This is a genomic window from Paracoccus sulfuroxidans (genome assembly GCF_007830335.1).
GTDB classification, from domain to species: Bacteria; Pseudomonadota; Alphaproteobacteria; order Rhodobacterales; family Rhodobacteraceae; genus Paracoccus; species Paracoccus sulfuroxidans.
In genome coordinates this window covers 1-55,773 of sequence record NZ_VLKU01000015.1, presented here as the reverse complement: position 1 = coordinate 55,773, position 55,773 = coordinate 1, and the positions used below count along the sequence as shown (strand labels likewise).

At 61.7% G+C, this 55,773-nt stretch carries 55 protein-coding genes, 1 tRNA gene and 1 pseudogene (1 of these 57 only partly in view); 13 read left to right on the top strand and 44 right to left on the bottom strand.

Annotated elements, in window-relative coordinates:
* The 6 genes in view from IQ24_RS18645 to IQ24_RS18620 are tightly spaced (at most 24 nt apart) and all read right to left on the bottom strand, a layout consistent with a single transcriptional unit that may run on beyond the window.
* Positions 1-659, bottom strand: partial view of a PCC domain-containing protein gene (locus tag IQ24_RS18645; RefSeq protein WP_242008338.1) — the 5' portion only. Its footprint begins 166 nt before the window's first position; the window shows 659 of its 825 coding nt (coding positions 1-659); the start codon lies at positions 657-659; its stop codon lies off the left edge, out of view.
* A complete protein-coding gene (locus tag IQ24_RS18640; protein WP_145399820.1) occupies positions 656-2,263 on the bottom strand; it encodes an acyl-CoA synthetase in 1,608 nt (535 codons plus the stop codon). Before IQ24_RS18640 ends, IQ24_RS18645 begins: the two co-directional genes overlap by 4 nt.
* The gene (locus tag IQ24_RS18635) at positions 2,260-3,429 is read right to left on the bottom strand and encodes an acetyl-CoA acetyltransferase (protein ID WP_145399819.1); all 1,170 of its coding nucleotides are present in this window, start codon (positions 3,427-3,429) and stop codon (positions 2,260-2,262) included. Before IQ24_RS18635 ends, IQ24_RS18640 begins: the two co-directional genes overlap by 4 nt.
* Positions 3,426-4,247, bottom strand: a complete 822-nt coding sequence (locus IQ24_RS18630) for an IclR family transcriptional regulator (RefSeq protein WP_145399817.1) — start codon at positions 4,245-4,247, stop codon at positions 3,426-3,428. Before IQ24_RS18630 ends, IQ24_RS18635 begins: the two co-directional genes overlap by 4 nt.
* A 12-nt stretch (positions 4,248-4,259) precedes the next feature.
* Positions 4,260-5,276, bottom strand: coding sequence for a TRAP transporter substrate-binding protein (locus IQ24_RS18625; protein WP_145399815.1), 1,017 nt, complete (start codon positions 5,274-5,276; stop codon positions 4,260-4,262).
* A gap of 24 nt (positions 5,277-5,300) precedes the next feature.
* Complete coding sequence (locus tag IQ24_RS18620) at positions 5,301-7,178, bottom strand: TRAP transporter large permease (protein ID WP_145399813.1); 1,878 nt, start codon at positions 7,176-7,178, stop codon at positions 5,301-5,303.
* Positions 7,179-7,501: 323 nt separating this feature from the next.
* Between IQ24_RS18620 and IQ24_RS18615 the strand changes: the two genes are divergently transcribed.
* Positions 7,502-8,809 (top strand): DVUA0089 family protein, encoded by a 1,308-nt coding sequence (locus tag IQ24_RS18615; protein ID WP_145399811.1) that lies wholly within the window; start codon positions 7,502-7,504, stop codon positions 8,807-8,809.
* 72 nt (positions 8,810-8,881) lie between these two features.
* On the opposite strand, the gene IQ24_RS18610 is transcribed toward IQ24_RS18615, so the two are convergent.
* The 10 genes from IQ24_RS18610 to secG form a co-directional block, all read right to left on the bottom strand.
* The gene (locus IQ24_RS18610) at positions 8,882-10,213 is read right to left on the bottom strand and encodes a glutamine synthetase family protein (RefSeq protein WP_145399809.1); all 1,332 of its coding nucleotides are present in this window, start codon (positions 10,211-10,213) and stop codon (positions 8,882-8,884) included.
* 3 nt (positions 10,214-10,216) lie between these two features.
* Positions 10,217-11,044 carry an ABC transporter permease gene (locus IQ24_RS18605; protein WP_145399807.1) on the bottom strand — a complete coding sequence of 276 codons (828 nt, stop codon included), beginning with the start codon at positions 11,042-11,044 and terminating at the stop codon, positions 10,217-10,219.
* Positions 11,041-11,919 (bottom strand): ABC transporter permease, encoded by an 879-nt coding sequence (locus IQ24_RS18600; protein WP_145399805.1) that lies wholly within the window; start codon positions 11,917-11,919, stop codon positions 11,041-11,043. Before IQ24_RS18600 ends, IQ24_RS18605 begins: the two co-directional genes overlap by 4 nt.
* Positions 11,920-11,966: 47 nt before the next feature.
* On the bottom strand, positions 11,967-12,698 hold the full coding sequence (locus IQ24_RS18595; protein ID WP_145399803.1) for a transporter substrate-binding domain-containing protein: 732 nt from the start codon (positions 12,696-12,698) through the stop codon (positions 11,967-11,969).
* A 52-nt stretch (positions 12,699-12,750) separates the two neighbouring features.
* Positions 12,751-13,560 carry an ABC transporter ATP-binding protein gene (locus IQ24_RS18590; RefSeq protein WP_145399801.1) on the bottom strand — a complete coding sequence of 270 codons (810 nt, stop codon included), beginning with the start codon at positions 13,558-13,560 and terminating at the stop codon, positions 12,751-12,753.
* Between the two features lie 80 nt (positions 13,561-13,640).
* Entirely contained in the window at positions 13,641-14,096 is a 456-nt protein-coding gene (locus tag IQ24_RS18585; RefSeq protein WP_145399800.1) for a tellurite resistance TerB family protein, read from the bottom strand.
* A 153-nt stretch (positions 14,097-14,249) separates the two neighbouring features.
* A complete protein-coding gene (ppk2, locus tag IQ24_RS18580; RefSeq protein WP_145399798.1) occupies positions 14,250-15,155 on the bottom strand; it encodes a polyphosphate kinase 2 in 906 nt (301 codons plus the stop codon).
* A 97-nt stretch (positions 15,156-15,252) separates the two neighbouring features.
* Positions 15,253-15,702 (bottom strand): hypothetical protein, encoded by a 450-nt coding sequence (locus tag IQ24_RS18575; protein WP_145399797.1) that lies wholly within the window; start codon positions 15,700-15,702, stop codon positions 15,253-15,255.
* 66 nt (positions 15,703-15,768) lie between these two features.
* A complete protein-coding gene (locus IQ24_RS18570; protein ID WP_145399795.1) occupies positions 15,769-17,415 on the bottom strand; it encodes a CTP synthase in 1,647 nt (548 codons plus the stop codon).
* Positions 17,416-17,562: 147 nt separating this feature from the next.
* Positions 17,563-18,099 carry a preprotein translocase subunit SecG gene (gene secG, locus IQ24_RS18565; RefSeq protein WP_242008336.1) on the bottom strand — a complete coding sequence of 179 codons (537 nt, stop codon included), beginning with the start codon at positions 18,097-18,099 and terminating at the stop codon, positions 17,563-17,565.
* Between the two features lie 54 nt (positions 18,100-18,153).
* Between secG and IQ24_RS18560 the strand changes: the two genes are divergently transcribed.
* Positions 18,154-19,587: a cobyric acid synthase gene (locus IQ24_RS18560; RefSeq protein WP_145399793.1), complete on the top strand. Its 1,434-nt coding sequence runs from the start codon at positions 18,154-18,156 to the stop codon at positions 19,585-19,587.
* A gap of 19 nt (positions 19,588-19,606) precedes the next feature.
* Here IQ24_RS18560 and IQ24_RS18555 read toward each other — a convergent pair whose 3' ends face one another.
* From IQ24_RS18555 to gltX, 3 genes are all read right to left on the bottom strand, one after another.
* Positions 19,607-20,257 (bottom strand): SDR family NAD(P)-dependent oxidoreductase, encoded by a 651-nt coding sequence (locus IQ24_RS18555; RefSeq protein ID WP_145399888.1) that lies wholly within the window; start codon positions 20,255-20,257, stop codon positions 19,607-19,609.
* A 141-nt stretch (positions 20,258-20,398) separates the two neighbouring features.
* On the bottom strand, positions 20,399-21,688 hold the full coding sequence (gltA, locus tag IQ24_RS18550) for a citrate synthase (protein ID WP_145399792.1): 1,290 nt from the start codon (positions 21,686-21,688) through the stop codon (positions 20,399-20,401).
* A 57-nt stretch (positions 21,689-21,745) separates the two neighbouring features.
* Positions 21,746-23,152, bottom strand: coding sequence for a glutamate--tRNA ligase (gene gltX, locus IQ24_RS18545; RefSeq protein WP_145399790.1), 1,407 nt, complete (start codon positions 23,150-23,152; stop codon positions 21,746-21,748).
* Positions 23,153-23,369: 217 nt separating this feature from the next.
* On the opposite strand from gltX, the gene IQ24_RS18540 reads away from it, so the two are divergent.
* The 5 genes from IQ24_RS18540 to IQ24_RS18520 all read left to right on the top strand — a co-directional run bounded on the left by IQ24_RS18540 (position 23,370) and on the right by IQ24_RS18520 (position 28,124).
* Positions 23,370-25,589, top strand: coding sequence for a ComEC/Rec2 family competence protein (locus IQ24_RS18540; RefSeq protein WP_145399789.1), 2,220 nt, complete (start codon positions 23,370-23,372; stop codon positions 25,587-25,589).
* The gene (locus tag IQ24_RS18535; protein WP_158637570.1) at positions 25,543-26,121 is read left to right on the top strand and encodes a heme NO-binding domain-containing protein; all 579 of its coding nucleotides are present in this window, start codon (positions 25,543-25,545) and stop codon (positions 26,119-26,121) included. The genes IQ24_RS18540 and IQ24_RS18535 overlap by 47 nt, the downstream gene beginning before the upstream one ends.
* Positions 26,118-27,116 (top strand): GGDEF domain-containing protein, encoded by a 999-nt coding sequence (locus IQ24_RS18530; protein ID WP_145399785.1) that lies wholly within the window; start codon positions 26,118-26,120, stop codon positions 27,114-27,116. The genes IQ24_RS18535 and IQ24_RS18530 overlap by 4 nt, the downstream gene beginning before the upstream one ends.
* Before the next feature lie 284 nt (positions 27,117-27,400).
* Positions 27,401-27,985: a polyhydroxyalkanoate synthesis repressor PhaR gene (gene phaR / locus IQ24_RS18525; protein WP_145399886.1), complete on the top strand. Its 585-nt coding sequence runs from the start codon at positions 27,401-27,403 to the stop codon at positions 27,983-27,985.
* 49 nt (positions 27,986-28,034) lie between these two features.
* Positions 28,035-28,124, top strand: a tRNA-Ser gene (locus tag IQ24_RS18520).
* A 472-nt stretch (positions 28,125-28,596) separates the two neighbouring features.
* Here the strand turns inward: IQ24_RS18520 and IQ24_RS18515 are convergent.
* From IQ24_RS18515 to IQ24_RS18455, 14 genes are all read right to left on the bottom strand, one after another.
* On the bottom strand, positions 28,597-28,866 hold the full coding sequence (locus tag IQ24_RS18515) for a hypothetical protein (RefSeq protein WP_145399688.1): 270 nt from the start codon (positions 28,864-28,866) through the stop codon (positions 28,597-28,599).
* Between the two features lie 82 nt (positions 28,867-28,948).
* Positions 28,949-29,188: a hypothetical protein gene (locus tag IQ24_RS18510; RefSeq protein WP_145399784.1), complete on the bottom strand. Its 240-nt coding sequence runs from the start codon at positions 29,186-29,188 to the stop codon at positions 28,949-28,951.
* 101 nt (positions 29,189-29,289) lie between these two features.
* On the bottom strand, positions 29,290-29,625 hold the full coding sequence (locus IQ24_RS18505) for a hypothetical protein (protein WP_145399782.1): 336 nt from the start codon (positions 29,623-29,625) through the stop codon (positions 29,290-29,292).
* Between the two features lie 80 nt (positions 29,626-29,705).
* Positions 29,706-30,212, bottom strand: a complete 507-nt coding sequence (locus IQ24_RS18500; RefSeq protein WP_145399780.1) for a PLxRFG domain-containing protein — start codon at positions 30,210-30,212, stop codon at positions 29,706-29,708.
* A gap of 92 nt (positions 30,213-30,304) precedes the next feature.
* Positions 30,305-31,831, bottom strand: coding sequence for a DndE family protein (locus IQ24_RS18495; RefSeq protein WP_145399779.1), 1,527 nt, complete (start codon positions 31,829-31,831; stop codon positions 30,305-30,307).
* A gap of 3 nt (positions 31,832-31,834) precedes the next feature.
* Positions 31,835-33,826 carry a DNA sulfur modification protein DndD gene (dndD, locus tag IQ24_RS18490; RefSeq protein ID WP_145399777.1) on the bottom strand — a complete coding sequence of 664 codons (1,992 nt, stop codon included), beginning with the start codon at positions 33,824-33,826 and terminating at the stop codon, positions 31,835-31,837.
* Positions 33,823-34,461 carry a ubiquitin family protein gene (locus tag IQ24_RS18485; protein WP_145399776.1) on the bottom strand — a complete coding sequence of 213 codons (639 nt, stop codon included), beginning with the start codon at positions 34,459-34,461 and terminating at the stop codon, positions 33,823-33,825. Before IQ24_RS18485 ends, dndD begins: the two co-directional genes overlap by 4 nt.
* Complete coding sequence (locus IQ24_RS18480) at positions 34,458-34,640, bottom strand: DNA modification system-associated small protein (RefSeq protein ID WP_145399774.1); 183 nt, start codon at positions 34,638-34,640, stop codon at positions 34,458-34,460. Before IQ24_RS18480 ends, IQ24_RS18485 begins: the two co-directional genes overlap by 4 nt.
* On the bottom strand, positions 34,637-35,830 hold the full coding sequence (locus IQ24_RS18475; protein WP_158637569.1) for a restriction endonuclease subunit S: 1,194 nt from the start codon (positions 35,828-35,830) through the stop codon (positions 34,637-34,639). Before IQ24_RS18475 ends, IQ24_RS18480 begins: the two co-directional genes overlap by 4 nt.
* Positions 35,831-36,000: 170 nt before the next feature.
* Positions 36,001-37,467, bottom strand: coding sequence for an N-6 DNA methylase (locus tag IQ24_RS20315; protein ID WP_199756643.1), 1,467 nt, complete (start codon positions 37,465-37,467; stop codon positions 36,001-36,003).
* A 45-nt stretch (positions 37,468-37,512) separates the two neighbouring features.
* On the bottom strand, positions 37,513-38,799 hold the full coding sequence (locus IQ24_RS20310; protein ID WP_199756642.1) for a type I restriction enzyme HsdR N-terminal domain-containing protein: 1,287 nt from the start codon (positions 38,797-38,799) through the stop codon (positions 37,513-37,515).
* Entirely contained in the window at positions 38,754-38,951 is a 198-nt protein-coding gene (locus tag IQ24_RS18465) for a helix-turn-helix domain-containing protein (RefSeq protein ID WP_145399771.1), read from the bottom strand. The genes IQ24_RS20310 and IQ24_RS18465 overlap by 46 nt, the downstream gene beginning before the upstream one ends.
* 187 nt (positions 38,952-39,138) lie before the next feature.
* Entirely contained in the window at positions 39,139-39,531 is a 393-nt protein-coding gene (locus IQ24_RS18460; RefSeq protein ID WP_338419483.1) for a hypothetical protein, read from the bottom strand.
* Between the two features lie 8 nt (positions 39,532-39,539).
* A complete protein-coding gene (locus IQ24_RS18455) occupies positions 39,540-40,724 on the bottom strand; it encodes a recombinase family protein (protein ID WP_242008342.1) in 1,185 nt (394 codons plus the stop codon).
* On the opposite strand from IQ24_RS18455, the gene tnpC reads away from it, so the two are divergent.
* A complete protein-coding gene (tnpC, locus tag IQ24_RS18450) occupies positions 40,683-41,402 on the top strand; it encodes an IS66 family transposase (protein ID WP_338419484.1) in 720 nt (239 codons plus the stop codon). The genes IQ24_RS18455 and tnpC overlap by 42 nt on opposite strands.
* A 33-nt stretch (positions 41,403-41,435) precedes the next feature.
* Entirely contained in the window at positions 41,436-41,687 is a 252-nt protein-coding gene (locus IQ24_RS18445) for a hypothetical protein (RefSeq protein ID WP_199756646.1), read from the top strand.
* Positions 41,688-41,695: 8 nt separating this feature from the next.
* On the opposite strand, the gene IQ24_RS18440 is transcribed toward IQ24_RS18445, so the two are convergent.
* The 7 genes from IQ24_RS18440 to IQ24_RS18410 all read right to left on the bottom strand — a co-directional run bounded on the left by IQ24_RS18440 (position 41,696) and on the right by IQ24_RS18410 (position 51,931).
* Complete coding sequence (locus IQ24_RS18440; RefSeq protein ID WP_145399767.1) at positions 41,696-44,770, bottom strand: helicase-related protein; 3,075 nt, start codon at positions 44,768-44,770, stop codon at positions 41,696-41,698.
* Positions 44,767-46,620: a phospholipase D family protein gene (locus IQ24_RS18435; protein WP_145399765.1), complete on the bottom strand. Its 1,854-nt coding sequence runs from the start codon at positions 46,618-46,620 to the stop codon at positions 44,767-44,769. The genes IQ24_RS18440 and IQ24_RS18435 overlap by 4 nt, the downstream gene beginning before the upstream one ends.
* Positions 46,617-47,843 carry a DUF6361 family protein gene (locus IQ24_RS18430; RefSeq protein WP_145399763.1) on the bottom strand — a complete coding sequence of 409 codons (1,227 nt, stop codon included), beginning with the start codon at positions 47,841-47,843 and terminating at the stop codon, positions 46,617-46,619. Before IQ24_RS18430 ends, IQ24_RS18435 begins: the two co-directional genes overlap by 4 nt.
* Before the next feature lie 478 nt (positions 47,844-48,321).
* Positions 48,322-49,239 (bottom strand): plasmid partitioning protein RepB C-terminal domain-containing protein, encoded by a 918-nt coding sequence (locus IQ24_RS18425; protein ID WP_145399761.1) that lies wholly within the window; start codon positions 49,237-49,239, stop codon positions 48,322-48,324.
* A complete protein-coding gene (locus IQ24_RS18420) occupies positions 49,236-50,144 on the bottom strand; it encodes a plasmid partitioning protein RepB C-terminal domain-containing protein (RefSeq protein WP_145399758.1) in 909 nt (302 codons plus the stop codon). Before IQ24_RS18420 ends, IQ24_RS18425 begins: the two co-directional genes overlap by 4 nt.
* A complete protein-coding gene (locus IQ24_RS18415) occupies positions 50,144-51,715 on the bottom strand; it encodes a recombinase family protein (protein ID WP_145399756.1) in 1,572 nt (523 codons plus the stop codon). Before IQ24_RS18415 ends, IQ24_RS18420 begins: the two co-directional genes overlap by 1 nt.
* A gap of 15 nt (positions 51,716-51,730) precedes the next feature.
* On the bottom strand, positions 51,731-51,931 hold the full coding sequence (locus IQ24_RS18410) for a hypothetical protein (RefSeq protein ID WP_242008340.1): 201 nt from the start codon (positions 51,929-51,931) through the stop codon (positions 51,731-51,733).
* A gap of 105 nt (positions 51,932-52,036) precedes the next feature.
* Between IQ24_RS18410 and IQ24_RS18405 the strand changes: the two genes are divergently transcribed.
* The 3 genes from IQ24_RS18405 to IQ24_RS18395 all read left to right on the top strand — a co-directional run bounded on the left by IQ24_RS18405 (position 52,037) and on the right by IQ24_RS18395 (position 53,011).
* The gene (locus IQ24_RS18405) at positions 52,037-52,360 is read left to right on the top strand and encodes an XRE family transcriptional regulator (protein ID WP_145399752.1); all 324 of its coding nucleotides are present in this window, start codon (positions 52,037-52,039) and stop codon (positions 52,358-52,360) included.
* Between the two features lie 83 nt (positions 52,361-52,443).
* Positions 52,444-52,698 (top strand): ribbon-helix-helix domain-containing protein, encoded by a 255-nt coding sequence (locus IQ24_RS18400; protein ID WP_145399750.1) that lies wholly within the window; start codon positions 52,444-52,446, stop codon positions 52,696-52,698.
* A 4-nt stretch (positions 52,699-52,702) separates the two neighbouring features.
* Positions 52,703-53,011: a type II toxin-antitoxin system RelE/ParE family toxin gene (locus IQ24_RS18395; protein WP_145399749.1), complete on the top strand. Its 309-nt coding sequence runs from the start codon at positions 52,703-52,705 to the stop codon at positions 53,009-53,011.
* A gap of 367 nt (positions 53,012-53,378) precedes the next feature.
* On the opposite strand, the gene IQ24_RS18390 is transcribed toward IQ24_RS18395, so the two are convergent.
* Positions 53,379-53,750: a hypothetical protein gene (locus IQ24_RS18390; RefSeq protein WP_242008332.1), complete on the bottom strand. Its 372-nt coding sequence runs from the start codon at positions 53,748-53,750 to the stop codon at positions 53,379-53,381.
* A gap of 200 nt (positions 53,751-53,950) precedes the next feature.
* Between IQ24_RS18390 and IQ24_RS18385 the strand changes: the two genes are divergently transcribed.
* Entirely contained in the window at positions 53,951-54,433 is a 483-nt protein-coding gene (locus IQ24_RS18385) for a hypothetical protein (protein WP_145399746.1), read from the top strand.
* Between the two features lie 15 nt (positions 54,434-54,448).
* Here IQ24_RS18385 and IQ24_RS20535 read toward each other — a convergent pair whose 3' ends face one another.
* From IQ24_RS20535 to glyA, 3 genes and pseudogenes are all read right to left on the bottom strand, one after another.
* Positions 54,449-54,754 carry an integrase core domain-containing protein gene (locus tag IQ24_RS20535; protein WP_277872917.1) on the bottom strand — a complete coding sequence of 102 codons (306 nt, stop codon included), beginning with the start codon at positions 54,752-54,754 and terminating at the stop codon, positions 54,449-54,451.
* Complete coding sequence (locus IQ24_RS18375) at positions 54,751-55,071, bottom strand: hypothetical protein (RefSeq protein ID WP_145399744.1); 321 nt, start codon at positions 55,069-55,071, stop codon at positions 54,751-54,753. Before IQ24_RS18375 ends, IQ24_RS20535 begins: the two co-directional genes overlap by 4 nt.
* A 342-nt stretch (positions 55,072-55,413) precedes the next feature.
* A pseudogene (glyA, locus tag IQ24_RS18370) lies at positions 55,414-55,773 on the bottom strand (serine hydroxymethyltransferase); the annotation flags it as partial.

Sequence of the window (55,773 nt, the reverse complement as noted above, 5' to 3'; positions counted from 1 at the left end):
CAATCCATGCGGTGCCCTTCGGCGAAATGAATATGGTCGATGCTGCCAACCGCATGCAGCGCGGCGTTCCGAATGCCATGCGCGGCGGCGATGGTTTCAATCGCGGTCACCACATCCTCGCCCGGCAGGATGCGGACGAAGAGCGCGGGGCCGTCGTCGCCGCCTTCGGGAGTGAAGAGGGTGAAGGCGGTCTCCGCGTCGGGAAGTGCTTCAAACCACGTTCCGGCAGAACCAAGGCCCGAAACCTCGGCATCCTCCGCAATCACCGCATCAAGGGGCAGCAGGTGGCCCATCCAATCCGCCCCGCCATCGGACCAGATGCCATGGCAATGCAGGAAGGTCGCGCCGTCCTTTTGACCAATCGAGGCAGAGGAATTGCGGATGGTCCAGCGGCCCTCCGGCGCGTGCGTCTCCGAATACCAAGCGGCGTGCAGGCCATCCGTAGACAGCGCGGGCAGCACGAAGCGCATCGGATCACAGGTCACGCCGTCAAGGCTGAGCGTCCCGCCCTTGCAGCCATGCGCCGCGAAAAGCGCCGTCACCGCCTGCATCACCGTCTGGCCCGCGCGCAATGTGCCGGTGACGGGGATCAGCCTGGCGCGCCGCACCTGAGCGCGTTCCGCCGCGCGGGGGCCGGGATGGATCATGCCGCGCTTCACGCCGAGACGCCTTCGCCGATCAGCCCGCGCGCTTCCAGCTCCTCGCGGATCATCTTCTTGGTGATCTTGCCGTAAGCCGATTTCGGCAGCGCGTCCCAGAAGATCACCCGCTTCGGCATCTTGTAGCGCGAGAGTTTGCCCTCAAGGAACGCCAGCACCTCGGCCTCGGTCACGCCTTGGCCGACGCAGACGGCCCAGCCAATCTCGCCCCAGAGGGGGTCGGGGACGCCAAGGATCGCGACCTCGGTGATGGCGGGATGGGTCAGCAGCTTTTCCTCGATTTCGCGCGGGTAAACGTTCGAGCCGCCCGAGATATACATGTCGGATTCGCGGCCCGTGATGAACAGAAAGCCCTGCTCGTCCATATGCCCAAGGTCGCCGGTGCGGAACCAGCCGTTGCGGAAGGATTTCGCATTGGCGGTGGGGTTCTGGTAGTAGCCCGCGAAGACCGCGGGGCCGATACAGCAGATCTCGCCGGTCTGGCCGGGGGGAAGCTCGGCCCCCTGATCGTCCTGAATCTGCACCTCGATCCCCGTGCGCGCAAAGCCGCAGGTGCCAAGCCGGACCGTTGGGCTGTCGTCCGCGTCGTGCATATACGCAGGCAAAACCGTGATATTGCCGGTGCATTCGCCAAGGCCGAAATATTGGACCAGCACCTTGCCAAGCGTCCGCAGCGCCTTTTGCTGATCGACCCGGTACATCGGCGCGCCCGCATAGATGATATAGCGCAGTGAGGAATGATCGGCAATCGCGGTCGAGGGATGCTCGACCAGCAGCTTCACGATGGTCGGCACCGTGAACATGGTCGAGACGCGCCATTCGCGGATCAGATCCCAGACCTCGGCCACGTCGAAACGCTCGGAGGGCAGCAGCACGGTTTTCACGCCGCGCGCGATCTGCGTCAGCTGGTGGACGCCCGCGCCATGCGACAGAGGGGCGACGACCAGCGAGGCGTCGTCCGAGGTCAGGCCGGGCATCAGATCGGCCAGATGATTGGTGACGACGAAGGCCATCTGGCCATGCGTCAGGACGGAAGCCTTAGGCCGCCCGGTCGTGCCCGAGGTGAAGAAGAACCAGCAGGGATCGTCACGATCCACCGCCGCGACGGTCGGACGGTTGCCCATGGTTTCAGCGGTGATTGCTTCAACCGAGGGGCCGAAATCGGCCTCACCGAAGGACAGGATTGTTTCCAGATCGGGACATTCCGCCTTGCAGGCCGCCGCGTGGCCGGGGAAGGCCGCATTACAAATCATCAGCTTCGCGCCCGAGGATTGGGTCAGGTAAACCACCTCCTCCGGCGTCTGGCGGAAGTTCGCAGGCACCCACACCGCGCCGACGCGCCAGACGGCGAACATCGCCTGCATCATCTCAAGACAGTTCTGCGACTGACACATCGCCCGGTCGCCCTTTTGCAGGCCAAAGCGGGTCTGCAGGGCATGGGCCAGCGCGTCGGTGCGCGCCTCGAACTCGGCCCAAGTCCAGCGAGTCTCGCCCATGACAAGGGCAATCGCATCAGGCTCGCGCCGGGCGATCTGCGTCAGGAAGGTGGCAAGGTTCATCACCCGGGTCGAAACCGGGGCAAGGCCGCCTTTGGGGTCGGTCATTTCAGGCGCTCCAGAATCGAGCAATAGCTGGCGACGGCCGCCCCGCCCATGTTGAAGACGCCGCCGAGGTTCGCGTTCGCCACCTGCATCTCGCCGGCCTCGCCCGCCAATTGCATCGCGACCATGACGTGCTGTGACACGCCGGTCGCGCCGATGGGATGGCCGCGCGATTTCAGCCCACCCGAGGGGTTGACCGGCAGCGCACCGTCAAAGCGGGTCACGCCGTCGCGGATCGCGCGCCAGCCTTCGCCCTGCGCGGCAAGGCCCATGGCTTCGTATTCGATCATCTCGGCGGTGGTGAAGCAGTCATGGGTTTCGACCAGCGACAGGTCCATGATGCCAAGCCCGGCCTGATCCAGCGCGCTGGCCCAAGCGCGGCGCGGGCCGTCGAAGGCGATGGGATCGCGGCGCGACAGGGCGAGGAAATCGCCCGCCTGCGCGCGGGCGCGGAAGCGGATGGCGCGCTTCAGATCCTCGGCAACCTCGGGCGCGGCCAGCACAATCGCCGCCGCCCCGTCCGACACCAGCGAGCAATCGGTGCGCCGCAGAGGGCCTGCGACCAGCGGGTTCTTCTCGGACGGCGTGTTGCAGAAAGTGAAGTCGAAGGGCTTTTGCATATGCGCCAACGGGTTGCGCATGCCGTTTTCGTGGTTCTTGGCGGCGATCATCGCGAGTTCTTCGGATTTGTCGCCGTAACGCTGGAAATAGGTATCGGTGATGCGGCCAAAGACGCCTGCGAAACCGCCGGGAATCTCGCCTTCTTCGGGGAAGTAGCTTGCGGACAGAAGGATGTCGCCGACCTGATCGCCCGGCGTCGCGGTCATCTTCTCGGCCCCGATCACCAGCGCGATCTTGCCCCGCCCCGAGGCGATGAAATCCGCCGCCGCATAAAGCGCGGCCGAGCCGGTGGCGCAAGCGTTTTCGGTCCGCAGGAAGGGCACGCCTGCGAGTTCCGGCGTGCCCATCGCGACCAGCGCGCCCTGAAAGTCCTGACGCGTAAAACCGTTATTGTAGACACCAACGAAGATGCCATCGACATCACCCGCGTCAACGCCCGCATGATCCAGCGCCGGACGCGCGACCTCGGCCATTAGGGCCAGCGTATCGGGGGCCTCGGATTTGCCGAATTTGGTATGGGCCCAGCCAACGATCAGGGGGTCGGTCATGTCCTTCTCCGTTCAGGGGTGCGGCCGAGTGCGGCCAATTGGGTTTCGATCAGCGCCACCTCGCGGCGCAAAAGGGCGATGAGGTCGGCGCGGCGGTCGTCCTGCATGCGGTTTTCAATCGCGGCGATGGAAAGCGCGCCCGCGGGGCGGCCATCGGGCCAGAGAATCGCGATGCCCAAGCCCCACGACCCCGGCACGATCCGGCCCCGGTTCAGGGCAAAACCATCGCGGCGGGCCTGCGCCTCATCCTCGACCAGCGCCTCGGTCAGTTCCGGCATCAGATGGGCGACACGCTGGCGCAGCTCCTGCGCCTCGGATGGCGGCAGGGCTGCGAGGATCGCCATGGCCCCCGCGCCGACGCCCGCAGGCTTGCGGTCGCCCTTCATCAGGGCATGGGTGCGGACCGGAAAACTGCCCTCGATCCGTTCGAGGCACAGCGTATGGTCATCCTGCGGTGCGGTCAGCAGGACGGTGTCATGCGTCACCTCGGCCAGTCGCAGCATTGAAGGCCGGGCATGGTGCAGGATGCCGTGACGTTCGGCGGCAAAGGTGCCGAGCAGATAGGTTTCCGGCCCCAGATGATAGCGGCGCGAGACCGGGTCCTGATCGACCAGCCGGGCCGAAACCAGCGCCAGCAGCAGACGCCGCGCGGTCGGGCGTGCGACCCCCGCATCATCAGCAAGCTGGGCAAGGCCGATTCCTTCGGACCCTGCCCGGCCCACCAGCGACAGGATCGACAGCGCCCGCCCAACCGCCTGCGAGCCGCCCGGTCCTTTCGGTCCGGGCGGCGCAGCGGCGATTTGGGGGGCGGCGATCACGATGCGGGCCGATCAGACGAGCGTGCGGCCGATGGCGGTTTCCAGAATGGCCCATGCCTCGTCGCCATAGGTCTTCTTCCATTCGGCGTAGAAACCTGCCTCGCGCAGCTTGTCCTCAAACGGCTTCGGTTCGACGTCGTTGAAGACGAAGCCTTCCTTTTCAAGCTCTGCCTTCAGGGTGCCGTTCAGCGCCATGACATCGGCGCGCTGATCCATCGCCGAGGCGTTGAAGTGCTTGGCGACAACCGCCTGCGCATCCTCGGGCAGCGCGGCCCATGCGCGGCGGTTGCCGAGCAGCCAGAAGCCGTCCCACATGTGGTTGGTCATCGACAGATACTTCTGCACCTCCCACATCTTCGCGACCTTCATGATCGCGAGCGGGTTTTCCTGACCGTCGACAATGCCGGTCTGCAGCGCGGTATAAACCTCGGCGAAGTTGATCGAAGCGGGCGCGGCACCAAAGGCCGAGAACATCGAGGTCCAGAGCGGGCTGACGGGCACGCGGATCTTGAAGCCTTCGAAATCCTTGGGCGTGGTGATCGGGTGCTTCGAGGACGTGGTCTGGCGATAGCCGTTGTCCCAGATCTTCTCCATCACGACCAGACCCGCGCCTTCGATCTGGCCGCGCGCATAGGCGCCAAGATCGCCGTCCATCGCCTTCCAGACCGTGTCGTAATCGGGGAAGGCAAAGCCGATGCCGCTGATCGAGGCATTCGGGACCAGCGTCGACAGGATCACCGGCGAAAGCTGGAAGAACTCGACCCCGCCCGACCGCAGCTGGCCCAGCACATCGGTATCCGCGCCCAACTGGTTCGACGGGAAGATCTGGATGTCGACGCTGCCCGAGGTTTCTTCAAGGATGCGCTTCACGGCTTCGGCCAGACGCACATTGCTCGGGTGTTCGAGCGGCTGGTTGTTCGCGATCTTATAGCTGAACTCGGCCGCGCGGGCCGCGCCCGGACGGATGAAGGGCGCAGCCAGCGCGCCAGCGGCGGCACCAAGCAGGATATTGCGACGGTTGATGAGCATGGGTTTCCTCCTCCCAGGTTATATTTACAGAAGCGCGGTCGAGAACCACGGCACGGCGGCAATCGCCAGAAGCCCGACCATCAGCGCGGCGAGATAAGGCCAGATCTTCGCCATCACCTGTTCTGCCGGGACATTGGCGATCTTGCAGGCGATGTAGAAGCCGATGCCGATGGGGGGTGCCATCAGGCCGATATTCATCGCGGTGACGATGACCATGGCGTAATGGATGTCATGAATGCCAAGCCCACGCGCGATGGGGAACATGATCGGTGCGAGCAGGACGATGGCGGGCAGGCCCTCAAGGATGCAGCCAAGGATCAGGAAGATCACGATCGAGGCGAGCATGAAGACCAGCCAGCCGCCCGGCAGACCGGTCACAAGGTTCATCAGATCGCGCGCAAAGCCCGATTGCGTCAGGGCCCATGCCATCGATGAGGCCGCACCGAGGATCAGCAGGATCGCCCCCGACATCGCGGCGGTTTCGACCAGCATCGTGCCCATTTTGCGCAGCGGGATGCCGCCATAAAGCACGATGCCGATGATGAAGGCGTAAAGGACGGCGATGGTCGAAACCTCGGTCGCGGTGGCGACGCCGCTGGCGACGAGGCTGCGGATCATGAAGGGCAGGACCAGCGCGGGTATCGCGATGACGGCGGCTTTGAGGATCAGCGGCAGGGTTGCGCGCTTCACCCCGCTCATGTCTTCCTTGCGGGCCTTCCAGCGCGCAAGGATCGCGAGCATCACCAGCAGCACCATCGCAATCGCGAAGCCGCTGGTGAACAGGCCCGCAATCGACACCCCCGCGACCGAACCGAGTACGATCAGCACGATGGACGGCGGCACGGTATCGGCCATCGCGGCCCCGGTCGCCAGCAGCGCGGTCATCTCGGACGGGGAATGCCCACGGCGGCGCATTTCCGGGAACAGCGCGGGGGCGACGGTCGCCATGTCCGAGACTTTCGACCCCGAAATCCCCGACACGAGGAACATCGAGCCCAAGAGCACATAGCTCATCCCCGCTTTCACATGGCCAAACAGCGAGGCGAGGAAGTTGACTATGGCCTTGCCCATGCCGGTCGCATCCAGAATGCAGCCCAAGAGGACGAAGACCGGCACCGACAGCAGGATCAGCGAGGACATGCCCTCATCAATCCGGCCCATCATCACGAAGATCGGGGCGTTGCTGGCGAAGGTCAGATAGGCCAGCGTGCCGAGCGCAAAGCAGAAGGCGATGGGCACACCGATGGCGAGCAGCGCCATGACGAGGAAACCGAGGAAGATCGGCAGGTTCCAGTTCCCGATGCTGAGAAGGCTTGGGCGCAGGAACCACAGCGCCGCGACGATCAGACCGGCCACGACAAGCGTCCCGATAATCGCGCCCCATTCGCGGGTGCGGATCACTGACAAGACCGTCAGAAGCGCCATCAGCGCCATGCCCGCAGGCAGGGCCGAGGCGCGCCAGGACATCGGGATACCAAGCGCGGGCGAGGTGACGAAGCTTTCCTCATAGGCGTATTCGACGGCGACGGGCAAAAGCCGCAGCAGCAACACGCTGACCAGAACGCCGCCCGCGACCTCGGCGATCTTGGCGAGGCGCGGCGGCATCATCGGCAGGAAGATCGTCAACTTCATATGCTCGTGCCGGTCGACAGCCAAAGCCGCGCCCAGCATCGCCATCCAGATGAAACTCATCGAGGCGACCTCATCCCCCCAGATCAGGGGTTTGTGCAGGACGTATCGGAAGAAGACATTGGCAAGCACGGTGATGATCATCGCCAGCAGAAGGCCCGCGGCGACGATCTCGACCGGGCGCATCCATCGCTCGGCGCGCTTGGGTTCGGCCAAAGCCTCGATCCCGCCAAGCGCCAGTTCGGCACCGGGTTGCGACTCGTTGAGTTGCATCGTCCTTCCCCCCTGTCAGCCGGGCTCTTCCCAGCCCTTTCCCCGCTCCACATTGTGGATGGCGGGGCGAATTTCCGGGATACAGAGTTCCACGAAAATATAGGCATTCTGCAAGGGAAAATTGCGTTTCGGCATCAATTTTGCAGAAAGATCGGCAAATAGTTTCACATAATGGAATGACCTAATGCCTGGAACAAAACCCTGACCAACCGTGCTGACGTCATGTAAATTACAGAATTATCCGATACTTCTGGCCGATGCGCATTGCAGCGCGGGCAAGGTGGTGCGAAGCTTTGCCAACTTGTTTCAAGGAGCCTGTGTTCATGTCCCTAAGCCGCCTGACCGGCCTGACCCTTTCCGTCGCACTCGCCTCGGCCATCCCGGCTGCGGCGCAGGAGACGACTGCCGAAACCCAGCCCACGGAAGCGGCTGAGGCCAATACCGCCGGTGCGGAATGCGGTGCCGATATCGCGCCCTGGATCCGCGAGTCGAATGTCGAATCGAACATCTCGCAGGTGGAAGGGCCGCTGGGCACGATGATCTCGACCGGCGCGACGGGGCGTCTGGTGGGCTTCCATGTGAGTGAGGACGGGCAGTTCGTCCGCCTTGAGGCCGAATCCGTCGGCAGCGGCGACCCGGTGCTGACGCTGCTGGACGGCAGCGGCTCGGTGCTGGCGGAAAACGACGACGCGGGGGACACGCTGTCGTCGCGCATCGAGACGACGCTGGCGGCGGGCGACTACTGCCTGCGCGTGACGAACTACGATTCCAACAGCGTGCAGATGGGCATTCAGATCGGCCATCAGGACGATCCGCCGCTGTTCGAGGTCTCCAGCACCAGCACGGGCGGGGGCAGCAGCTCGATGGCCTGCACGGCTGATACCGAGGCGCGTCAGCTGACCGAGGGCGCATTGGACGCGGCGGTTGCTGCGGGCGATGTGGCGCTGTCGGTTCCGGCCAATGGCGTCAACTACTTGCGGTTCGAACTGGCCGAGCCGACCGAACTGACGCTGCGCGCCGCATCCCCTTCGCTGGACCCGACCGCCACCTTGTTCGACGCGCAGGGCAATATCGTTGCCCAGAATGACGATGCGGATGGCACGAACTCGCGCATGGATTTCCCCTCGGCGCTGCCGGCGGGCATCTATTGCATGGGCGTGTCCACCTATGACGGCGGCACGCAGGAAGGTGAGATCCGGGTCTCGGCCAGCAAGCTGGACCTCGAAAGCTATCTGGCGGGCTCTTATCGCCGGGGCGAGCTGGTCCCGCCGCTGGGTGGCAGCTTCCCGGTGCGAGAGCTGAACCTGGCCGAGGTGAAGCAAGAGGTCGCGCTTCTGGGTGGCCAGGCGCAGTGGTACAGCTTCGAGGTCGCCACGCCGACCGTGGTCATCGTCGAGGCCTTTGGCTCGCTGCTGGGGGTTGATCCGAAGCTGGCGCTCTTCTCGGGCAACGGGCAGGCCGTGGCCGATAACGACGATTACAACAACAGCAACGATGCCCGTCTGGGCCCGGTCCTGCTGGCCCCGGGGCGCTACAGCATGGCGCTGACCGATGTGAACCAGACCGACCAGCCCGGCGCCGCCGTGCGTCCGGTGATGCTAAGCTTCGAGCGTTTCCTGCGCGCCGAATAAGCGGCGCCTGAGGCTGAAGCATAGAAAAGCCCGCCGGTTCTGGCGGGCTTTTTCATGCGTGCTGACCTGATCTCAGACCGTGTCGAGATAAAGCTCGATCGTCTCATCATCCGAAAGCTCGGCCATGTAATGCAACTCCTGCCGCTTGGTCATGACGAAATTCTCGACCAGATGGGCGGGGAAGATGCGGGCAATCTCGGGCGAGGTGGCGAAGGCGTCGATGGCCTCGCGCCATGTCGCGGGAAGCTGCGCCAGGCCCTGCTCATAGGCGTTGCCGCGAATGGCGGGGGGCGGTTCGATCCCGTCCTCGATCCCGTTCAGCGCGGCCCCCAGAATGGCGGCGACGGTCAGATAGGGGTTCACGTCGCCCCCGGCCACGCGATGTTCGATCCGGCGAGCCTTCGGCCCTGACGAGGGGATGCGGATGGCCGAGGTGCGGTTTTCATAGGCCCAGCCGATGCCGGTGGGCGCATGGGCATTCGGGACCAGCCGGTCATAGCTGTTCTCGTGCGGGGCGAACAGCAGCGTCGAGCCGGGCATCGCCGCAAGACAGCCCTGCACCGCATGGCGCAGCCGGGCCGAGCCTTCCTCGCTGCCATCGTCGAAGATGTTCTGCCCGTCACGGTCGAGGATCGAGAAATGCATATGCATGCCCGAGCCGTTCCATTCGTTATAGGGCTTGGCCATGAACGATCCGGCAAAGCCGTATTGCCGCGCCAGGCCCTTGACCAGCAGCTTGAAGAGCCACGCGTCATCCGCCGCCTTCAGCGGATCGTCCTGATGCATCATGTTGATCTCGAACTGGCCCGGCGCGGCCTCCGAGATAGCGGTGTCGGCGGGAATGTCCATCGCCTCGCAGGCGTCGTAAAGCGCGGTGAAGAACCGGTCGAAGGCGTCAAGTGCGCGCAGGCTGAGCGTCTCGGCCCCGGTGCGGCGCTTGCCCGAGCGCGGGCTGGGAGGCACGCGCAGCTGGCCGCCGGAATCGTCGATCAGGAAGAATTCCAGCTCGGTCGCGACGACGGGGGTCAGCCCGGCCGCCTTGTAGCGGTCATAGACGCGGGCCAGCGCCTGACGCGGGTCGCCGTCATAGGGGCTCCCGTCGGTGTGAAACATCCAAAGCGGCAGCAGTGCGGTCGGCGCGTCCAGCCAGGGCATCGGCATGAAGCCCCGCTCGGTCGGCAGCAGCAACCCATCAGGGTCGCCCGATTGAAAGACCAGCGGGCTGTCTTCGACATCCTCGCCCCAGATGTCCATGTTCAGGACCGAATAGGGGAACTTCGTGCCCTCGGACAGCAGCTTGTCGGCGAAGCGCGCGGGCACGCGCTTGCCGCGCGCGACGCCGTTCAGATCTGCCGCCGCCACGCGGATCGTCTTCACTTCGGGATGGTCGCGCAGCCAGTCCATGTGTCACCTGACAAGATTGGGCCGGTAGCGGATCTTCGCTGCCGCGCCGGGCATGTGGCGGTTGAGACGCCGGTTGATGATCCCGAAAAGCCCGATGAGGCACAGGGTCATAATGATGAAATAGACCGCCGCGATGGGGTAGGCCACGAAGGGGTTGAAGGTCTTGTCGGCCAGATAGCTGGCGTAATAAAGCGTATCGCCCTTCTGCTGGAACGCGGGGAAGCCCGAGAAAAAGACCAGCGTTGTCGCATGAAACAGGAAGATCGCCTCATTCGTGTAGGCGGGCCAGGCCAGACGCATGCTGATCGGCCAGACGATGCGGCGAAAGCGCGGCCAGCCGGTCAGGCCATAGGCGTCGGCGGCCTCCAGATCGCCCTTCGGGACGTTGCGCAGCGCGCCGTGAAAGATCTCGGCCGAATAGGCGGCGGTGTTCAGCGTCAGGACCAGAAGCGCCCCGGCCCAGGCCTTGGTCATCCATGAGGTGTGGATGGTCAGCCCGAAAATCTCGAAGCCCGCGCGCGGCAGCATGACCAGTGCCTCATAGGCCAGGAAGAACTGGATAAACAGCGGGCTGCCACGGAACAGGAAGATGAAGGCCTCCGCCGGGCGGCGCAGGAACGGGTTGCGCGAGCCCTTGGCCAGTGCCAGCGCATTGGCAAGGACAAAGCCGAAGCACAGCGCCAGCGTGGCGAAATAGATGTTCCAGATCAGGCCCGAGCCGATCAGCACGACCTGTTCGCACAGCGTGAAGTCGCTGCGGGGCAACATCCGCTCGCCCAGACCGATGGAGCGCAGGGCATAGTTCTGGATGGTCTCGATGCACTGGTTCATGCCGGGGCCTTTCGCATCGCCTCACCGGCGGCGGTGGCCTGACCCGAGGACAGGCGGCGCCGGATGCGGGCGAAGACACGCTCGGACCCCCAGGTCATCAGCAGATAGAACACCAAAATCCCCAGGAAATAGTAAAGCCGCCAGTCGGGATGCGGATAGGCATAGGCATTGGTCTTTGACGAGCCCAGCTCGCGCGCCCAATAGACGATATCCTCGACCCCCAGGACGAACAGCAGGGGCGTGGCCTTGATCAGGATCATCCACAGGTTCGACAGGCCCGGCAGCGCATAGGTCCACATCTGCGGGATCAGGATGCGGCGGTTCACCTGCCGGGGCGACATGCCGTAGGCTTCGGCCGTTTCCAGCTGGGCGCGGGGCACGGCATTCATCGCGCCGTAAAGCACATTCGCCGCGAAGGCCCCGAACACGACCGAAAACGCGATGACTGCCAGCGTGATGCCATAGGCCTGATGGATCCATTCCGGCGCGGTTGAAAGCGGCAGTTTGGCAGCCGGGCAGACCAGAAACTCATTGCCCTGCCGGATCGGGACCGAGGGGTCGCAATAGACCTTGGCGCGCAGCCATTCGAACGCCTGATCCAGCGCAATCGGCACGAACAGGAAGAAGATGATGTCCGGCACGCCCCGCACCATCGAGGTGTAGATGCGCCCGAACCAGCGCAGCGGCGCAAAGCGCGAGCGCGAGGCCATGGCACCGCCGAAGCCAAACAAAAGCGCCACCGGCGCGGTGATCAGCAAAAGCAGGATGACCGTGCCGAAGGACAGATAAAAGAGCCGATGGGCGCCCGACGTGAGATAACACGACAGCCATTCCAGCCCTTCGAGCGACTTGGGATCAGCGCAGTAAGCGAACATCGGGCACCTGCTGGCCCCGCCCGGAAACGGACGGGGCAAGTTTCATGTCAGAACTGCAGGGCGTCTTCGCCGAACCACTTCTTCGACAGCGTGTTCAGCGTGCCATCGTCTTTCATCGACTTGATGGCGGCGTCGAACTTGTCCTTCAGCTCGGTGTCGGACTGGCGCACGGCCATGCCGATGCCATCGCCCAGCGGGATGTCATCCTTGCCCTCGACCCAGACCATGGCACCGCCCGACTGCTCGACGATCGGAACGAGGAAGTCCTTGTCGGCAAAGACGGCCTCGGCCTCACCGTTGCGGACCGCGCCAACGGCTTCGTCGGGGGTGGCGAATTCCAGCAGCGTCGCGCCGCTTTCGGCCACATGGGCCGCCTGAATGGTGTTGGTCTGCGCCGCGACGACGCCCGCCTCGACATTGGTGTCGGCGGTAGGGGCCGCATAGGCCGAGGGGTTCGGCGGGTAATAGGCCTGCGTGAAGGACACGGCCTTCTTGCGTTCCTCGGTGATGCTCATGCCCGCCATGATCGCATCATAGTTCGACGAAACCAGGTTCGGGATGATCGAATCCCAGTCGTTCTTGACCCAGGTGCATTCCAGCTGGGCGCGCTTGCACAGCTCATTGCCCAGCTCGACCTCGAACCCGTCGACCTGACCGGTTTGGTCATTGACGAGGTTGTAGGGAGGGTAGGCGCCCTCGGTGGCGATGCGCACGGGTGCGGCCATGGCGGCGCCGCTGGTCAGGGCGATTGCGGTGGCGGCGAGGATCAGTTTTTTCATTCTTTGGCTCTCCTGTTGGTCTTCTTCGGGCGGCTTTGGGCCGCGCGGGTTCTTAAGCCTGAGGCGCCATGCTGGCGCTCAGGAATTGGCACAGACGTTCGGTCTTTGGCGCGCCGAAAAGCTGTGCGGGTGGGCCTTGTTCTTCGATCCGGCCCTGATGCAGGAAGACGACGTGATCGCTGACATCGGCGGCCAGCCGCATGTCATGGGTCACCAGCAGCATCGTCCGATGCTCGGCGGCCAGTGCCTTGATGACCTTCACGACCTCCTGCTGCAGTTCGGGGTCAAGCGCGCTGGTGGGCTCATCCAGCAGCAGCGCCTTCGGCTCCATGCAAAGCGCCCGGGCGATGGCCGCGCGCTGTTGCTGGCCCCCCGAAAGCTGTGCGGGCCAGGCGTCGGCCTTGTCGCCGATGCCCACCTTGGCCAGAAGTTCGCGGGCCCGAGGCTCGACCTCGGCCCGGCTGCGGCCAAGCACGGTGACCGGAGCCTCCATCACGTTTTGCAGGACGGTCAGATGGGACCACAGATTGAACTGCTGGAACACCATCGACAGATTGGTGCGCATCCGCGTGACCTGCGCGCGGTCGGCCGCGACCCGACCGGAGGAGGTCTTTTTCCAGCGCACCGGCTCGCCCTCGAACAGGATTTCGCCGGACTGGCTGTCCTCCAGCAGGTTGCAGCAGCGCAGAAGCGTGGATTTGCCCGATCCGGAAGAACCGATCAGGCTGATGACATGGCCGCGCGGGGCGCGCAGGCTGACGCCCTTCAAAACCTCAAGATTCCCGTAGGATTTATAGAGGTCCTGAACCTCGATCACGGATGTCGCATCCGGTGGGGAAAGGGGCGTTTCGGCGTTCGTCATCATGCCGTCATGAGGCGATATTTATGGCGGGAATGCAATGGTTTCGTTGGGTCCCTGCGGGGCCTGCGAACCAGAATGAGCTATTCCAGACCCATGCTGGCCAGCACGCCCTGACGCGCCAGCGCCGAATCGCGATCCGGGATGCCCAGAAGGCCTGCGACCAGACGCACCAGCGTCTCTTCACTGGCCGAGCGCTTGCCATCGGCGTAGACGATTTCCCACATCGCGGCGATGACGCCGATGCGATCCTCCAGCGAGATGCGCTCTTTGATGTGGCGGGTGAAGCGGACGGTATCGGGGGCCTCGGCCTCGATCATCTCGGCTGCGGCGCGGCGCTCGGCGGCCTGCGAGGCGTCCAGATTGCGCCGACGCATCAGCACCTCGTCGATGCGCTGCATCTCGGCCTTGCCATAATGGTCGTCTGCGCGGGCGATGCGCACCAGCAGGGCGGCGATGGCGACTTCGCTATCCTGGCTGTTCAGGGCCGAGGGCTGCGGTTCGTCGGAAAAAAGGCGGCTGAGAAGATTACGGAACATGGGGCGATCATAGATGCGCTGGTGCCATTAACAAGTGAAGAAACTGGTGATCTAGCAAAATTTTCCGGGCAAATCGCGCCCACAGGGTTCCGTAGGGGAAGGGGCGACCTGCAAGGCGGGATGCCCTGCAGGCCGGTCTCGGGCCGTGATGCGTCAGTATTTCTGCGGCACGTAAAGGTCGTGCGGCAGGATCTCGCGCTCATAGTCGGGGTTGAAGATGCGGTCGGGCAGGGCGACCTCTTCATGGGGCACATTCTCGTAGGGGATCTGGTCGAGGAGGTGCGAGATGCAGTTCAGCCGCGCGCGCTTCTTGTCATTGCCGGGGACGATGTACCAGGGCGCTTCGGGGATGTTCGTGCGCTCGAACATCTCTTCCTTGGCATAGGTGTAATCCTCCCAGCGGACGCGGGATTGCAGGTCCATCGGCGACAGTTTCCACTGTTTCAGCGGGTCGTGGATGCGCATGAGAAAGCGCATCTGCTGTTCCTCATCGGTGATCGAGAACCAGTATTTCACCAACCGGATGCCCGAGCGCAGCAGCATGCGTTCGAATTCCGGGACGTCGTCGAAAAACTGCGCGACCTGATCTTCGGTGGCAAAGCCCATCACCCGCTCGACGCCGGCGCGGTTGTACCAGCTGCGGTCAAAGAGGACGATCTCGCCCCCGGCGGGCAGGTGCGGAACGTAGCGCTGGAAATACCATTGCGTCTTTTCGCGGTCCGAGGGCGCGGGCAGGGCGACCACGCGGCAGACGCGCGGGTTCAGACGCTGGGTGATGCGCTTGATCGCGCCGCCCTTTCCGGCGCTGTCGCGGCCCTCGAAAATGACGACGACCTTTTCCTTGTGATAGCTGACCCAGTCCTGCAACCGGATCAGTTCGGACTGAAGCCGCAGCAATTCCCGGAAATAGGTCGCGCGGTCCATCTGATGGGGGTGGCTGCCGCGATAGATGCGGGCGATCTCTTGCGAGAGGACCGCGTCCTCCAGCTCGATCTCGATATCTTCGTCCAGCGTTTCCTGCAGTTCCGCCTGGAACCAATCCTTGGGTGCGTCGTTCATTGCGTCCTGATCTCCTGACGGTTGGCGGCGGTGTAATCCCCGATTGTGACAATGTGGTTAAAGCGGCCCAAAACCGGGCGCGGCCAGCGCATTTTGCCTAGAAAAGGCCCGCGCAGCCCTGAATAATGCCGAAAGCAAAGCCGCCGCCCTGATTGCTCGCGACCGTGCCGCACCAGCGCCCGTCGTTCGAGAACAGGCTTTTCGAGCCGCGCGGGCGATAGGCGACCCGCTTGCCGTTCACGTCGAAGAGGTTCAGCGTGCCGCTGTTGTTGGGCGCGTAATAGCCCAGAACATTGCCCTCGGCGGTGAAGATCAGCCGCTTTTCATTCGCCGGATTGCGTGGCGAATTGGCAAAGCTTGATCCGCTGTTGGCCGAGCTTGCCGAGGAATTCGCCGCAGCATTGGGCGAATTCGCGGCGCGCGCCGGGGCATTCGCGGGCGCACCGGGGCCAAGGTCGAAGGGCAGCTGCGTCTGGTCGATCACGAAGATCGGCGCATCGGCAGCCGCCGGGGTGGCGAGCAGAAAAAGGGCAAGTAGAAGACGCATGGAACCCTCCAACAGGGCCACTATGCGCCAACCGTTCCGTAAGGGCCAGCCCGCCCAAGGCGGGCGTCAGACCAGCCGCTCGGCCTCTTTCGCGGCGCGCACGAAATCGGCGAAAAGCGGCGCGGGGCTGAAGGGTTTCGACTTCAGTTCCGGGTGGAACTGGACGCCGATGAACCAGGGGTGGCCGTCGATCTCGACGATCTCGGGCAGGCGTCCGTCCGGGCTCATCCCCGAGAAGGTCAGCCCGGCCTTTTCCAGCTGGTCCTTGTAGGTCGCGTCGACCTCATAGCGGTGACGGTGGCGATCCTCGATCTCCAGCGCGCCGCCATAGACCTGCGAGATCAGCGTGTCGGGCTTCAGCGAGGCGGTATAGGCGCCCAGACGCATGGTACCGCCCTTGTCGTCGCTGAGCTTGCGCTGGACCTTGTAATTGCCCTGGATCCATTCCTTCAGCAGATAGACCACCGGCGTGAAGCGTTTCTGGCCCGCCTCATGGTCGAACTCTTCCGAGCCCGCGTCGGGAATGCCCGCCATGTTGCGCGCGGCCTCGATCACCGCCATCTGCATGCCCAGACAGATGCCCAGATAGGGCACCTTCTTTTCGCGGGCGTATTTCGCGGCGGAGATCATGCCTTCGGTCCCACGCTCGCCAAAGCCGCCGGGCACCAGAATGCCGCCATAGCCGTCCAGCAGATGCGGGCCTTCGGGGCCTTCCAGCTTCTCGCTGTCGATCCACTCGGCCTTGACGCGGATGCGATTGGCCATGCCGCCATGGGTCAGCGCCTCGGCCACGGATTTATAGGCGTCCTCAAGCTGGGTGTACTTGCCGACGACGGCGATGCGGACCTCGCCCTCGGCGTTCTGCAGCCGGTCCATCACGTCTTCCCAACGGGTCATGTCGGGGCGCGGCGCGGGCGAGATGCCGAAGGCATCCAGCACCGCCTGATCAAGCCCGGCCTTGTGATAGGCCAGCGGCGCTTCATAGATCGTCTTCAGGTCATAGGCCGGGATCACCGCATCGGGGCGGACGTTACAGAAAAGCGCGATCTTGGCGCGTTCCTTTTCCGGAATCGGCTGCTCGCTGCGGCAGACCAGCACGTCGGGCGCAATCCCGATCGAGCGCAGTTCCTTGACCGAGTGCTGCGTGGGCTTCGTCTTCAGCTCACCCGAGGCGGCCATATAGGGCAGCAGCGTCAGATGCATGAAGATGCACTGGCCGCGCGGGCGGTCCTGCGCGAACTGGCGGATCGCCTCGAAGAAGGGCAGGCCCTCGATGTCGCCGACGGTGCCGCCGATCTCGCACAGCATGAAATCGACCTCATCATCGCCGACGGCGAGGAAGTCCTTGATCTCATTGGTGACGTGGGGAATGACCTGAATGGTCTTGCCCAGATAGGCGCCGCGCCGCTCTTTCTCCAGCACGTTCGAATAGATGCGGCCCGAGCTGACGGAGTCGGTCCGGCGGGCGGAAACGCCGGTGAAGCGTTCGTAATGGCCCAGGTCCAGGTCGGTTTCCGCGCCATCGTCGGTGACGAAAACCTCCCCATGTTCGAAGGGCGACATCGTGCCGGGGTCGACGTTCAGATAGGGGTCGAGCTTGCGCAGACGGACCGTATAGCCCCGCGCCTGCAGAAGCGCGCCAAGCGCCGCCGAGGCAAGGCCTTTGCCAAGGGATGAAACCACGCCGCCGGTGATGAAAATGTAACGCGCCATGGAGGCCCCCGTGATGTCTATCTAATAGCTGATCGCGGTCCGAATCTGACCGGTATCACGGGAGTAAACCTATAACGGTTTTTTCCCGTGGCCGCAACGGACCGCAAGTTGTGGTAAAGGGTGCCGAAGCACCCTCTATGAATGGTATCAGTTGGTGGTGCCCGGCGTGGCTGGTGTCGCCGGAGCAGGCTCGGGCGTCGCGGCTTCGGCAGGAGCTTCAGCCGCAGGGGCCGGAGCCGGGGTTGCCGCAGCGGGTGCTTCAGCCGCAGGGGCTTCAGTCGCGGGCGCGGTTGCGCCGGGCGGCGTGATGGGCGAGCCCGCAGCGGGTGCAGGGGCCGGAGCGGTGGTGCCGGCGCCCGGAGGCGGAGCGTATTCGCCGATGCCCGGCAGGCTTTGCGTGGGTGCGCCGCCAAGGTCCAGCTGGTCGGCGATCGAGCCATTGCTGGAGTTGCGCGCGGCAATGACCGTCAGCGACAGCGAGGTCACAAGGAAGCCCGCAGCCAGCATCCAGGTCAGGCGGGTCATGGCGTTTGCGGCCTGACGACCGGTCATGACGCCACCGCCGCCGCCGCCAATCCCAAGTCCGCCACCCTCGGACCGTTGCAGAAGCACCAGACCGATCAGCAGAACTGCGAGGATCAGATGCACGGTAAGGACGACGTTTTCCACCACGGGGCCTTTCATTCAGCGACGCGCCTATCTAGTCACGCATGAACGGGAAGGCAAGCGGAGGCTTCCATGCGGGCGTTGATGATTCAGGGAACGGGCTCGAATGTGGGCAAGTCGCTGCTGGTGGCGGGCCTGTGCCGCGCCGCGCTGCGGCGGGGGATCAGCGTTGCACCCTTCAAACCGCAGAATATGTCGAACAATGCCGCCGTCACCCCCGAGGGCGGAGAGATCGGCCGCGCGCAGGCCTTGCAGGCCCGCGCCTCGGGGCTGGAGCCTTCGGTTCATATGAACCCGATCCTGCTCAAGCCCGAAACCGACCGCGCCGCGCAGGTCGTCGTACAGGGGCAGGCGCGCATGCGGGCGGCGGCGCGTGACTATGCGGGTCTGAAGCCGCAGCTGATGACGGCGGTGCTGGAGAGCTTCAACCGCCTGCGGCAGGCGCATGATCTGGTGCTGGTCGAGGGTGCGGGCAGTCCCGCCGAGGTCAATCTGCGGCCTCGTGACATTGCGAATATGGGCTTTGCCCGGGCGGCGGATGTGCCGGTGATTCTGGTGGGCGACATCGACCGGGGCGGCGTCATTGCCCAGCTGGTCGGCACGCAGTCGGTCATCGATCCGGAAGATGCCGCGATGATAAAGGGGTTCATCGTCAACCGCTTCCGGGGCGATCCTGCGCTGTTTGATGAGGGCCGCCAGATCATCACGGCGCGCACGGGCTGGCCGGATCTGGGGCTGGTGCCGTGGTTTTCCGACGCCGCCCGCCTTCCGGCCGAGGATGCTGTCGATCTGCGCCGCAGCCGGGGCGAAGGCCGCCTGCACATCGCTTGTCCCATGCTGTTGCGAATCGCCAATTTCGACGATCTCGACCCGCTGGCGACCGAGCCGGGCGTGCGGCTGACGATGGTGCCGCCGGGGCAGCCTCTGCCGGGGGATGCCGATGTGGTGATCCTGCCGGGGTCGAAGTCGACGCGGGGCGATCTGGCCTTCCTGCGCGCGCAGGGCTGGGACATCGACCTTGCGGCGCATCTGCGACGCGGCGGCCATGTGCTGGGGATCTGCGGCGGCTACCAGCTTTTGGGGCGGCGAATCCTTGACCCCGAAGGCCATGACGGGCTGGCCGGAGAGGATGAGGCGCTTGGGCTTCTGGATGTCGAGACGCAGATGGCGGGCGAAAAGCGTACCGTGCGGATTGCGGGCGAGGCTCTGGGCCAGCCCATCGACGGGTATGAGATCCATATGGGCCGCACCTCGGGGCCCGATTGCCGGCGCCCCTTCGCCCATCTGCCGGGGCCTGAAGGCGCGATCAGCGCCGATGGCCGGGTGGCGGGCACCTATCTGCACGGCCTCTTCTCATCGGACGGGTTTCGCGCTGCATGGCTTGCGCAATTCGGGGCTGTCTCGGCGCTGAGCTATGGCGCGGATGTCGAGGCGGTGCTGGACCGGCTGGCCGAACACCTTGAAGCGCATGTCGACATCGACCGGCTGCTGACGCTGGCGCGCTGAAGCAAAGGGGTGCGCGGGCCTAGAGGCCCGCGATCTCGGACAGGATGCGCTCGGCCTCGGTCTTGCAGGGCGACAGCTTCTCGCGATCCTCGCCGGGGAAGAAGCGGGCGCGGGTGGCGGTCGGCATGGGCTCGGGCGTGGCAATGACGACGCGGGGGCCGATGCTTTCGCTTTCGGCCTGCCAGCTGCGGGCCAGCAGGATCTGCGCCGCCTTGGTCGCGCCGTAACTGCCGAAGAACTTCTGCCCGGCACGGGGATCGTCCAGAAACAGCGCCGTGCCGTCACGGCCGCGCAGCAAGGGCTCGATCAGCCCGATCAAGCCGCGCGTCGTCACCAGGTTCAGGTCGACCGATTTCTGGAAATCCTTGGCGTCGATATGCGGAACCGGCGACAGGGGGGCTGCATGGATCGCCGTATGCGCCCAAAGATCGACGCCGCCCCACCGCTCGCCCACGGCCTTGACCATCTGGACCATCGCCTCGGGGTTCGAGACATCCATCGGCACCAGCGTGGCCGAGCCGCCCGCCGCGCGGATGCGGTCATCGAGTTCCTCCAGCGCGCCGGTCGTGCGGGCGACCGCCAGAATATGCCAGCCGCGCGCCGCAAGCGCCTCGGCCAATGCGGCACCAAGGCCGCGTGAAGCGCCCGTGATCAGCGCGATTTTGTTCATCTCTGTCATGAGCCCGCTTTCGCACCCCTGTCGCAGTCGCGCAAGCCCGCTCAAGCAGATCGGGCCGCGTCAGGATGTCCTGCGCATATGAAAACGGCCCCGGAAACGGATCCGGGGCCGTGTCTGCCATTCGGTCGCGTCTTAGCGGGACTTCAGGTCCACATAGTCGCGACGGTCTGCGCCGACGTAAAGCTGGCGCGGACGACCGATCTTGTTTTGCGGATCGGCGATCATCTCTTTCCACTGGGCGATCCAGCCCACGGTACGCGAGATCGCGAAGATCGGCGTGAACATCGAGGTCGGGAAGCCCATCGCCTCAAGGATGATGCCCGAATAGAAGTCGACGTTCGGGTAAAGCTTCTTCTCGATGAAATAGGGATCTTCCAGCGCGATCTTCTCCAGCTCCTTGGCAACCTGAAGGGTCGGGTTGTTGTGGAAGCCCAGCAGGTCCAGCACCTCGTCCGCCGATTCCTTCATGACCTTCGCGCGCGGGTCGAAGTTCTTGTAGACGCGGTGACCGAAGCCCATCAGCTTGAAGGGATCGTTCTTGTCCTTCGCCTTCGCGATATATTCGGGAATGCGGTCGACGCTGCCGATCTGGCGCAGCATCTCCAGCGCCGCCTGGTTGGCGCCGCCATGGGCCGGACCCCAAAGACAGGCGATGCCCGCCGCGATACAGGCAAACGGGTTCGCCCCGGACGAACCGGCCAGACGCACGGTCGAGGTCGAGGCGTTCTGCTCGTGATCCGCATGCAGCATCATGATGCGGTCCATGGCTTTCGCCAGCGCCGGGTTGACGGTGTATTTCTCGGCCGGTACCGAGAAGCACATCTTCAGGAAGTTCGACGCGTAATCGAGTTCGTTGTCCGGATACACGAAGGGCTGGCCGATCGAGTATTTATAGGCCATCGCGGCGATGGTCGGCATCTTTGCGATCAGGCGGATCGAGGCGACCTCGCGCTGGACGGGGTCATTGATGTCGACGCTGTCGTGATAGAAGGCCGACATGGCGCCGACGACGCCGACCATGGTTGCCATCGGGTGCGCATCGCGACGGAAGCCGCGATAGAAGTTGTGCATCTGTTCATGCACCATCGTGTGACGGGTCACACGGGCGTCGAAATCGGCCATCTGCGCGGGGTTGGGCAGTTCGCCGTAAAGCAGCAGATAGCAGGTCTCGAGATAGTTCGATTTCGCCGCCAGCTGCTCGATCGGGTAGCCGCGATACCACAGCTCGCCCTGATCACCGTCAATATAGGTGATGGTCGAGTCGCAGGATGCGGTCGACGTGAAGCCGGGGTCATAGGTAAACACACCTGCCTGGCCGTACAGTTTGCGGATATCCAGAACATCCGGGCCAGCAGTCGGGGTAAGGATCGGCAGATCGACGTCCTGCCCGTTTACACTCAGCTTTGCAGATTTATCTGCCATACGGTGTTTCCTTTCACCTGTCTTCGACCCTGATGGCCGAAGGATGGGTACGGGCGGTCAGCCCGCCTGATCATGCAGCCGGGCCAACGCTTCTTCGCGGCCAAGTGCCAACATCATATCGAACACGCTGGGGGTGGAACTGCGGCCCGCCAGCGCCGCGCGAAGAGGCGCTGCGACCTTGCCCAGACCCAACCCGTGCGACTCGCCAATCTGCTTGGCCGCAGCCTCTAGTTCGTCGCGATTCCAACTATCATTCTGCAATGCAGCAGTCAATTCAGATAGTATACCACGGGATACTGAATCGAGTGAGGCTGCCGCTTTCTCCTCGATCTGCACCGGACGTTCGATCAGCGCGAAGTGGGCCTGCTCCAGCAGCGCGGGCAGGGTCTTGGCCTTCGCCTTCAGCACCGAAAGCGCGGATTCGATGCGCGAACGCTGGATATCCGTCAGCGGTGCGGCCCCGGTTTCGGCCAGAAACGCGTCCAGTTCCTGCATCAGGGGACCGTCCTGCATCTGGGCGATGTGGTGGCCGCTGACATGCTCGAGCTTCTTGAAATCCAGCCGGGCAGGGGCCTTGCCGATGCCGGGCAGGTCGAACCATTCCAGGGCCTGCGCATCGTCAAACAGCTCATCATCTCCATGCGACCAGCCCAGCCGGGCCAAATAGTTCCGCATTGCCGAGGCCGGGTAGCCCATCGAGGCATATTCCTGCAATCCGACAGCACCGTGACGCTTCGACAGTTTCTTCCCGTCCGGTCCGTGGATCAGCGGGATATGGGCAAAGACCGGGATCTCCCAGCCCATGGCAGCAAAGATCTGGATCTGGCGGGCGGCGTTCGTCAGGTGATCGTCGCCCCGGATGATATGGGTCACGCCCATGTCGTGATCGTCGACGACGACCGCGTGCATATAAGTGGGCGTCCCGTCCGAACGCAGCAGCACCATATCGTCCAGCTGGTCGTTCCCGAAGGTGACATCGCCCTGCACGGCATCATGCACGACCGTCTGGCCGTCGCGCGGCGCTTTCAGGCGGATCACATAGGGCGCATCCGGATAGGTCGCGGGATCGGCGTCGCGCCAGGGGCTCTGGAACAGCGTGCTGCGGTTTTCAGCGCGCGCGGCCTCGCGGAACGCCTCGATTTCCTCGGGCGTCGAGAAGCATTTATAGGCCGTGCCATTCGCCAGCATCTCGCGCGCAACCTCGGCATGGCGGTCCTTGCGGGCGAACTGGCTGACCGGCTCTCCGTCCCAGTCAAGGCCCAGCCAGGTCAGGCCCTTCAGGATGGCCTCGGTCGCCTCGGGGGTCGAGCGGGCGCGGTCGGTATCCTCGATCCGCAGCAGGAATTTCCCGCCGCGGCCACGGGCATAGAGCCAGTTGAAAAGCGCCGTCCGTGCCCCGCCAATATGCAGGTATCCGGTCGGAGAAGGGGCGAAACGGGTCACGACGGGACGAGATTCGGTCATGCTATCCTGAGGGCTTCGATTTTTAAGGACGTGGAGGGCCGCGTTAATCCTTTGGAAAGGAGAACGTGCCAAATTCCAGCGCATATCTATTCAAGGCGCAGCGAAAGGACAAGTTTCCGTGACGGCACCCGCGGCGAGATCCCGTGCTGGCGGCCTGCAGGGCGCGATTTCCCGCAGCCGATCGGCGGCGCGGTCGCCGGTTGCGCGGCGCTCGGGGATGTTGCCCTGGGTGCCGTTCTGGATGGCGCTTGGAATCGGTGGCTGGCTGTCGCTGAAGGAAGAGCCGGGGCTGGTCTTCTATATGGCTGTCGCCGCCTTCGCGGTGGCGGTGCTGGCCGTCGTCATCCGTGCGCCCCGCTGGGCCGAGCGGGGCCGGATCGGCTGGGACCACGCCGACTGGCTGCGGCTTTGCGGCATGGCGCTGGCCTTGATCGCCGGGGGCGTTCTGCTGATCGGCGGGCGCGCCCATCTGGTCGCGGCCCCGGTGCTGGAGTTTCGCTATTACGGCCCCATCGAGGGGCGGGTCGTGGGCATCGACCGCTCGTCCCGGGACCGGATGCGGCTGCTGCTGGATCAGGTCGTCCTGCGCGACATGGCTCCGGCGCGGACGCCCCGGAAGGTCCAGATCTCGCTTCTGCAAGAGGATGAACTGCCCCAACCCGGCCAAAGGGTGATGCTGACCGGCCATCTTGGCCCGCCCGGCGGCCCGTCCGAGCCGGGCGGTTTCGACTTTCGCCGCAGCGCCTGGTTTCGCGGCCTCGGCGCCATCGGCTATTCGCGCAACCCGGTGATGACGGTGGCAGCGCCCGAGGAAGGCGGCGTCCTCTCGCTTCACCGTTTGCGCATGCAGATGTCGCAGGCCATGCAGGATCAGATCGGCGGGCAAAGCGGCGCGGTGGCCTCGGCGCTGATGACGGGCGACCGCTCGGGCATCATCGAGAGCACCAATGACGTGATGCGCGCCTCGAACCTTTACCACATCATCTCGATCTCGGGCCTGCATATGAGCATGCTCGCGGGGTTCATCTATGCGGGTCTGCGGCTAGTGGCCGTGCTGGCGCAACTGGTGCTGCCGGTCTCGGGCTGGCCCGTCCACAAGATCGCGGCGGGCGGGGCGATCCTCGCCTCGGCGGCCTATCTGTGGCTCTCGGGTGGCGGGGTCGCGACCGAGCGGTCCTTCATCATGGTGGCCATCATGCTCTGCGCGGTGCTTTGCGACCGGCGCGCGATCTCGCTGCGGACGGTCTCGGTCGCGGCGGTCTGCATCCTGGCCTATGCGCCCGAGGCGCTGGTCGATGCCGGTTTCCAGATGAGTTTTGCCGCGACGGTCGGCCTGATTCTGGCCGCTGGTCCCTGGACCGCGACCAGCCAGCGCCTGCACTGGCTGCTGCGGCCGGTGGCCATGCTGGTGATGTCGTCCTTCGTGGCGGGCATGGTGACCTCGCCCATCGCGGCGGCACATTTCGGGCGCATGTCCCAATATGGGCTGCTGGCGAACATGCTGGTCGTGCCGGTCATGGGGGCCATCGTGATGCCTGCGGGCGTCATCGCCGCGCTGCTGGCGCCGATCGGGCTGGCCGGTATTCCGCTGCGGGTGATGGGGATGGGCACCGACTGGATGTTGATGATCGCCGCATGGGTCGCCTCGCTGGGCGGTTCGGTAACCCTGATCGCGGCACCGCCTCCGGTGGTTCTGCCGCTGATGGGGGCAGGGGGGATGCTGCTGGCGCTGACGCCGCTGGGGCGCGCACATCTGGCCTCGGTGCTAGCGCGTTGCAGGTTGGGTCTGGCCGTGGCGCTTCTGGCGGGGGCGGCGGTGGTCTGGACCATGGCGAACCGCCCGCTTGTCCTCATTTCGGCCGAGGGGGACGCGGTTGGCGTGATGACGCCTGAGGGGCGAGCGCCTTCGAAGGCCCGAGGGGGCAGCTATGCGGTGACGAACTGGCTGGAAGCGGACGGAGACGGCGCCGATCAGCAGACAGCGGCACTGCGTCCCGCCTGGACCGGAGCGGCCAATCTGCGTGAGGTCGAACTTGAGATCGGGGGGCAGAAGCTGCGCATTCTTCACGCCACCGGCCGCGCTGCCGATCCCGCGAAGCTTCCCTGTGATCGCGGTATGATCGTCGTGGCCAACAAGCCCCTGACCGGGCTTTCCGGCGAATGCACGGTGCTTGATCCACCCGGCCTGCGCCAAAGCGGCGCGCAATCTGTGGTCGCTGCTGCGGACGGAACGCGGCTGCGCAGTCAGCGAGACGTGGGCGGCCAGCGCCTGTGGGCTGCGCCAGCGAAAAAGCGCGCTGTAATTAAAGAAAAATCTTCGGACATGGTGGTCGCGAATCCGACCGCAACACGCTATTCAAGGCTGAGTTCATCGGATGCCAGAGGCCGGGATGCAATCGCTGATCAATCGCGCGCTGGAGGGGTTCTTGCGCGATAGCTATGGCGACGAGATCTGGGGCGATATCGCCCTGAAAGCGGCCATAGACCCGCTGGCCTTCATCAGCAGCAACCGTCCCCGCAGCCGAGAGACGCGGCGGGTCGCGCAATGCGCCTCGCGCAGGCTGCACAAACCGCTCAGCGAATTACTCGAGGATCTGGGCGGCTGGCTGGTCCGGCTTGAGCCTATCCGGCGCCTGCTGCGGTTCAGCGGATCGGATTATGGCGAGTTCGTCCTGTCCCTGAATGAGCTGCACGGCCGCGCCAAGATGATCCTTCCCGCGCTGAATATTCCGGCCATCCGCGTCCTGCGGCAGGGGCATGGCTGGTATCGGATCGACACCGAAAGCCTGCCCGCAGGCTGGGGCCATGTGCTCAGCGGTGCCTTGCGCGGCATGGCGGATGACTATGGTGCGCTGGCGCTGATCGGCCATGAGGCGGGTGGGATCGACTTGCGGATCGCGCTGATCGACCATGGATCCAACCGGCCGTTTCACCTCTCCTACGCCTGGCCAAGGGCGATCGGGACATGAGGGTGCCATTGCCCGATGTCGAATTCGGGGCTCTGACCGTTCTCTTGCCCATGCATCTTGCTCTGGATGAGGGCGGTGCAATCCTTTCGGCGGGGCTAACTCTGCGCAAACTCATCGGCACGGCCGAGCATTTTGAAGACGCCTTCACCATCACCGGGAACGACGCCGATCCTGGGCAATTCCCGGTCGATCTGATCCATCTTCGTAGGGGGCAGCGTGTGTTCCTGCGCCTCAACAAACAGCCAGACACCGTCCTGCGCGGGCATGGCGTGAGTCTAGGCAATCGGATGTGCCTTCTCAACCTTGGATTTGGGGTTGGGCTGGCAGATGCGGTTGGCAGTTTTGGTTTGACGGACGCGGATTTTGCCCCCTCGGAACTAGCTATGGAGCTTCTTTTCCTGTTCGAGGCGAACCGCGCCGCGATGGGAGAACTCGTCCGGGTCAATACGCGTCTGGAATGCGCGCGCCGCGTCGCTCAGGCGCATGCGATGGCCGATCCTCTGACCGGGCTTCTGAACCGCCGTGGCATGGAACTGGCGCTCGAGCAGGTCTCGAACCAAGGCTCGAAAGTGCCCTATGTGGTGGCGCAGATCGATCTTGACGGCTTCAAGCAGATCAACGACCGGCTGGGCCACGCCTTCGGCGACCAGATCCTGCAGGCCGTTGCCGAGGCATTGCGGCGCGAAACACGGGCCGGCGACTCGGTCGCGCGTTTCGGTGGGGATGAGTTCGTGATCCTTTTCCCCTTGCCGCCCGCGACGCATGAGTTGGGCCAGCTTGGTCGAAGACTGATCGACGGCATCGAAAAGATGACCGCTGCCAGTCCTTACCGCGCCCGGATCTCGGCCAGCATCGGCTTCAGCGATTCGCGCAATTATGCTCAGCCCGGCGTCGCAGGAATGCTGGAGGATGCGGACCGCGCGCTCTATCAAGCAAAACGCAGCGGCAAGGCGCGAGCGAGCGTCTGGCGACCCGACATGGATTCCGAGCGGTGACATCGAAGGTAGAGCCGCCATCTCGGACGGGGCAAGGCTGCTACCGGCATGCAAGGCGATTTCGCTTCGCCGTCTCACGCTTCCGGATCTGGTTCTTCTGCCTATCAGGCAGCCGTAGATTTTCAGCCGGCAATCGGTAGCCCTTGGAAGAGGGGCGCAAGAACTGCTCCATGCCCGATCCGGCTGCTGACATCTCGCGGCCTGACGTGATGATGCAGCGGATTTTCTTTGCAATTCTGCGACGGTTTTCCCATCATGCTGCATATGCATTGCCCGGAGGAGCCATGGCTGACGCCGAAAACACGTCCCCCCTTCTCATCAAGCGCTACGCCAGCCGTCGCCTCTACAACACCGAGACGAGCGATTACGTCACGCTTGAAGACATCGCTGGCTTCATTCGCGCAGGCCGTCAGGTCAAGATCGTCGATCTCAAATCCGGTGATGACCTGACCCGGCAGTACCTGCTCCAGATCATTGCCGAGCATGAGGGCAGGGGAGAGAACGTCCTGCCGATCGAGGTGCTGACCGATCTTGTCCGCAGCTATACCACACAGGCGCAATCCGTCGTGCCGCAGTTCCTGGCCGCCAGTTTCGAGATGCTGCGCGACGGTCAGTCGAAGCTGATGGAAAATCTGTCGACCTTTCCGAATCCTATGTCGTCGATGCCTGGCTTCGAGGCGCTTCAGCGTCAGCAGCAGATGTTTCTCAAGGCAATGACCAGCGGCTGGCCAAGCGCAGGCAGCAGTGGGCCCGAGCGCGAGAGCGACGACGGAAGCACCACTCCACCCAAGTCCGCCAAGGACAGCGGCGACATGGACGAAATCCGCAAACAGCTGGCAGAGCTGCAGAAACGTATTTCTAAACTTTGACAAAAGCCCGTCTTGCGCCCCCCTGTCGGGCGCGCTAGACGAACCCGACGGACAGTTGGCCGAGTGGTCGAAGGCGCACGCCTGGAAAGTGTGTAGGCGGGGAACCGTCTCGAGGGTTCGAATCCCTCACTGTCCGCCACTATTACTAGCGCTGCACGCAAAATCAATGACTTAGCGCAAGGCCGTGACCCGAATTGTGCCCCGAAATGTGACCCAATTCACATCGTTCCGGCATGGCTCTCGATAGCACGGAATCAGACCGCTGCCAGCTGTAAAGGGCTGTGCCATGTCTGATCCGACAGCTTTGATTTCAGCGTGTTGCGGGTCGCTAGCTTTGCGACAAAAGTGCACTAGCTTTGCGACGGAAATTTTTTCGTCCCTGTCAGGATTAGGGGCTTCTCGGATTTCCTAGCGTGCTGACGGATGGCTTCATCAGCTCTTTGGCTAGGTCGATTTCAGACGCGTAGAGCCCTTTGTGTTGCGGGTCGCTAGCTTCCGCACAAAAGTGCACTAGCTTCCGCACAGAAATTTTTCCGTCCCTGTCAGGATTGGCCCCCGAGCAAGTTTCCTAACAGGTCCAGCGGGACGCGGTTCATCGCTCCCGCCGCCGGTCACGGCACCACCCCCAGAAGATGCTTCATCAGGCGCATGCGGGTCAGGTCATCGGGCACTGACAGATAGGCCAGCCCGCCGTGGATGGTGAAGTTGCCTGCGGTGACCTCGAGCGCGTTGTCATTCCACCACACGTTGACCCCCAGCCGGGTGGTCGGAAGCGCCCTCTCGCCCTTCGGCTGGAAGCCCTGCAGCCAAGGGTAGGGGTCATCAAGGTTCAGGAACCGGGTCCGAGTGCCCCTCGGGCCGATGTATCCCTCGACCCACATGGGGTTGGATCAGGCGCGCCAGCCGAGATAGGGCCGAGCGGGGGCCAGCCCGACCAGATCGGATCATAACCGTTCAGCAGCATCAGCCGAACGCCTCGAACACTGCGACGCCGCCAAGCGCCTCCGCAGCCTTGATATGGCCCGCATCGCCAGCCTTGAGGCGAAGGGCTTTGCCCACCGGAAGGATAAATCCACCCGAGGGCGCGGCCTTGAACGTGATGCGGATGGGAGCAACCTGACAGATCAGGTTTACCGGCCCTGTCGGGACCGGAAGCGGCTTCCAGTTGCGGGAATCGGCAACGGTATCAGGAATGTCGGGCATAGGATCACCATGGGTTTGAAACCAGGGCGCACGTCCTATGCAGCCATGTCGGCACCATACCAGCGCCGACACTCAATATCTAGCGGGCTCGAAGCCTCAGATCACAAGCGAAGATGAGGCGCGCAGAGCGTTAAGATTTCCTCGCCGTATTCGATGGTGGCGGCCTCAGCGCCGCGCTCGGAACGCTCGACAGGTTTGCGAAAAGCGTTGAAAACGATCTGCTTGAGAAAGTCGATTTCATGCGGTTCGCCGCCGACCTCCTGCATCGCGTTCACGGCGGTTTGCAAAACCTCGCGTTGAGGAACGCCCAACTGACGCATTTCCATCGCATATTTCGCCGCCTCCTGCCATTCGGTGCAGCTTTTGACCGCTTGCGCATGCGCGATCGAGGGCAGCGCCAGACATGCGGCGACGATCGAGAGAACCAGCGTTTTCATGGGCGGCATCCAGTTTGAGGGGCTTTTTATGACGCTACATCAGAAGCCTGCGCCAATCCATACCGGCGCAGGTTACATTTTTAGTTGTAGACCATGGGCGCGCGCTCGGCGCGCAGGCGGTCATTCAGCTTCGGGTTCAGGGCAACGCCGAACTCGTTGCGCTGGCTGGCCCGGTTCCGCGACTGAACGGATTGCCTGATGCTCGCGGTCGTGATCGGGTATTCCGGCCATTCACGGTTGAATGCCCGAATCTTGTCGACCGATGCCGGCGAAATGGGCTTGCCAGCCCGCATCGCATCCCCGACCTCGCGCATGATGTCCTTCCGGCGATCTGTGATGCGCTTCTCTTTCAGCTTGAGGCGGTTGTTCACCGCGTAGCGTTCCGCGACCTCGGCAGGGGTGAAGCCCACCGTTGTCGTCAGCACCTGCCATGGGTTCACCGATTCCAGCAGATCATCGCCGTAATAGGTGGTGACGCCATCTGTCGCGTACCTGCCGCCCTTCATCGCGTTGCCGATGAATTTGGGCACCATCCTCTCGGCACCTCGGTACGCTTGCCCGTCCGCGATCATGGACGCGCCGGTCATATGCACCCGAATGGTACTGGCGTCTAACCACGCATCCTGCGGGTTGACCCCTTCCTCGGTTACGGAGGGATAGAAGCAACGGTCAGTCCGAGTCAGTATGTCTTGTAAAAGGCCTCGGCCTCGAACTTCACAAACTCCTCGGTCTTGTCGGTGCTTCGACTCACCACCTGCCAAGGCTCTAGCCTAGCGATTTCAGTTTGAAGGTCTTTTGCTGTTTTGTTGCTACACCCAAGAATCTTTTGCACAGAATTGGCACTCACACCCTCGCATTGAAAAATATAGGCGAACTCAAGAAGTTCTTGAAAATTGAAGAATTCTTGCTGGTAATCGTTCGGCGATTGGCTTGCGAAAAAAACCACAACCCCCTTCGAGCGACCCTCGCGAATAATTCTCTGAAGGAAAATGTTCTTTTGACTCAAGTAATTATGCGCCTCATCAATGACCAAGATACTCCGAATAGTTCGCCTCCCATCGATGACTGGACTGTCCGGCATGTGCGCCATCTCTTTGTACAATCTTTCAATGACAAGATACGCCACTAGTTCCTTCAGGACTGGCATAGCATGTACATCAATTATCAGAGTGCGATTGGAAATTCTCTCAATTGGAGGGGATTCGCTTCCGTGCTTCCAAAAGAGGTCGAAGTCGGAAAGATCACGCAGCACCTCAATGAGGCTGTCATCTTTCTTGCTATCTTCTTCATAGGCAGCAACTGCAATCTCTAGAATGTCCTGAAAGTCGGGATATGGAGCCGAGGACCCTGCGCGCTTCGCGTATCCAGCCCTAATGGCCTCAGTCAGCGCCCCTTTCTGAACGACACCTAGCTTAGCGTTAATTGAGGCAAAGCTTTCGGCCTTTTCCCGCGCAGAAATGTTTATATTTTGATCGTCATACGAAGGCAGAACGAACGGATTTATTGGCAGGCTTTGACCCGTCTGCAAAAGTCGATATGGCTGAACCTTTGCAATGCTCGCAAAGTTTTCGTTATCAACCACGTCACCCTTGTAATCAAAGTAGATAAAGTTGGTTTGGAAATTCGACTGGATACGAATATCAGCCAGCAGCTTTAAAAGAAATTGTGTCTTTCCTACGCCAGGCTTGCCCATGATCGCCAAGTGTGAGTTGGCATGTCGCGACGTGTTGTTCAGTTCCATCACCAACTCGTTTCGCTGCAAGAGCGTGCGCCCAATAAATATTTCCAGTCCGTGCCCAAAATTCTCCCTGCGACCTGAGAATTCCACCTTCTCTACAAGAGCGGAGATGAGGCCATCGCCGCTGCGCCCGCACGACTGAAACAGGTCGTTTAACAGAGATGCTCCGTGGTCGATGTGGTTCTTCGTGAGAGCGCGATTGGAAAACAGTTCATCTTCACTGAGATCGGGCTTTTTGTAAGTGTATGATAGAAGCGCCCGTACAAACGCTTCATCATCAGCAAAAAAAGTTGGCCTTTTCATCTCGCCGCCACTGAAATTTGGGCTCGATGGAACATCCTTGCCGATCTTTGCAACCGACAGCGCAAATGCCATTCTGGCAAGGGTTACCTTCTCCAGTTTTGTCTCGAACCGGAGGGCGCTCAAAATTTCATCAGCCTCACTTGAGGTATAGAGTCGATCAGCCACGGACTATCTCTCCCAAAAGTACCCGGATCTAAAGGTAGTAAGCTCTTGCCTTTGGTCGAAGTCGAGGCAGCCCGCACCACTCAGGTGGGGCTCAAGGCTCCTGTAGTAATTCGTGTCGATCTCCGTGTCAGTTGAGAGAATAACGACCTGATCGCCTGCATTCGGGAAATAGTGGTTCACAATGTTGTCGCGGTGCGTGCTATCCAAACGGGAAAGCGGCGTGTCAATGATTATTGGTAATTTGAGCTGACTCGTCTGAGCGAGCCCCCATAAAAGGGAAACAGCAAAAACTTCTTTCTCGCCCGCAGACAGTCCAGACTTTTTTATCTCATGCCCATTCCGATCGCGTATGCGAACTTCGTAAGTTTTGTCGTCAATGGTCAGGTCCTTGATCAATCCGCTTCGGCTCGATAGAAGCCGATACATCTCGAAAGTCTTTTCCTGGAGAAGATGCACCTTGTTTTTTCGCAGACGAACCATGAACTGGTTGAGCACACTCGCAATGGAGTCGCACTCCTGAATGTACTCCGCCTTCTCCTTTGAGACGTTGTGCTTCTCGTAGAGCTTCTCGATCTCAATCTCTATGTCGCGAATTCGTTTCTCAAGCGCGATGATCTCTTCCTCTAGGATGCGTAGCTGTTCCGTTTTTCGACCAATCTGAGTTGAACAGCTTTCCATCTCTCCCTGCAGCTGCTCAAATAGTTCCCGCTCAGACTCGGTCATTGCTCCGAGGGCACTCTTGCTTTCAAGCGTTCGCACTTGAGATTCGAGCTGCCTCTTTTCTTCAATGAGAGGCTGAATGAGGAAGACTTCGCTTCGCTCGAGGTTTTCCATTTGATTAAGTACGCGCGCCACGTCGCGGTCTGAAAGGTCGAGAATCTTTGTTACATCACCCCTACCATCTCCTTCTTTCAGCAAACGAACTATGCGGCTCTCTAACTCTATCATTTTTTCCGGAGAGAGCTGCTCTCGGTAGATCGGTTCCGGCTCCTCGACGACACGAACGAGTCGCTTAGCCAATTCAGCAGCGTTCTCCTTGATGGCTGCTCCAGTCGCGGACTCGCGTTCCTTGTCGATTTGCTGCCGGAGTCCATCGAACAACTTTCCAGCGAGGGAGAAGGGAAGAGACTTCTCGCACAGAGCTCGGATTTCATTTTCGACTTGAGTGAGGCGGTTCGTCGCCTGGATCCGCCGCTTCTCTTGTTCCCGCATGGCGTCGCGGGTCTCGGGTTCGCTTTGGAAGGTAAATTTGAAGCGCTTCTTTGCGTCGGAGAGTTGCTCCTTAAAGCCCGCAAGTTCACCTTGTAGGTCGGCGCGCTCGTTGTTTTTCCGCGTGAGCTTGCTCTTTTCCTTCTTCAACTCGCTCTGCTTGAATTCAAGATCCTCGTCGGAAATCTCGACGAACCCCTTGCGCTCCTCCTGCTTGATGTACGCAAGGTCAGACGCCAGTCGGTTTATGTTCTGAATGCCCAACGCCGCCTCGAGGGACGACTTCAGGCGGACTTCCGAATGGTCGTCCGCTGCGATCTCTTGAATCTTTTCACCGTCGAAAAAGAAAAACTGGGTGATCCCCGGCGGGATAGCAGCGCGGATGAAGTCCTGCCAGATTTCCTGGTTCTGGACTGACACGCGCTTGCCGTCTCGAACAACGACCAATCGTTCGCTCAGATCCTTGGGCCTTGGGTCGACGACGGCACCGGCGCTCCAGGACCGTTTGACGATCAGCTCGGATCCTTCGTCCATTTCCATGACCAGCTCGAAAACGACGTTTGCGTTCCCCTTAGCCTTTTCCCGGCGATTGATGTTGCGAAAGATCGTGTCCGCTTTCGCGCCATAGAGGCAGAAGTTGATGGCCTCCATGATCGAGGTCTTTCCGGCCCCGTTCATCCCGCCGATCAGGAAGATGCTGCGCCCCTCGCCATCTGACGGAAAGGGGATCTCGGTCGCGAACTGAAAGGACTTGTAGTTCTCGATGGTCAGCTTGACGAATCTCATGCGTGGTCCTCACTCAGCTCCCAGCTACCTCGGGGCGAACCCGTCTTGAGAACGCCATCCTTGGTCATCTGGTAGCGTTCCCAGCAGGCGTTGTTCTGCCAGGCGTGGTCCCTCGTCGTCTCGCGCCATTCCATGTCGCCGGGCAGCAGTTTGCCCTGCAGCTTTTCCTCCATGTACTGCAGCACGTCGTTCTTGTGGCAGGATCCACCGTGGTGCCGGAGTGCTTCCACGATCAGCTCGCGGAGTGTGGAATTGGGCGTTTTCGGAGAGCGCGAGCGCTTCGCGCGCGGCTTCTTCGTCGTATCACCTTCCGAAGTGCGGCCGAGACGGGCCGTCAGGCCCTTCAGCAGCTCCTCCAGTTCGTCGGTGAGGTGATTGAGGACCTGCACGGCTTCGGCATTGACACCGAGGGCGGCGGCAAGCCGTGTCTTCTCGGCCCGCAGCGCGTCCGGTACCGCGACGCCGATCTTGTCGAGCTTGTTGATCGCCTTCGCGATCTCGCGCAGCTGCGCCTCCATGGCGGCGGTGTCGTCGGCTTCCGTCCCGGCGTCCAGGCGTTCGATGACCTCTTGGCAGAGCTCCAGCAACAGGCTCGGGTCCTTCACATAGCGATCGACCTCGGACCCGTCCGTCATGGCGCACTCCCGGACGACGACTTAAGGATCTCGCGCAGCGCGTCATACACCCCGGTGCGGCGCTCCTTGAATTCATAGTCGCGGACGGTGTCGAGCAGCTTGACCACCTTGTCCGGGTTGACCCCGTGCTGTTCGCACAGTTCCTCGAGCAGGCGTTTGTCTTCCGTCGAGAGGTTCATGCCGCCACTGCCTCCTCGATCAACTGTTCGACGCGTGCCTTGGCTTGCTCGAGAAGCCGGGCCGACTCCCTCTGCTGGGCGAGGCTCTCACGAACCAGGTCTCCGATTTCCCGCTGCTTTTCGCTGGGCAGCAAGGGCACGACGAACTTGTCGATGTCCGCAGGATAGAGCTCGGCCTGGGCGCTGCCGCGCGCGTGTTTCTGGGTCTGGAACTGACCGATGACGGACTGAAAGACCATCGCCATGTAGGCGTGGTCGATATCGGGAGAGAGGCGCAGGATGTTGACGTGATTGCTGGCGAATGCCGGCGTATCGTCCAGATAGACGTTCGTGCGGCCGATGTACGCGCCGGTGGTGTAGATCAGCAGGTCGTCCTTCCGGATGTGCGCTTCCGGTGCAGCATTGAACAGCTTCTCAGTCGTCCGCTGCAGGCCATCGTAGTTGATGTGTTTCGGGCCGAGGTGCTGGCTGTTGACGACCGCATGAGTCCCGTCTTCGACATAGACGGGTTGGATGCCTCGGCGATTAAGGCGCCGAACGTCCCGAACGCGTCGTGTGGGGAATCTCGAGAGATGCGAAGTTAGCTCGGCGAACCTCGGCTGGTAGTGTTGCGCATCGGATCGAAGCGATAACTCAAGCGCGCTAAAAGTCGTGGTGTAACCGACTGGCCTTTCGAATTTCAAAGCTTGCAGTTCCAACTCAGAAACCAACAAATCGTGGGCTTGTTGGAAAAGAACTCCGCTGGCCCTCAAGGCGGCATAAGCAGTCTCCACAAGCCTCGATACTTCTTTTTGACAACCCCAATCCAAGATCGGGACTTTAAAGTGCTCGAGTATAGTGAGATTCACATGCCCTTGTACGCCACCGCTAGCAAATCTCACCAGTTGCGTTGAACCCAGGCGCGAGTTCATAAATGCCACAAGAAAGAGAGGATCAATCCCCTTTAGGTCGTCAATGTCGACGATAATGATATCTGCAGAATTTATGATCTCTTCTTCGAGATATATTGATGCTGAGCCAAATGATCCGCTTCGCGCGATTAGAATATCGCCTCTTCTTATTTTGGATTTTTCAAGCCTTGAGTGGAACTCGGGCGTTATTCTAATCGAATGATTTAGATCGAGAAAAAATTCTTTTACGTTCTGCGTCTGCAATATTAATATGCCATCATCGCGATAGTGCTTAACCATCGAACCAACATGGCCAACATCAATTCTCTTTGCTATTTGGTGCAGTGCTAAATTTGGGATTTTCGATAGGGTCCGGTCACTCGAAATGAACTCAGGTCGAAAATACTCTGCGTCGAGCCGCCCAAAGTTCTTTGATATTTCGGAATGAGACGTGTTACTCCAAACTGCCATTACTCAGCACTCCAGAAATGTAGACCCTGATCGCGGGCAAAGCGGACAAACGCCTCAGCCACACAAAGTTCGTCATCTGGAATGTTGGCGACATCAGCCAGATCACTCGCCGTCAGGTCATAGTTCACAAGGTCCTGGTCAATCTTGGGTTGGCCGCTTGCGTCCTCGATCATGTGCCCTTCGGCATCCAGCATGAACTCATAGTCGCCAGAGTTGTTCTTGCCGCCCCGCTCGCTAACCGCCATGAAGATCGGATAATCCAGCCGCTTGGCCACCTCGGCGGCGATCCATCGCTCCTTCAGCGTGCCGATCAGGTCGTCGTCGCCCAGCACCAGCTCCAGCTTACCCCGGCTTGTCAGGAGCTTCAGGTCACGCTCCGCCTCGGGGATCGCCTTTTCCAGCCGCTTGATCTCCGCCTTCAGCCGCTTCGCGGTCTCCTTTTGCTTTGCCTTGAGGGCCTTCACGGCCTCCTTGTGCTCGGTCTTGATCGTTTTCAGATGCGCGGAAAGCTCGCGCGCGGTTCCGGCGAACGTGTCGCCAATCGCATCGATCTCGGTCTTCTGCTGCCATTCCAGCGCCTCGACGTCGCTGTCGAGGTCGATGAGCTTCTGCTTCACACCGACCAGCTCGCTCCTAAGCGTGTCGACCTTGTCCTCCGCCGCGGCGATCCGGTCCTCCTCGCTGGGCGGCTCGGGGGTCTCCTCGCCATCTTCGCCTTCGCCATCCTCGGCGGCAGGTTCATCAAGCTCCGGCTCGCTGAATGTCTCACTGATCAGATCGGCCACGGCGTCGGGGATCGCGTCTTCAGGCACATCCCCTTTGTGCGCGTCCAGCAGAGCTTCGATTTCAGTTTCGTACGCCGGGCAGTCCTTCGCCACGTCGTCGTGGACGCGGGCGATGTCGGCGAGCTGCTCGTCCGTGTACTTCTGGATGAACAGGACCGACGTCTTGGTCCCGGTGTGCGGCTTGAAGGTGTTCGGGTGCAGCCCGACGACAGCCAGCAGGCGCGCCTTCTTCAGGATCCACTCGCGGATGAAGGCCAGCGAGGAGTTGTTGAACTTGCCCTGGGGCAGAACGATCGCGGCACGACCGCCCGGGCGCAGCATCTTCAGGATGCGCTCGATGAAGAGCACGTCGCGCTCTTCCTTGGCGGCTTTGTCGGACCCGGCCCGCTTCAGAGCGGGCTTGGCTAGCTCGTAGCGCGCCAGCATCTTGCGGTCCTTCATCTCCCCCGCGAACGGGGGATTGGCCAGGACCACGTCAAACTTCAGCTCGTCGAAATACTCCCACGCTCGGTCATCGTCCTTGAGCGTCTCCTGCTCGGGAATTTTGGCGGCCGTCAACTTCGCCTGCCTCAGGCCATGCATGAGCGCCTGTCCCGAGCTGTTCTCGTACCAGGTTCGCGGGTCAAGGCTGCTGACGTCCGGTCCGAAGATGTTGGTATGTCCGTCGCCGGCAATCAGCATCAGCGCGCGGGACGTCTTGGCTGCGCGGGCTTCGAAGTCGATGCCTCAGAGATATTTCGCAGCGTATTTATGCTTGCGAAGCTCCCGCTTGTCGTTGTCATCCGCCGGGTAGCACCACTCCATCGCATGCAGAAGAAAGCCGCCCGACCCACAGGACGGGTCCATGACGTACTCTTTCTGCGTGGGGTTCAGCATCCGAACGCACATTTCGACGACGTGCCGCGGCGTAAAAAACTGCCCCTTCTTCTTCTTCGCCTCCGTTGGCAATAGATACTCGAAGGCATCGTCCATGATCCGGAGATTCGAGCCCATCAGCCGGACGCCCTCGATCGGGCCGACACACACTTGCAGATGGCGCTTCGCCAGTTCGATATCTTCGTTCTCCTTGAAGATACCAGGCCACTCCTCACAAGCCTTTTTGAACAGGCCATTGATCCGATCGAAGGTGATGTCCGGATCGAGCGCCTTGCTGAACTCCACGGTCTTGTCCCTGCGGTTCTCCAGCGCTTCTTTTTCGTCCCAGATCTTGGCAAATATCAGTTTGAATATCTCATTGAACTCGTCCTTGCCGCTGTCGGCCAGAACCAGCTCCTCAAGGTCCTGGATGATCTTCTTGAAGTTAAAATCTCGCTTTAGCTGAAGAAGCGTTTTCTTTGCCTCAAGAACATCCTTGGGCTCTTGGCCCCGCTTTGGAATATCGAAAAGCGTGTCATCGAAGTTCTTCGGATAAGGACGATATAGAATTATGCTGTCGCTGCCATTGGACCAAACGGCAACGGGTGCTCCCTTGGCATTCATATAGCTCTTCAGCTGCTCGATGCCGTCTTTGCGCTTCGGCTTCTTGCATTCAACAATGATCTTCGGGGTATCCTTGGCATTGTCAGTGTAGACGATAATGTCTGCCGCCTTCGTGCCCACCTCCACTCCGAACTGGACGCTGGCCTCAAGATCAATCTCGTCTTTCTTGTATCCGTATTGGTTTATGAGCTTATAAACCCATAATTGGCGGATTATTTCCTCGGGAGCGGACTTTCCACCCTCAACAAAGACCTGCACTTCTTCATTTCCAGATGAGAATGGAATAAAGCTCTTCAAGAAATACTTTACCTTTCCGGCATCCCGACCGGTAGAGGTGGTTTTTGGATATATTGATACGATTTCGTGAACTGGTTTTCCCAAGTTTTCGAACTCAGTAAGCTCGTAGACTGTACTCGGATCCTTGAATATGTGATCGATTATTTCTTTGGTATTCAACGTATCATGTTCCATGTCGACATTTGCGTAATTCATGTGTCCGACCCTGCTTTTCCACTCGCGTTCGATTTCATCCACTGGTCGATTTCTTCGCGATTGAACCGCCACTGGTTGCCGATCTTGGAAGCAGGCAGCTCGCCGCGTTGAGCCATTCCGTACAGCTTGGTCCGGCTCAACTTTAGGTAGGAGGCGAGCTCATCAATGGTCAGCCATTTGTCGGATGCGTCCATACGGTCACCATTGATGGAGTGGAAAAACGGTGTTGTTTGATAAGATTAGACAACAGATGTCATCGAAGGGCAAGCGGTCGATTGATGCGAGAGCTCAACACGGCCGCTGCCTGTAGATAACCGGGGACCTGGAGCTGGTCGTGCTGGTCGTGCTCATCGACCAGGTGGACCCATCGGCCTGCGACACTTAGCCGGTGATGCAGTATCGTGTTTCTTGCACGTCCCACTCGGCAGGGACGTGCCTTAAGAGATCAGCCAAGGTCACGGTGTGTGACAGGCGGCCATCCAAGATGGTATCGACCATAGCGGGCGAGAGAAGACTTAGGCGCATCACCCGTGTCATGTATGTTGGTGCAATATTTTCTCGGTTTGCGAGCTCGGACATGGTGGTGAACTGACCGCTTTCGAGCATGCGCTGCCACCGAAAGGCGCGCGCTAGTGCCTTAACCAGTGCAGCGTTGGGTTTTCGTGGTAGCGGCGCTCCATCAGGCATGTTGCTCGGCCACACCATTTCCTTACGGCCGCCGCGCTTTATGACACGGAACGGAACGTGGATCGTCACGGTCTCGGGGATCGTCATCCCGCGGGTCATGCGGCTTCTCCGATGCTGCCAGACAGCATCTCACGCGCGAGCCCTCCAAGGCCGTCCATACGAAGGCGGACGTTGAGCCCATCCGTGCCGATGTCCACGCGCTCGACCAGCAGCGCCACGATGCGTTCCTGTTCGGCGGGGAAAAGTTCGTCCCACAGCGGGTCGAGCTGCTGAAGCGCTGCCCGTGTGTCAGCCTCGGTGATCTCCTCGTCCTGTGTTCGACCCGCTCTCAACGTGCCCGCCACGATTTCGGGCTGGCGAAAGACGGCGCGAAGCTGGTCGATCACCGCCGCCTCGATATCGCCCGCGGGCACGCGGCCGACCGGGCACGATCCAGCACCATGTTTCAGCACCGTCTGGCTGACATAATAACGGTATAGCCTGTTACCCTTGCGGGTGTGGGTTGGCGAGAAGGCGGCGCCATCGGGACCGAAGAGTAGCCCCTTCAGCAGCGCGGGCGTGTCAGCGCGGGTTCGAGCAGCGCGCTTCCGGGGACTCTCCTGCAGGATGGCGTGGACACGGTCCCACGTCTCGCGGTCGATGATCGCGTCGTGCTCGCCGGGATAACTGTCGCCCTTGTGGACCGCCTCACCGATGTAGGCGCGGTTGCTGAGCATCCGGTAGATGTATTTCTTGTCGATTCGGTTGCCGCGCGGCGTCCGAATTCCGCGCGCGCCAACCTCCCGCGCCAGTTCCGTGCAGGACCCGATCTCGATGAAGCGGGCGAAGATCCAGCGCACATGCACGGCGGTTTCTTCGTCGACCACCAGCTTCCGGTTCTCGACCCGATAGCCGTAGGGCGGCACCCCGCCCATCCACATGCCCTTCTTCCGACTGGCGGCGACCTTGTCGCGGATGCGTTCGGCTGTCACCTCCCGCTCGAACTGGGCGAAGCTGAGCAGGATGTTCAGCGTCAGCCGCCCCATGGAAGTGGTGGTGTTGAAGGACTGCGTGACCGAAACGAAAGTCACGCCGTTCCGGTCGAACACCTCGACCAGCTTGGCGAAGTCGGCGAGCGAGCGCGACAGGCGGTCGATCTTGTAGACCACCACCACGTCGACCAGCCCGTCCTCGATGTCTTCAAGCAGCCGCTTAAGTCCGGGCCATTCCAGCGTGCCGCCGGAGATGCCGCCGTCGTCATACTGATCGCGGACCAGCACCCAGGCCGGGGCCAAGAGCATCCGCTGAAATTCCTTGCCGGATACCGCGGTCGGTTCCTGCAATGCGATGCCTATCAGGCTTACAACGCGATGCCCGAGATCCCGCGCGACAGCGGCCCGTGGCAGTTGGTCTATTGCTGGACCCACGTCCGCCGTCGCTTCGTGAAGCGCTTCGAGAACGACCGCTCACCCATTGCCCAGGAGATGCTGCGCCAGATTGCGCTGCTCTATCAGGTCGAAAAGATGGTTCGGGGCAAGGAGCCTGCGCTACGTCTGACCGCGCGGCGTGAGCACGCCGCCCCGATCATCGCAGCACTCAAACCGTGGCTGGAGGCCAAGCTCTCCCACATTCCGCAGAAGTCCCAACTCGCCGAGGATATTCGCTACACGCTGGCACATTGGTCCGGCCTGATCCGCTTCCTCGACGATGGCACGCTCGAACTGGACACCAACCCTGTTGAAAATCAGATCCGCCCCATAGCCCTTACCAGAAAGAACGCACTTTTTGCCGGCAATGAGATCGGCGCCGAAAACTGGGCGATGCTGGCCTCGCTGATCGCCACCTGCAAGATGTCCGGCGTGAACCCGGTCGACTATATCGCCAACACGCTTCGCTCTATCCTCGACGGCCATCCAAAGTCCCGGATCGAGGACCTCATGCCTTGGCGTTTCAATCAGCCGTCAAGCCTCGCAGCGTAGGGTAACGAGGTCGCGCTTACGAGAAGGCTAATGATGTCCAACGCCGGATGCTGGAAGCGGCAGGTCGCCGTCCTCGCGATCGCGACGAGCTTGCTGAGCGGCTGCGCGACGGTCGCTTCTGAGCCCGGCATCGCGACCGTCTGCCCGCCCGTGTTAGAGTATCCCAACGATGTCCAAGCGCGCGCGGCTGAGGAACTCGGGTTACTTCCAGAGATGTCCGCCATCGTCGAGATGCTCGCCGACTACGGCGTCATCAGGGACCAAGCCAGAGCATGCACACTCTGATCGCAAGCTCATTTCTTGCATGACTTAGAGCATTCTAGCTCATTGCCACATGGCATAGGCCGTTGCCGAAGCCCCATCGCAGACAGGTCAAGAATTAACGGTTGCAGCAAAGCGCGGGTAGTCGCCCCACCTCGTGAAAGCACGTCGATGAAGTCCTCCTGATTGGGCTGTCCGAGAGCCAACCTATAGATCATGCGCTGTTCTCGAAGTTGGGCGAAGCGGACGATGTCCCGTCCAAACGGGCGCTCGAAGACGTGACGACGAATTTCGGCACCATCGTACACCCACCAGGGGCGAAGGCCGCTCGCATCGACCAGACGCTCAGCGTGAAATTCTACGCAATGCCAAGGGGAATGGTGTGCCGCAGTACGATCTTTCAGCACGTCACCACGCAAATCTACCGCGAGTCTGCGTCTGACGGCTAAACCAGCATAGCGTTGGATGCGACCCTCTCGTTGTTCGATATCGAGAGGGTTTGACGAAAGATCCCAATGAACCACGTGCGCGCACCAGGGATGAAAATCGAGACCCTCCTGACCAACCGATGTTGTTGCCAGCACATGTGGCCAAAAGGGTGTGTTGAAGCTGCGCCGAACCTCATCGGGTCGGACAGGAGCGGCTTGCCCCACGCCGCCGTCCACCTTGACGTCGGGTTGGGTCTCGGCGTCGCCGAACGGCACGGCGACGTGGCAGCGCACCGGGATCTTATGTGGCGCACCTCCTATTGCATGAAAGCTAAAGGTGCCTGCTCGTAGTCCGAGCGACGATTGAAGGTCCTTGGCGAGACCAGCTGCGCCCTCTTGGAGATTTTGCGATCGCAACCAGAAATGCTCGTCCAGGACGCTTTCGAAGCCGCCATCGACCACGGCGCCCATGACTTGCTCGACTGCGCTCTTCCCCGGCAGCGATGACAGGATCACCGGGTTATCGAGGTAGGCGCGCAATCCCTGCCAACAGAGCTGGACCAACTCGGGATAGCGTTTCGGATCAAGGATTGACGGATCATGCCGTAGCAATGCCCGTCCTAGCGCGACGCCGGGCGCCCCGATCGCATAATCCACAAGATCAGAAAGCTCGACAGGTGAAAGCCGCTCAATCGGCTGCGCCTGGCGCCATTTTCGAACCGCAGACTTCGCGGCACGATCATCACCGATTGCGCTGCCCCAGCCTGAGGCGGATTGTTCGACAACACCTGCTGTCCGTTCTATCGACGACAGAATCCGGGCAATCGATCTGTGCCGCCTGCGGGCCTTCACGGTGTCGCGTTCAATGATGCCCTTGGGGAGTGCGGCGAGAATTTGTCGCCGAACCTCTTTGCGTACAGCGCCGAGCGTCGCTCCGGCTTTCGCAAGCGGGTTCGTGTTCCGGATTAGCCATGGCGACGGATGGAATGCGGCCATCACTGGCCCCGGCTCGGCCCCCAACTTGAAACGACGGCGCTTATAAGCCTTCTCGTACCCGCCGTGATTCTTGGGAAGACAGTGCGCCTCGACGCCAAAGCTCAGAAGCGCCGCCACGCTAGGGGGCGTTGCGCGAAAGCGGCTGAACATCAGGAGCTTGGGATCGGCTCCCGAACCCTTCCAGCCGCCGGATAGTGGCCACCAAGGTAGTGACGGGGCGACCCACGGGAGCGAAAGCTCCTTGGGAGAAGCCACGCTGTTCAGAGCGCGAAGCTTCGCGTCAGGCCATGTCGTAGGCGCGTTGAGTTTGTTGCGGCGCTCCCGGGTCATCTTAGTGAGCTTCGGTGCTGCCCTGAATTTGGCGCGCTTCCATGCTGCATAGCGTGGACCAAGCGATTGGGCAGGCATCGGAACGGACGACCAATATGGCAGCGCCTCGTAGCGCATCTGGTCTGCAAAGCTCTCGACGAGATGTCGATAGACCCGAAAATCCTCTGGCAACGGGTCCGCATCGAGAAATTGCGTCGCGGCGAGTGGATCGGCCGACGCCACACTGTCCCGCTCAGTGCGCGACATGACTGGCGTCAGAAGGCCGCGGAGCTCATCTCTAAGTCTGGCCGCTTGGGCGACTTCAGCCGCCAACTCGGGACTACTCGCATCTGCATGCGCCGCAATATCACGTAACTTGTCACCGAAGTCGGCAAAAAGCACCTTCGCACGTTCTCGAACATCGGCGCCGGCAAGAAATTCGATCAGTTCTAGAAGTTGCGAGTGAGCAAGCGCACCGCGCGCCTCTTCCCATCGTGTGCTTAATAGCCGATATGGCGTAGCGCTAAGCAGCAAGACTGCCGGCGGGACAACCAAATGTTCAGGTTCCAGAAGAGCCTTAAGAAGCGGGTCTGCGTCCTTTTCGTCAAGAATTTGCCGGTAGCGCTGAAATTCATCGAGAATGACTAAATCGGGCGGCTGATGGCGAAGCGTTGCCAGTGCAAGGGCGCGCCTGAGGCGGCCAACGAAGGTGGTAGGCTTAAGCGGCTTAATTTTTCGGGCCGCGTCGCCATACACAGCCAGATCGAGCATCGTGCGGACGGGCTCGCCGAACTCAGCCGCAAGGGCCTCGCGAAACCTCTTCCGCAAATGGGGCGGCGACGCCGCGAACTTGTGCTCCGCATCCTTGATGGCCCACTCCCATGACCCACGCGCGCTCAACTGCAATATGTCCGGATCGAGATTACGTACAAAAGCAGGATAGCTCTGCTCGAGCAAAACCTTCAGGAATGCTCGTTCTTCCTTGCGTCCTCCAGTAAGACGTACCCGCCCCCCGGGAAAGGACGTTGCGGGGGTCAGTGCGTAGACAAGGACGGGACTGTCCGGCCGTCTCGCGACTGCAATTAGCGAGAGCCGATCTGGTGTTGCGATGGCGGCTTTACGTGAATAATCCTTAAGGAAGTCAACAACTCGGCTCTTGTTTTGGTGCGAAACCGCATGACCGTTGGCTATATAGTAAATGACCAGGGGCGCCCGACCATCCTCCGACATGCGGCGAGCCAATTCCTTCGCTACCACTGTTTTTCCGAGACCGACTTCATCCGCCACCAGAAATCGCCGACGCCCATTATGATCTCCGAAGGCCGCGAGCGCCGCATTGACTGCAGCTTCCTGGAACGGCTTGGGCGCGCTCACCGGCTTCTACCCTTTACTTCGGTGGAGCCCAGCCCAGTTCGGAGCTTGCTCCATAACTCCTTGAAGCTCCTCAGCATTTCAGCGGTTGATATATCTTCCTGTTCGGCCTGTTCGAGCACCGCAGGCAGATACTGAGAGACCCGCCGTTCAATCTCGCGGAACTTTACCGGATCGCGGGCCCATGCCGCCAACATCGCTTCCAAAGTTGGCAACGAGGAGTCGAATGTTGATTTCTCCTCTTCACTCGTCCGTTCCCGCGGTTCGTCAATTGTCCAGTCGCCGTCGCTCTGTGTATTGTCATTTGCGAGCAATCCGGCCACCCAAAGAAGAAACCCTCGAGCACCAAGAAAGCGCACGAACGCGGCACGGTCTCGATCCTCCCCAAACGGCGGCTCCGCCGGTGCTCGTTGCAGCCATGAGAGACCTTTGTCCTTGCGGCTGACACGCAAGCGCACGAGCTCGCTTCGGTCAGATGGAACGACATGCCCAAGATGCACCTCGGCTTGTCGTGGCGGCCAGATCAGAAGGTCACCGTGAAGAGCGCCGACTTCCAGCAGGATGTCGGCTTCGTCAGGATGTGGCCCGTCGGGATGTCGATCGGAACGATGGCTGAGACGTATCCCCTCGCCATCAATACTGAGCGAAGCGGACCATCGCGCCGCCACCTGCGCGCGCGCCCGTTCGAGCGCTTCCTCCTCCAAGACCGCTGCGTCGGGCAAATGCTCGCCGCTGGGCGCGTCGACCAGACGGGCTGACCCCAGCAGCGCCTTCAGCCCTCTTTCGACCGGCTCGGTGACAACCAGTTCGGCCGTGGCTTCAGCGTTGCGTCCAGTCCAGGCCCGGAGGGTCGCGTTCGCGCTTCCCAGCCACAGGGTGCGTTTGCGCCCAGTTCGCATGAACAGCAATTTGGCATGGAGGCCGCGTCCGACCTCTTCTTCCTCATCCTCGGTCGAAGTGACATCGGATGGCCACTCGGCGGACCGGGACCCAAGCTCCGGATCACCCACGGGATAATCAGGTGCATCGAGCGCCAGCAAGTCGTCGAATGCTGCCAGTGACGGACCAATCCGCTCAATCTCACGTACCGTAGTCAGCAAAACACGCCTAGACTGTTTTGTACCCTTCACGAGCTGACGAGCAAGAAATTTCTTGTCTATAAAAGGACTTACCACAATGACTTCATCGACATCCGGCGGCGGGACTGGAACGGGCTGATCTCCAGTTCCGGCAGACCAGCGAATGCGCTCAACCCGTACGCCCGCCGGAGAACGCCAAGCTACCTTTGCGATCGTCGCCGCGAGCGAGGCCGGGCGCAGCCCCTTCAGTTCGGCCCTTTCGGCCAGCGCACGCGCCATCTCATCCGCACCAGCGATCAGTGCGCCGCCCTTGGTGCCTGAGACAAGCAGTAACCCGATGTCGCGGTTCACGTTTTCGGTGAGATTTCGGCTTCCGATCCAAAGCCGCCAGCCAGTCTCTCCAGTCGTGTTGCGTGTTCGAACGAGAGCTACCTTGGGGTGCCAGCTATGGGTGGCTTCATCGAAATCGACCTCGCGCACGAATTGGTCCAACACTGCTGCTATGCGCGGTGTCCGACGCATCTTTGCTAGACGGCCACGCTGAATGACAATCCGTGCCTTCCCTCGCAGTCGCTCGACCGCGTCAGCGAAATCTGAGGGACTACCTCGGCCCGCATCTGTGTCTTTGCCTGCCAGGGCAAGCAAAGTAGCGCCGATTGATCCCAGGTCTGCCGAATAGGACGCCAGCATTGCCAACTCGACACTTTCATCGGGACCGGGACGTAAACCCTCAAGAAACGAGAGCGCCGCCCAGTTTTCGACTGCGCCGCTCATTGGGCGCCCGCAAGATCATTGAGAAGCATGCTGACCTGCTCCCACCTGTAGTGGAGCGGCCCCGCAAGACCATGTTCATCGCTCGACCATTCGAGCCGTCGGGCACGACCATGGGGTGTAACCGCGAGGCGTGCGCGTGGGCCCTTTCGGGCCTCAGCCGCAGCATAGACGTCGAAGAGTGGGGCTGGGTTCTGTGATTTCGAGGCCACCCAATCCTTAGTAGTTGTCAGTACAGCCCGCAATTTCGTTGGCAGCGCGCCAATGTCCGCCTCGAGAGCACCTACATCAAGTTTTACTGCAAGCGATCCATGATCTTCGACGACGGCAGTAAGGTGGTCGCGATGTCGAGTCGAAGTCTCCCGCTTGTCATCGGTCTCGACAATCCGTTCCAGTAGTGCATCGTAGACAGCACGGCCGACACCCGCGAGGTGTGCAGCCTGATGAGCGCGTGCAAGTGCGGATTTGTCGGGGCCGGCGATCTCCCGGGTTTCAGTAGCCCACATTCCGTCCGGTGCCACAGTCTCAGTCCGCACCAATCGCGCGAGCAGTGAGGCCTCGTGTCCACCATTGCTCCGCAACTGGCCAAGCCGCTCGCGCAGGAAAGTTGCTTCTTCAGTCGTAAGCTGAAGGGAGATATGCCCACTTCTCCAGTTCTCCGGTCGTTTAGGGAGTGGCACGAATGGTGGATCGAAACTGACGAGCGGTTGGCCGTCGTCATCCATCGCAGTTCCAGCGCTCTTAAGCAGCCGATGCGCCTGCGCCCGGGAAATGGTCCGCCCATCAAGGCGCCTACGCAGTATTCCCCAGACCGCGAGCGCATTCCAGTACACCGTTGACGGCGGCTGGCTCGAAGGTTGGGGGAAGACGCGCCCCCCGATCACTTGGGATTCTCCAGCGTCCTTGAGCCGCCCAGCGAGCTCCCTTTCCCGTTCGCGCATTGCACGCATGGCAGCAGGACCTGTCAAACCTGCCAAATCCTCGAACAGCCAAGGCACAAAAAGAATATAGCGGGCTCGGGTATGCAGCACTGATGTGCCCGGAAAGAAGCGGTCGGCGTAACGCTGATGAATCGTTAGAAAGCCAATCTCGTCGCGCACGCCCATGGACTCTTCGTCCATCTGAGCCTTAGCGCGGGACAGTGCCTCGCGGGACAGAAAAGTCCAGCCGAGCGCCGGCTCCACTTGCAGCGCATTGCGCGCGCCGGTTGATCTTAACTGGCGCATCGCTCTGAGCCCCACTACAACTTCTAAGTTCCAGAAAACATTGGGTTCATGCTACTAGGCTTAGTTCAGGATTCAAGATCAAAGCTTGGCACCATCTCGATGGTGGAACGGAGGGATCTTACCGCGAGCGCGAGCCATCACGAGGCGTCTACACGTTTCTCGACTGGCGATGATGAGTTCGCGGTATCGTCGTTGTTAGGGCGATGCGGCGATGACCGTTGACACCTTCTCGCTGCAGTGGGTGGATGACGCTCTCGCTTCGTAAGGGCGTGCCGGAGTAGCCCGACCTCCGACACGCCCCGAATGAGACGCAGCCGCAGGCGCGGCCGCGCAGCCGGCGAAAACTCGAACCGGCCTGGTGGCCTCCGAGCGGGTTCGCCGCCATCCCCACCGCCGCGCTTGATCCGGCCCACAGTCCGGCGTCTCCCGCGGTCCCCGCGCTTATCGGGTCCGGGTCCCCTTCATTCGCCACGAACGGCTACTCGGCGTCGGCGGCCTCGGCCGGCGTGATCTCGGTGATCGTCTGGAACTCGCCGAGGAACTCGGGATGGTTCTGCGCCAGGTAGCGCACGACCCGAGCGTTCCCGAGCAACTTGCCGACATAGCCCTTGATCACGGTCAGGTGCAGGTGATCCTGCCCGTAGGTGTCCTGGATCGAGGCGATCCCCTCCTGCAGACGGGCCAGTTCCTGCTCCATGCGCGCCATGGCCTCGGGCGTGATGCCCTTCACCTTCTTGGGCTTGGACGACTCGACCAGTTGGGCCTGCGGCGTTCCTGCCAGGATCGCGTTCACGTAGGCGACGGAATAGTTGTTCGCGTTGACAAGAAGCTCCCCAGCCTCGATCTGGCGCATGGTCTTCATCTTGCGCAGCGCGTCGAACACGGCGTTCGTGCAGGGCTTGTCTTTCAGGATTGCGACGGCTTCTTCGCAGATGCCGTCCAACAGGCGCGCCTTGCGCCGAATGCTGCTCATGTTGAGATCGAGGGCGAGCGCGATCTTCTCTTCGGGGACGCCGCGTTCGATCGCCTTGCGGATCATCTTGTGTTCCTGGATCGGCGCAAGGCGGCTGACCTGGCGGTTGTAGGTGAAGGCCTCATCGTCGGTGGAGACCAGACACTCCACTTCCTGTTCGTCGGCATCCTTCAGCGCTTCGATCCGAAGATGGCCGTCGAGCAGCAACCAGGTGGCGGACTTGTCGGGGTTCCGAACCACGACGGGCGGCTCGACGATCCCGATCTGGGCGATGGAAGCCACGATCTGCCGATACTTTCGGCTGGATTTTGCGGACTTGCCGAGGGCACGGAGCGGCAGGATCGCGTCGATGGGGAGGGTGACGCAGTCGTCCTCGAACCCGAGTGTGACGCTCTTCGGGGTGTCGCGTGCTTCGCGCTTCATGCCGGGGCCCCGTCGGTCGCGGGCCGCGCAAGGTCGGCGGGCATTGTCTCGAGCCCCTCGGCCCTGAGCAGGGTCATGAAATGCTCGTCCGCGCAGAGCTTCCGGAACGCCTCGCGCACGAACATCAGCCGGCTCTGGGTGAGCTCGGCCTTTTTGATAAGCAGCTTCTGGCGCGTCGCCTCCTGCTGATACGCCCGCACAAGGCCCTCGCTCGTGAGCGCCCGTTTCGGAGGCTTGCGTCCGAGTTGGTTGCTGTGGATTTGCGGGCCGCGCAGTTCGCGCTGCTGTATCAGGCGGCGCACGAGCGCCAGCTTCCGGCCCCGCAGCTTGTTCTGGGTATAGGCGTCCATGAGCGCTTTCTGCGCCCCCTTCGCGTCCGTCTTGGAGATCTGGATGGCCAGATTCAGCGGGAGGACGCCGGTCTCCACGGCCGAGACCAGGCGCTCTTCGCCTTTCTCTAACAGGCCAGCGATCATGTTCACATACTCGGTGGACACGCCGATCTTCTCGCCGATCTGGCGGTCGTTGTATCCGCGCTGGCGGAGTGCGCCGATCTCGCGCATCAGGTCGATGGGGTTGTGCTGGCGCCGCGCACAGTTCTCGACGAGGCTCATGACGAGGCAATCGCTTTCGTCGGCCTTGATCACGATGGCCGGGATCCGGTCCTGCTTCAGTTCGATGAAGGCCTCAAGTCGACCCTGTCCGCAGACGAGCTCATACTCCTGCGGATCTGTCCCGGCGCGCGGCGCCACGGTGATCGGGCGCTTCAGGCCGATGCGTGCGATGTTCTCCACCATCGCCTCGAAGGTGCGTCGGTTGCGAACGCGGGGGTTGAGGATCCTGATCCGGTCACAAGGGATCAGGGTCACGTGCTTCTGGCTGGTCGGCTCCATGTCATCGGGCATCACGCCACCTCCGCGATCCTGGCCCGCGAGGCGAGCGCGTAGAAGAAATCGAGCGTGTCGAACCGGTACGCATCGAGCGCTAGGCCGTTTTGCTCGGCGAATTTCAGTTTCCCGAAGGTCATGTCGATGCTGGGCAGCAAGTAGTAGTCGCGCGGCGCCTCGTTCACCTCGTCCATGCGCACAGCGATGGTGATGTCGGGCACCAGTCCGGTGTCGAGACGGATGCGCCAGCGCAGCGACCCGGTCGCCGTCGCGGTGCAGCGGGCCAGAACGATCGACACAGTGAACTCGTCGTTGACGCGAACCAGATCGGTGTCGGGGTCTTGCACGGCCGACCCACCGTGCCGGGTGACGCCAGCGATGATTTCGGCCACGACCTGCGGATGGGCCCGCCGCAAGGCGCGGTTGACCTCGATGTAGCTGTAGTCGCGGTCCGGCTCGTAGCCGATCAGCCGGTAGGCGCGCAGCAGGCTGCCGAAGCGGCTGCGATAGGCGCTGGAGGACGGCAGATCATCCTCCTCATCGATGATCAGCCCCGACAGCATGCCCTGTCGCTTGAGGATCGCGCGCAGGGCGTCGAGCAGTTCCTCATCTGAGAAATGGCGGCTGCGGGCGTCCACGATCTCCCGGGCGCGCAGGAACAGCGCCTCGTCCACAATGGCAGGATAGGCGCCCTCGGCCCGGATCCACATTTCGCGCGGGTTTACCACCCGACGCTGCTTCAGCTTGAAGGACACCTTGTTGAAGACGTTGTTCCCGATGTACTTTTCGTTGGTCAGCACCTGATGGACCGTCGCCCGGGTCCACGGCCGATCGAGATCGGTGCGGTGACCTTCGGCGTTCAGAACCTCCGCGATCTCCCGCTCCGGACGCCCCTCGCGCACGAACATCGCGTACATGCGCTGGACGACCCGCTGCTCCTCCTCGGGGCCGGGGACAAGGATGACGTGGTCGGTCTGCAGGCTCTTCTGCTCGCCACGCGACAGTTCGCCCTTCGGGTTGCCGTGCTCGTCGATCAGCACCCGCCGCAGCCCGTATCCAGCCGCGCCGCCCTGGCGATAACCGAGTTCCACGAGGCGGCACTGCCCGGCGAAGACCTTCACCGACAGCTCGCGGCTGTATTCGCCGGCCATAACGCGCTTCACGGTCTTCAGGAGGTTAGAGCCGATGCTGCCGTCGTTCTCGAACTGCTCGCCGCAGTAATGGACCCGGATCCCCGCACGGGAGCAGACGTGTTCGTGGTAAGCGCCCTCGTCAGCGTCCTGAAACCGACCCCACCGACTGACGTCATAGACGAGGATCGCCTTGAAATCGGCCTGGCCGGATTGCACCTCGGCCATCAGGTTCTGCAGCGCCTCCCGGCCATCGAGCCGCAGGCCGGATCGCCCGGAGTCCTCGAACACGCGCTGGATTTGCAGGCCGCGGGCGACAGCGTAGTTGCGGATGACGTCCAGCTGGTTCTCGGTCGAGTATTTCTGGTGATCGGTCGACATCCGGACGTACGCGACGGCGGGCACGTCGGGCTCTGATTGGCTGGCGCCAGTCTCCCTGCTTGCCTCACGCCCTCGCATCTGCCCGGCTCCGGTTCACGTCGCAGCAATCCGGTCGGGATGGTCCGGACCGTTGCGCATGCTGCCGCGATCATTCGAACATGCGAGCGCCGGAAAGTCGTTTCCGGAAAAGGGCAATTCCTTTCCGTGCCCGGCGCATTGGCGGATCGCCTGCGGCGCGCGGCCGCCCACGCGCTCGATAATCTGCGGTCCCGTTTCGCAGTTCATATCGGCCACCTTCAAGTGAATGGTCCGTTCCAACAGGCGGCCAAACAGGACCGCAGCGGGAACAGATGGATTCTGCCGTTTTCATGGCTCTCCAAAGATTTAGCGGAGAGAAACATGAAGATGCGCGTGAAGATGGGCACAGTTGTGCCGAAGATGGGCACAGTTGTGCACCCCGAGGACGTTCCGGCTGACTATCGCGCCGCCATAGCCATTGCATTGCATGCGGAGCTCGGATCGACCCATCGGGCGATCAAGTCCGCCATGCGGTGGACAGGTGCCAGCGAGCGGACCGTCAAATACTGGTTCGCAGGCGAGCGCGGGCCGAGCGGCGAGCACCTCGTGTCGCTCGCGCGTCATTCTGATGCCGTCCTGATCGCGCTGCTCGCGCTGGCGGACCGGTTGATCGTGGAAGAGGCCGAGGACCGGGCGCGCCGATAGGGGGACGTCCCGCGCGGCCTCGCTACCCTTGTATCGTGTTCGATTTTGGTTATCTTGAATACACACCGAGCAGGGAGAGCGCCATGCCCCGCACCACCACCATGACCGTCCGCGTCAGCGGCGCCCTCAGCGAGTTCGTTGCGACCAACGTCGGCGAGGAGGGCGCCTATGAGAACGTCAGCGAATACATCCGCGACCTGATCCGTCGCGACAAGGAGCGTGCGGAGCGCGAGGCATTCGACCGATTGAAGGCCGAACTGAACCGAGCCTTCGCCGCGCCCGAGGACAGCTACAAGCCGCTGACCGCTGCTGAGGTGATCGCCCGGAACCGGACCTGAGCCCATGGCGATCCGCGTCCAGGAGACGGCCTCACTGCGCCTCGACGAGATCTACCGATACACCCGCGACCGCTGGGGCGAGGCGCAAGCCGAGATCTACATCACCGGTCTGTTCGCCGCCTTCGAGCAGATCGACACACGCGGAGTCATTTCGAGACCCGTACCGGCCGAGTTCGGAGTGGAGGGGTATTTCTTCCGCTACGAGCGGCATTTCGTGTACTGGCGACGGCTGTCAAATGGCGACATTGGCATCGTCACGATCCTTCACGAGCGGATGCATCAGATGGATCGCCTCAAGGAGGATTTTGGGTAAGTCTTTGTCCAGAAGTAATTTTTCTGGATAGTGCCGGTGCTGCGGCCGACGGGTCAGACTTGGAGAACGTTGGATCTCAGACCCATTCCCTCCGCCACTTGCACATTGCAAACCCGAAAATAGGTCCCTCGCGGGGCCTTTTTCTTTATATGCCAAAGGGGTTTGCGGGGACCATCCTTACTTCGGAGACTGGCCAACTGCTGTTTGTTGCGGGTCGCTAGCTTTGCGACAAAAGTGCACTAGCTTTGCGACGATAATTTTTCGCGCCTATCAGGATCGGGCCGCCTCAAGGATTTCCTAACGTGCTGACGGATACCTTCATCGGCTCTTTGGCTAGGTTGATTTCAGACGCGAAGAATCCAAGCGGTTATTCATTCCTGACAAGCAGGACGACGCCAGCCGGGTCGGAGGTCCAAAGGCCGTTGACATCATCCAGCGGTTCCAGTTCGTCCCGCCTCGGGCTGTCCAGCTTTTTCAGCGCTTGGTCGGGGTCGTCTGAGAAGAGCTCAAGCCATACATCAACTTGGCTTTGCCGCTCGACGCGATCAATCCAGAGCGTCATGCTCCCAAAAGTGAAACCCACACTGTTCGTCAGAGTTTTGGCTACCGTCAAACCGACTTTGTCGCGATAAAAGGCAACCGTTTCCTCCCATTTGTGGAGTGGAACCTTGATGGCGATGTTCTTTCCTGGCGAAATTTCCATAGCATCCTCCCTCATCAGAAAGCCATCGTCGTTCATCGTGCTGGCGTTAGCAACTTTGTCCCGCAAATCCTCAGCAATGGTTCACACAAAAACTGCGTCGTTTCCCGTAACGCCTAACGGCCGCTCCGTCCCGCATAGTCGCCGGTCGGGGGCGACAGATCGGCACGAAGAGCCCTTTGCGGTCACTCGGTCTCAAGCTACCGTCTGCGCAACGAACCTGAACGACAGTGAACTGCATGAAACGCACGATCTTGGCCGCTTCCGTGGTCATCGCATGGTATGCGCCAGCGTGGGCGCAAGATGACAACTCTCTGGCTGGCCCGGAGCTTGGGTCATCGGGATTTTCAGCGAGCATCGAGGAAGCCGCATGGGACTGGCTGCCGGGAGATTTGGTCTTCCGCAACGGCCTCAATAGCTTTGACGATCTCGTCCGGGATGCTGAATCTGGGGAGTGGGCGTCAGTGGCTGTGCTTCGCCCTTCAAGCGGTGGCCCGGTCGCGATCTATGTTGATGAGCAGATCGGCGTGACAGAAACGCCTCTGGATTATTTCATTGACAGGGGCCCGTATGCGGTCTTTCGCGTCACCGGCATGGATGCCGCACTGACGAACAGTTACGATCCCGGGCCAATGGCAGCATTTTCCGGAATTGTGGCGCTGGAAATGCCGTATGATGCTGATATGATGCTTGAAAATGGTAAGTTATACAACGCGGAGTGACGTTGCCCCCGACTTTTATCCAGCGTGAGCGAGACTCCGGGCTTGAGTTTTGCCCACTTGGGCGGGTTGGGCAACGGGGGCTGGCGCGGAGCTTTGCAGATTGCGCAGCGTCAGGCCCCGTTGCGGTGTGAAGGTTTGGGCGAACTGGGCCGGTGTCTGCCAGCCGAGACGGGAGTGAGGCCGTTCGGTGTTATAGTCCGTGCGCCAGGCGGCCAGGCGATGCCGAAGAGCGCGTCGAGATCCGTATCGCTGATCGCCATGGCCTCGGCCAGGGCAGCCAGCACCGGGTTGGTTCGCTCGATGACCGTGGCCGCGCCTCAGCAGACGACGGCCTCGATGCGGACCTCGGGTGGCAGGCCGTCGAAGACCGGCACCAGCGAGGGCGGGATCTCCCCGCGCGAGGCGGGACCGGCGTCGCTCTCGTGGATAATCTCGGCAGCGACTGCTGCCAGCAGGAAGGCAGTACGCGTCATGTTCACACTAACCCGCGCCACCTCGAGGGCCAGAACCGGATCATAGAGGTCCACCCATTGCCTGGTCCCGAAGTCGAACTCGGCCCATTCAGACGGCCGATCGGGGAAGGCGACCATGGCGCGGCCATCCCAATAGAACCGGTCCGAGGTGAATTCGCCGGGCACGCAGCCTTCATCTCCGGCAAGGTTGTTGGCCAGATCGATCGGGTTGATGGTGTGTAGGTCGTGCCGATCTTGATGTAGAAGGGCACGGTGCGAACGCCGCCTCGAGCGCGACAACAGGTGGCTGATCAACCGAGATCTCGAACCCGGCAAGGGAGGCAGGCTGGGTGCGGCGCTGGTCTTTGCGCTGCTGATTCTCGGCGCCATCGCGCTGTGGCTGCTTGTGCGGCGCGGGGTGATCTGAGCGCCGCCTACGAAAAGCGCCGCCCATGAAAAAGGCCCGCATCTCTGCGGGCCTTTTCGCTTGCAGGCGGTGGCCGGCGTGATCCGCCAGCCGTGCCCCGATCACATGCCCTTGTAGAGCGGGAATTTCGCGCACAGCGCCTCGACCTCGGCCTTCACCTTGGCTTCGACGGCGGCATTGCCCTCTTCGCCATTGGCGGCAAGACCGTCCACAACCTCGACGATCCAGCGCGAGATCTGGCGGAATTCCTCTTCCTTGAAGCCGCGCGTGGTGCCTGCAGGCGCACCCAGACGGATGCCCGAGGTCACGAAGGGCTTTTCCGGGTCGAACGGCACGCCGTTCTTGTTGCAGGTGATATGCGCGCGACCCAGAGCCGCCTCGGTCGCCTTGCCGGTCACGCCCTTCGGGCGCAGGTCGGCGAGGCAGAGGTGGTTGTCGGTGCCGCCCGAAACGATGTCGAT

Coding starts and splice junctions, on each gene's coding strand:
- IQ24_RS18435 (WP_145399765.1), bottom strand. CDS start 46,620: ATGAGCGGCGCAGTCGAAAACTGGGCGGCGCTCTCGTTTCTTGAGGGT.
- IQ24_RS18595 (WP_145399803.1), bottom strand. CDS start 12,698: ATGAAAAAACTGATCCTCGCCGCCACCGCAATCGCCCTGACCAGCGGC.
- IQ24_RS18475 (WP_158637569.1), bottom strand. CDS start 35,830: ATGGTTAAGCACTATCGCGATGATGGCATATTAATATTGCAGACGCAG.
- IQ24_RS18535 (WP_158637570.1), top strand. CDS start 25,543: ATGCAATCGCTGATCAATCGCGCGCTGGAGGGGTTCTTGCGCGATAGC.
- dndD (WP_145399777.1), bottom strand. CDS start 33,826: ATGAGATTCGTCAAGCTGACCATCGAGAACTACAAGTCCTTTCAGTTC.
- IQ24_RS18385 (WP_145399746.1), top strand. CDS start 53,951: ATGAAACGCACGATCTTGGCCGCTTCCGTGGTCATCGCATGGTATGCG.
- IQ24_RS18635 (WP_145399819.1), bottom strand. CDS start 3,429: ATGACCGACCCCCTGATCGTTGGCTGGGCCCATACCAAATTCGGCAAA.
- IQ24_RS18605 (WP_145399807.1), bottom strand. CDS start 11,044: ATGAACCAGTGCATCGAGACCATCCAGAACTATGCCCTGCGCTCCATC.
- IQ24_RS18625 (WP_145399815.1), bottom strand. CDS start 5,276: ATGCTCATCAACCGTCGCAATATCCTGCTTGGTGCCGCCGCTGGCGCG.
- IQ24_RS18455 (WP_242008342.1), bottom strand. CDS start 40,724: ATGCTCTTGGCCCCGGCCTGGGTGCTGGTCCGCGATCAGTATGACGAC.
- IQ24_RS18465 (WP_145399771.1), bottom strand. CDS start 38,951: ATGGACGCATCCGACAAATGGCTGACCATTGATGAGCTCGCCTCCTAC.
- IQ24_RS18415 (WP_145399756.1), bottom strand. CDS start 51,715: ATGCGAGGGCGTGAGGCAAGCAGGGAGACTGGCGCCAGCCAATCAGAG.
- IQ24_RS18610 (WP_145399809.1), bottom strand. CDS start 10,213: ATGGACTGGCTGCGCGACCATCCCGAAGTGAAGACGATCCGCGTGGCG.
- secG (WP_242008336.1), bottom strand. CDS start 18,099: ATGAAAGGCCCCGTGGTGGAAAACGTCGTCCTTACCGTGCATCTGATC.
- IQ24_RS18640 (WP_145399820.1), bottom strand. CDS start 2,263: ATGACCGACCCCAAAGGCGGCCTTGCCCCGGTTTCGACCCGGGTGATG.
- IQ24_RS18510 (WP_145399784.1), bottom strand. CDS start 29,188: ATGCCCGACATTCCTGATACCGTTGCCGATTCCCGCAACTGGAAGCCG.
- IQ24_RS18540 (WP_145399789.1), top strand. CDS start 23,370: ATGTTGCCCTGGGTGCCGTTCTGGATGGCGCTTGGAATCGGTGGCTGG.
- IQ24_RS18445 (WP_199756646.1), top strand. CDS start 41,436: ATGTCCAACGCCGGATGCTGGAAGCGGCAGGTCGCCGTCCTCGCGATC.
- IQ24_RS18505 (WP_145399782.1), bottom strand. CDS start 29,625: ATGAAAACGCTGGTTCTCTCGATCGTCGCCGCATGTCTGGCGCTGCCC.
- IQ24_RS18395 (WP_145399749.1), top strand. CDS start 52,703: ATGGCGATCCGCGTCCAGGAGACGGCCTCACTGCGCCTCGACGAGATC.
- IQ24_RS18575 (WP_145399797.1), bottom strand. CDS start 15,702: ATGCGTCTTCTACTTGCCCTTTTTCTGCTCGCCACCCCGGCGGCTGCC.
- IQ24_RS18530 (WP_145399785.1), top strand. CDS start 26,118: ATGAGGGTGCCATTGCCCGATGTCGAATTCGGGGCTCTGACCGTTCTC.
- IQ24_RS18420 (WP_145399758.1), bottom strand. CDS start 50,144: ATGCCCGATGACATGGAGCCGACCAGCCAGAAGCACGTGACCCTGATC.
- phaR (WP_145399886.1), top strand. CDS start 27,401: ATGGCTGACGCCGAAAACACGTCCCCCCTTCTCATCAAGCGCTACGCC.
- IQ24_RS18560 (WP_145399793.1), top strand. CDS start 18,154: ATGCGGGCGTTGATGATTCAGGGAACGGGCTCGAATGTGGGCAAGTCG.
- IQ24_RS18500 (WP_145399780.1), bottom strand. CDS start 30,212: ATGACCGGCGCGTCCATGATCGCGGACGGGCAAGCGTACCGAGGTGCC.
- gltA (WP_145399792.1), bottom strand. CDS start 21,688: ATGGCAGATAAATCTGCAAAGCTGAGTGTAAACGGGCAGGACGTCGAT.
- IQ24_RS18590 (WP_145399801.1), bottom strand. CDS start 13,560: ATGACGAACGCCGAAACGCCCCTTTCCCCACCGGATGCGACATCCGTG.
- IQ24_RS20315 (WP_199756643.1), bottom strand. CDS start 37,467: ATGCTGATTGCCGGCGACGGACATACCAACATCTTCGGACCGGACGTC.
- IQ24_RS18485 (WP_145399776.1), bottom strand. CDS start 34,461: ATGACGGACGGGTCCGAGGTCGATCGCTATGTGAAGGACCCGAGCCTG.
- IQ24_RS18430 (WP_145399763.1), bottom strand. CDS start 47,843: ATGCGCCAGTTAAGATCAACCGGCGCGCGCAATGCGCTGCAAGTGGAG.
- IQ24_RS18515 (WP_145399688.1), bottom strand. CDS start 28,866: ATGTGGGTCGAGGGATACATCGGCCCGAGGGGCACTCGGACCCGGTTC.
- IQ24_RS18400 (WP_145399750.1), top strand. CDS start 52,444: ATGCCCCGCACCACCACCATGACCGTCCGCGTCAGCGGCGCCCTCAGC.
- IQ24_RS18555 (WP_145399888.1), bottom strand. CDS start 20,257: ATGAACAAAATCGCGCTGATCACGGGCGCTTCACGCGGCCTTGGTGCC.
- gltX (WP_145399790.1), bottom strand. CDS start 23,152: ATGACCGAATCTCGTCCCGTCGTGACCCGTTTCGCCCCTTCTCCGACC.
- IQ24_RS18620 (WP_145399813.1), bottom strand. CDS start 7,178: ATGCAACTCAACGAGTCGCAACCCGGTGCCGAACTGGCGCTTGGCGGG.
- IQ24_RS18390 (WP_242008332.1), bottom strand. CDS start 53,750: ATGAACGACGATGGCTTTCTGATGAGGGAGGATGCTATGGAAATTTCG.
- IQ24_RS18615 (WP_145399811.1), top strand. CDS start 7,502: ATGTCCCTAAGCCGCCTGACCGGCCTGACCCTTTCCGTCGCACTCGCC.
- IQ24_RS18570 (WP_145399795.1), bottom strand. CDS start 17,415: ATGGCGCGTTACATTTTCATCACCGGCGGCGTGGTTTCATCCCTTGGC.
- IQ24_RS18425 (WP_145399761.1), bottom strand. CDS start 49,239: ATGAAGCGCGAAGCACGCGACACCCCGAAGAGCGTCACACTCGGGTTC.
- IQ24_RS18460 (WP_338419483.1), bottom strand. CDS start 39,531: ATGACGATCCCCGAGACCGTGACGATCCACGTTCCGTTCCGTGTCATA.
- IQ24_RS18480 (WP_145399774.1), bottom strand. CDS start 34,640: ATGAACCTCTCGACGGAAGACAAACGCCTGCTCGAGGAACTGTGCGAA.
- ppk2 (WP_145399798.1), bottom strand. CDS start 15,155: ATGAACGACGCACCCAAGGATTGGTTCCAGGCGGAACTGCAGGAAACG.
- IQ24_RS18405 (WP_145399752.1), top strand. CDS start 52,037: ATGAAGATGCGCGTGAAGATGGGCACAGTTGTGCCGAAGATGGGCACA.
- IQ24_RS18600 (WP_145399805.1), bottom strand. CDS start 11,919: ATGTTCGCTTACTGCGCTGATCCCAAGTCGCTCGAAGGGCTGGAATGG.
- IQ24_RS18585 (WP_145399800.1), bottom strand. CDS start 14,096: ATGTTCCGTAATCTTCTCAGCCGCCTTTTTTCCGACGAACCGCAGCCC.